General features: G+C 62.0%; 50 protein-coding genes (2 of these 50 running past the window's edge). 27 read left to right on the forward strand and 23 right to left on the reverse strand.

Features of this window, described 5'->3' with window-relative positions; genetic code table 11:
* Positions 1-622: the 3' portion of a sugar-phosphatase gene (gene yidA / locus ACJ8PL_RS20025; protein ID WP_016929598.1), read on the forward strand. The gene continues 194 nt to the left of window position 1, outside the view; 622 of the gene's 816 nt are visible here — the last part of the coding sequence; its start codon lies beyond the left edge, outside the window; it ends in the stop codon at positions 620-622.
* A 25-nt stretch (positions 623-647) separates the two neighbouring features.
* Here the strand turns inward: yidA and ACJ8PL_RS20030 are convergent, their stop codons facing one another.
* Together ACJ8PL_RS20030 and ACJ8PL_RS20035 are read right to left on the reverse strand one after the other, a co-directional pair.
* On the reverse strand, positions 648-1589 hold the full coding sequence (locus ACJ8PL_RS20030; RefSeq protein ID WP_079450358.1) for an ornithine cyclodeaminase family protein: 942 nt from the start codon (positions 1587-1589) through the stop codon (positions 648-650).
* On the reverse strand, positions 1576-2544 hold the full coding sequence (locus ACJ8PL_RS20035) for a threonine/serine dehydratase (RefSeq protein WP_016929596.1): 969 nt from the start codon (positions 2542-2544) through the stop codon (positions 1576-1578). Before ACJ8PL_RS20035 ends, ACJ8PL_RS20030 begins: the two co-directional genes overlap by 14 nt.
* Before the next feature lie 489 nt (positions 2545-3033).
* On the opposite strand from ACJ8PL_RS20035, the gene ACJ8PL_RS20040 reads away from it, so the two are divergent.
* On the forward strand, positions 3034-4314 hold the full coding sequence (locus tag ACJ8PL_RS20040; RefSeq protein WP_049299621.1) for a DUF3748 domain-containing protein: 1281 nt from the start codon (positions 3034-3036) through the stop codon (positions 4312-4314).
* A 30-nt stretch (positions 4315-4344) separates the two neighbouring features.
* Here ACJ8PL_RS20040 and ACJ8PL_RS20045 read toward each other — a convergent pair whose 3' ends face one another.
* Complete coding sequence (locus ACJ8PL_RS20045; protein WP_049299620.1) at positions 4345-4692, reverse strand: YceK/YidQ family lipoprotein; 348 nt, start codon at positions 4690-4692, stop codon at positions 4345-4347.
* A 310-nt stretch (positions 4693-5002) separates the two neighbouring features.
* Here ACJ8PL_RS20045 and ibpA point away from each other — a divergent pair, with 310 nt between their 5' ends.
* The 3 genes from ibpA to ACJ8PL_RS20060 all read left to right on the forward strand — a co-directional run bounded on the left by ibpA (position 5003) and on the right by ACJ8PL_RS20060 (position 7781).
* A complete protein-coding gene (gene ibpA, locus ACJ8PL_RS20050) occupies positions 5003-5416 on the forward strand; it encodes a small heat shock chaperone IbpA (RefSeq protein ID WP_004933919.1) in 414 nt (137 codons plus the stop codon).
* Positions 5417-5523: 107 nt separating this feature from the next.
* Entirely contained in the window at positions 5524-5952 is a 429-nt protein-coding gene (gene ibpB, locus ACJ8PL_RS20055) for a small heat shock chaperone IbpB (RefSeq protein WP_004933922.1), read from the forward strand.
* 170 nt (positions 5953-6122) lie between these two features.
* Positions 6123-7781 (forward strand): putative transporter, encoded by a 1659-nt coding sequence (locus ACJ8PL_RS20060; protein ID WP_016929592.1) that lies wholly within the window; start codon positions 6123-6125, stop codon positions 7779-7781.
* A 42-nt stretch (positions 7782-7823) separates the two neighbouring features.
* Here the strand turns inward: ACJ8PL_RS20060 and ACJ8PL_RS20065 are convergent, their stop codons facing one another.
* Both ACJ8PL_RS20065 and ACJ8PL_RS20070 read right to left on the reverse strand, forming a co-directional pair.
* Entirely contained in the window at positions 7824-9077 is a 1254-nt protein-coding gene (locus tag ACJ8PL_RS20065; protein WP_016929591.1) for a valine--pyruvate transaminase, read from the reverse strand.
* Between the two features lie 135 nt (positions 9078-9212).
* The gene (locus ACJ8PL_RS20070; protein WP_079452266.1) at positions 9213-11276 is read right to left on the reverse strand and encodes an alpha-amylase; all 2064 of its coding nucleotides are present in this window, start codon (positions 11274-11276) and stop codon (positions 9213-9215) included.
* Positions 11277-11471: 195 nt separating this feature from the next.
* Here ACJ8PL_RS20070 and ACJ8PL_RS20075 point away from each other — a divergent pair, with 195 nt between their 5' ends.
* The gene (locus ACJ8PL_RS20075; RefSeq protein WP_016929589.1) at positions 11472-11624 is read left to right on the forward strand and encodes a hypothetical protein; all 153 of its coding nucleotides are present in this window, start codon (positions 11472-11474) and stop codon (positions 11622-11624) included.
* 1 nt (position 11625) lies between these two features.
* Here the strand turns inward: ACJ8PL_RS20075 and ghrB are convergent, their stop codons facing one another.
* From ghrB to ACJ8PL_RS20115, 8 genes are all read right to left on the reverse strand, one after another.
* Complete coding sequence (ghrB, locus tag ACJ8PL_RS20080; RefSeq protein ID WP_016929588.1) at positions 11626-12603, reverse strand: glyoxylate/hydroxypyruvate reductase GhrB; 978 nt, start codon at positions 12601-12603, stop codon at positions 11626-11628.
* A 73-nt stretch (positions 12604-12676) separates the two neighbouring features.
* Entirely contained in the window at positions 12677-13945 is a 1269-nt protein-coding gene (locus ACJ8PL_RS20085) for an MFS transporter (protein ID WP_049278444.1), read from the reverse strand.
* Between the two features lie 140 nt (positions 13946-14085).
* Positions 14086-15051 (reverse strand): sugar kinase, encoded by a 966-nt coding sequence (locus tag ACJ8PL_RS20090; RefSeq protein ID WP_442531351.1) that lies wholly within the window; start codon positions 15049-15051, stop codon positions 14086-14088.
* A 7-nt stretch (positions 15052-15058) separates the two neighbouring features.
* On the reverse strand, positions 15059-15811 hold the full coding sequence (locus tag ACJ8PL_RS20095; protein WP_016929585.1) for a sugar phosphate isomerase/epimerase family protein: 753 nt from the start codon (positions 15809-15811) through the stop codon (positions 15059-15061).
* Between the two features lie 166 nt (positions 15812-15977).
* On the reverse strand, positions 15978-17012 hold the full coding sequence (locus ACJ8PL_RS20100) for a LacI family DNA-binding transcriptional regulator (protein WP_016929584.1): 1035 nt from the start codon (positions 17010-17012) through the stop codon (positions 15978-15980).
* A 124-nt stretch (positions 17013-17136) separates the two neighbouring features.
* Positions 17137-17799 (reverse strand): OmpA family lipoprotein, encoded by a 663-nt coding sequence (locus tag ACJ8PL_RS20105; RefSeq protein WP_016929583.1) that lies wholly within the window; start codon positions 17797-17799, stop codon positions 17137-17139.
* A 246-nt stretch (positions 17800-18045) separates the two neighbouring features.
* Positions 18046-18498, reverse strand: coding sequence for an N-acetyltransferase (locus tag ACJ8PL_RS20110; protein ID WP_028128062.1), 453 nt, complete (start codon positions 18496-18498; stop codon positions 18046-18048).
* Complete coding sequence (locus ACJ8PL_RS20115; protein ID WP_016929581.1) at positions 18495-19061, reverse strand: DNA-3-methyladenine glycosylase I; 567 nt, start codon at positions 19059-19061, stop codon at positions 18495-18497. The genes ACJ8PL_RS20110 and ACJ8PL_RS20115 overlap by 4 nt, the downstream gene beginning before the upstream one ends.
* Positions 19062-19257: 196 nt before the next feature.
* Between ACJ8PL_RS20115 and ACJ8PL_RS20120 the strand changes: the two genes are divergently transcribed.
* From ACJ8PL_RS20120 to ACJ8PL_RS20150, 7 genes are all read left to right on the forward strand, one after another.
* A complete protein-coding gene (locus tag ACJ8PL_RS20120; protein ID WP_028128061.1) occupies positions 19258-21246 on the forward strand; it encodes an autotransporter domain-containing esterase in 1989 nt (662 codons plus the stop codon).
* Between the two features lie 723 nt (positions 21247-21969).
* Positions 21970-22887: a glycine--tRNA ligase subunit alpha gene (gene glyQ, locus ACJ8PL_RS20125; protein WP_004933966.1), complete on the forward strand. Its 918-nt coding sequence runs from the start codon at positions 21970-21972 to the stop codon at positions 22885-22887.
* A 9-nt stretch (positions 22888-22896) separates the two neighbouring features.
* Complete coding sequence (gene glyS / locus ACJ8PL_RS20130; RefSeq protein ID WP_016929579.1) at positions 22897-24966, forward strand: glycine--tRNA ligase subunit beta; 2070 nt, start codon at positions 22897-22899, stop codon at positions 24964-24966.
* A gap of 309 nt (positions 24967-25275) precedes the next feature.
* Positions 25276-25995, forward strand: a complete 720-nt coding sequence (locus ACJ8PL_RS20135) for a DUF3053 domain-containing protein (RefSeq protein WP_016929578.1) — start codon at positions 25276-25278, stop codon at positions 25993-25995.
* Positions 25996-26536: 541 nt separating this feature from the next.
* Positions 26537-28447: a PTS mannitol transporter subunit IICBA gene (locus ACJ8PL_RS20140; protein ID WP_261106440.1), complete on the forward strand. Its 1911-nt coding sequence runs from the start codon at positions 26537-26539 to the stop codon at positions 28445-28447.
* Positions 28448-28505: 58 nt separating this feature from the next.
* On the forward strand, positions 28506-29651 hold the full coding sequence (locus ACJ8PL_RS20145; protein WP_442531341.1) for a mannitol-1-phosphate 5-dehydrogenase: 1146 nt from the start codon (positions 28506-28508) through the stop codon (positions 29649-29651).
* Positions 29652-29745: 94 nt separating this feature from the next.
* Positions 29746-30297, forward strand: a complete 552-nt coding sequence (locus ACJ8PL_RS20150) for an MltR family transcriptional regulator (protein WP_016929575.1) — start codon at positions 29746-29748, stop codon at positions 30295-30297.
* On the opposite strand, the gene ACJ8PL_RS20155 is transcribed toward ACJ8PL_RS20150, so the two are convergent.
* Entirely contained in the window at positions 30294-30902 is a 609-nt protein-coding gene (locus tag ACJ8PL_RS20155; protein ID WP_016929574.1) for a LysE family translocator, read from the reverse strand. The genes ACJ8PL_RS20150 and ACJ8PL_RS20155 overlap by 4 nt on opposite strands.
* Positions 30903-31043: 141 nt before the next feature.
* On the opposite strand from ACJ8PL_RS20155, the gene ACJ8PL_RS20160 reads away from it, so the two are divergent.
* Positions 31044-32510 carry an aminotransferase-like domain-containing protein gene (locus ACJ8PL_RS20160; protein ID WP_033639085.1) on the forward strand — a complete coding sequence of 489 codons (1467 nt, stop codon included), beginning with the start codon at positions 31044-31046 and terminating at the stop codon, positions 32508-32510.
* Positions 32511-32583: 73 nt separating this feature from the next.
* Complete coding sequence (locus ACJ8PL_RS20165) at positions 32584-32946, forward strand: YibL family ribosome-associated protein (RefSeq protein ID WP_004933989.1); 363 nt, start codon at positions 32584-32586, stop codon at positions 32944-32946.
* A gap of 11 nt (positions 32947-32957) precedes the next feature.
* Here ACJ8PL_RS20165 and ACJ8PL_RS20170 read toward each other — a convergent pair whose 3' ends face one another.
* A complete protein-coding gene (locus ACJ8PL_RS20170) occupies positions 32958-33737 on the reverse strand; it encodes a class I SAM-dependent methyltransferase (protein ID WP_049299615.1) in 780 nt (259 codons plus the stop codon).
* Between the two features lie 103 nt (positions 33738-33840).
* Positions 33841-34512, reverse strand: a complete 672-nt coding sequence (gene yiiM, locus ACJ8PL_RS20175) for a 6-hydroxyaminopurine reductase (protein WP_079450363.1) — start codon at positions 34510-34512, stop codon at positions 33841-33843.
* A gap of 131 nt (positions 34513-34643) precedes the next feature.
* On the opposite strand from yiiM, the gene ACJ8PL_RS20180 reads away from it, so the two are divergent.
* Positions 34644-35258, forward strand: coding sequence for a histidine phosphatase family protein (locus ACJ8PL_RS20180; RefSeq protein ID WP_028128060.1), 615 nt, complete (start codon positions 34644-34646; stop codon positions 35256-35258).
* A 32-nt stretch (positions 35259-35290) separates the two neighbouring features.
* Here the strand turns inward: ACJ8PL_RS20180 and ACJ8PL_RS20185 are convergent, their stop codons facing one another.
* Positions 35291-37219: a methyl-accepting chemotaxis protein gene (locus ACJ8PL_RS20185; RefSeq protein WP_016929569.1), complete on the reverse strand. Its 1929-nt coding sequence runs from the start codon at positions 37217-37219 to the stop codon at positions 35291-35293.
* A 125-nt stretch (positions 37220-37344) separates the two neighbouring features.
* On the reverse strand, positions 37345-37965 hold the full coding sequence (gene sodA, locus ACJ8PL_RS20190; protein ID WP_317006098.1) for a superoxide dismutase [Mn]: 621 nt from the start codon (positions 37963-37965) through the stop codon (positions 37345-37347).
* A 416-nt stretch (positions 37966-38381) separates the two neighbouring features.
* On the opposite strand from sodA, the gene fdnG reads away from it, so the two are divergent.
* The 8 genes from fdnG to selB all read left to right on the forward strand — a co-directional run bounded on the left by fdnG (position 38382) and on the right by selB (position 48626).
* Positions 38382-41429 carry a formate dehydrogenase-N subunit alpha gene (gene fdnG / locus ACJ8PL_RS20195; RefSeq protein WP_086013585.1) on the forward strand — a complete coding sequence of 1016 codons (3048 nt, stop codon included), beginning with the start codon at positions 38382-38384 and terminating at the stop codon, positions 41427-41429.
* A gap of 12 nt (positions 41430-41441) precedes the next feature.
* The gene (gene fdxH, locus ACJ8PL_RS20200; RefSeq protein ID WP_004934014.1) at positions 41442-42344 is read left to right on the forward strand and encodes a formate dehydrogenase subunit beta; all 903 of its coding nucleotides are present in this window, start codon (positions 41442-41444) and stop codon (positions 42342-42344) included.
* Entirely contained in the window at positions 42341-42976 is a 636-nt protein-coding gene (gene fdoI / locus ACJ8PL_RS20205; RefSeq protein ID WP_004934017.1) for a formate dehydrogenase cytochrome b556 subunit, read from the forward strand. Before fdxH ends, fdoI begins: the two co-directional genes overlap by 4 nt.
* Complete coding sequence (fdhE, locus tag ACJ8PL_RS20210; protein ID WP_033639080.1) at positions 42976-43905, forward strand: formate dehydrogenase accessory protein FdhE; 930 nt, start codon at positions 42976-42978, stop codon at positions 43903-43905. Before fdoI ends, fdhE begins: the two co-directional genes overlap by 1 nt.
* Before the next feature lie 114 nt (positions 43906-44019).
* Positions 44020-44670, forward strand: coding sequence for a DcrB-related protein (locus ACJ8PL_RS20215; protein ID WP_033639079.1), 651 nt, complete (start codon positions 44020-44022; stop codon positions 44668-44670).
* Positions 44671-44705: 35 nt separating this feature from the next.
* Positions 44706-45311: a glutathione S-transferase gene (locus ACJ8PL_RS20220; RefSeq protein WP_004934025.1), complete on the forward strand. Its 606-nt coding sequence runs from the start codon at positions 44706-44708 to the stop codon at positions 45309-45311.
* Positions 45312-45378: 67 nt separating this feature from the next.
* Positions 45379-46773: an L-seryl-tRNA(Sec) selenium transferase gene (gene selA / locus ACJ8PL_RS20225; RefSeq protein WP_239442350.1), complete on the forward strand. Its 1395-nt coding sequence runs from the start codon at positions 45379-45381 to the stop codon at positions 46771-46773.
* Complete coding sequence (gene selB, locus ACJ8PL_RS20230; protein ID WP_274985143.1) at positions 46770-48626, forward strand: selenocysteine-specific translation elongation factor; 1857 nt, start codon at positions 46770-46772, stop codon at positions 48624-48626. The genes selA and selB overlap by 4 nt, the downstream gene beginning before the upstream one ends.
* Here selB and ACJ8PL_RS20235 read toward each other — a convergent pair.
* Positions 48616-49527, reverse strand: a complete 912-nt coding sequence (locus ACJ8PL_RS20235; protein ID WP_079450368.1) for a LysR family transcriptional regulator — start codon at positions 49525-49527, stop codon at positions 48616-48618. The genes selB and ACJ8PL_RS20235 overlap by 11 nt on opposite strands.
* A 121-nt stretch (positions 49528-49648) precedes the next feature.
* Here ACJ8PL_RS20235 and ACJ8PL_RS20240 point away from each other — a divergent pair, with 121 nt between their 5' ends.
* Positions 49649-50275 carry a LysE family translocator gene (locus ACJ8PL_RS20240; protein ID WP_117287568.1) on the forward strand — a complete coding sequence of 209 codons (627 nt, stop codon included), beginning with the start codon at positions 49649-49651 and terminating at the stop codon, positions 50273-50275.
* Between the two features lie 53 nt (positions 50276-50328).
* Here ACJ8PL_RS20240 and ACJ8PL_RS20245 read toward each other — a convergent pair whose 3' ends face one another.
* Positions 50329-51576, reverse strand: coding sequence for an MFS transporter (locus tag ACJ8PL_RS20245; RefSeq protein ID WP_028127797.1), 1248 nt, complete (start codon positions 51574-51576; stop codon positions 50329-50331).
* A 217-nt stretch (positions 51577-51793) separates the two neighbouring features.
* On the opposite strand from ACJ8PL_RS20245, the gene ACJ8PL_RS20250 reads away from it, so the two are divergent.
* Complete coding sequence (locus tag ACJ8PL_RS20250; RefSeq protein ID WP_049299610.1) at positions 51794-52786, forward strand: acyltransferase; 993 nt, start codon at positions 51794-51796, stop codon at positions 52784-52786.
* Here ACJ8PL_RS20250 and ACJ8PL_RS20255 read toward each other — a convergent pair.
* From ACJ8PL_RS20255 to ACJ8PL_RS20265, 3 genes are all read right to left on the reverse strand, one after another.
* Positions 52781-53704, reverse strand: a complete 924-nt coding sequence (locus ACJ8PL_RS20255; protein WP_049299609.1) for a GlxA family transcriptional regulator — start codon at positions 53702-53704, stop codon at positions 52781-52783. The two genes, ACJ8PL_RS20250 and ACJ8PL_RS20255, sit on opposite strands and share 6 nt — an antisense overlap.
* Positions 53705-53706: 2 nt before the next feature.
* A complete protein-coding gene (locus tag ACJ8PL_RS20260) occupies positions 53707-54258 on the reverse strand; it encodes an isochorismatase family protein (protein WP_442531342.1) in 552 nt (183 codons plus the stop codon).
* A gap of 100 nt (positions 54259-54358) precedes the next feature.
* Complete coding sequence (locus tag ACJ8PL_RS20265) at positions 54359-55747, reverse strand: amidohydrolase family protein (protein WP_164052290.1); 1389 nt, start codon at positions 55745-55747, stop codon at positions 54359-54361.
* A gap of 205 nt (positions 55748-55952) precedes the next feature.
* Here ACJ8PL_RS20265 and ACJ8PL_RS20270 point away from each other — a divergent pair, with 205 nt between their 5' ends.
* Positions 55953-56441: the 5' portion of a nucleotidyltransferase domain-containing protein gene (locus ACJ8PL_RS20270; protein WP_016929554.1), read on the forward strand. Its footprint extends 132 nt past the window's final position; 489 of the gene's 621 nt are visible here — the first part of the coding sequence; the start codon lies at positions 55953-55955; its stop codon lies off the right edge, out of view.

Genomic DNA, 56441 nt, shown 5'->3' on the forward strand with positions numbered 1-56441 from the left:
CTGTATCACCTATAACGGCGCGCTGGTGCTGCGTGCGGCTGACGGCGCCTGCATTCTGCAAGAAACGCTGGGCTTTGAGGATTATCTGCACTTTGAGCAGATGGCGCGCGAGTTCGGCGTTCACTACCAGGCGTTTGATTTCGATACCCTGTATACCCCGAACAAGGATATCGGCAAGTACACCATACACGAAGCGGAAATGACCGGCATTCCGCTGAAATACCGCAGCGTGGAAGAGATGGATCGCCAGATGCGTTTCCCTAAAGTGATGATGATCGACGAGCCGGAGCTGTTGGACCGCGCTATCGCGCGCATCCCGGCGGAAACGCGCGAGCGTTATACCATCCTGAAAAGCGCGCCTTATTTCCTCGAGATCCTGCACAAGAACGTCGATAAGGGCGCCGGGGTGAGAATGCTGGCCGAGCATTTGGGCGTGGCGCGGGAAAACATCATGACGCTGGGGGATCAGGCCAACGATACGGCGATGATCGAATATGCCGGCGTCGGCGTTGCGATGGGCAACGCCATTCCCGAACTGAAAGCGGTGGCGCAGTTTGTCACCAGCGCCAATACCGAAGACGGCGTGGCGCGCGCTATCGAGAAGTTCGTGCTCAACGCCTGATAACGCGGGGCGCTGCGGCGCCTCTTTATACTTTCGCCAACACCCCTTTGGCGATCTGCAGATCCTGAATCGCCAGCCCGGTGAGATCGGCGATGGTGATGTGATGCGGCTCGCGTCGCACCCGTCCGCCCTGCGCCAATGCGGCGCCCATTTCGACGATTGGCGTTGAAATCAGCTTGTGCTGCCGATAAGCCGTTGCGATCTCGCCATAGTCTGTACACTGAGCCAGTGCATCGACCAGCAGCGCGTCCGCGCGGGCCACCAGCTCGGTCGCCAGCTCCTGCTTACCGGGCGCGTCGGCGCCCACCGCGGTAATGTGCGTGCCGGGCCGAATATCCGCCGCCTGCAAAATCGGTTCGCGGCTGGGCGTGGTGGTGACGATCAGCTGACAGTGCGCCGCCAGCTCCGCCGCATCCTGCGTGACCCGCACCCGAAAACCCTCGGCCTCGACATCGCGTCGATACGCCGCCAGCGCCTGTTCGTTGCGGCCCCACACCCATACCTCGCGGCAATCGGTCACCGGTTTCAGACATTGCAGCTGCAGCCGCGCCTGCAGGCCGGTGCCGACCATGCCTATCGCCTGAATATGCGGCGGTGCGCACAGATCGGCGGCGATGCGGCCGGCCAGTGCGGTGCGCAGCGCGGTCAGCCAACCCTCATCCTGCAACAGTGCGCGGGGCTCGCCGGTTTGGGCGGAGAACGCCATCATCAGCCCTTGATTGCTCGGCAGGCCTTGTTCGGCATTGCGATAGAAACCGGTGGAGATCTTGACCACGAACAGTTCGTCGCCTTCCAACCAGGCGGATTTGATGCAGCAGTCGCCGGCGGCCTGTTCGAACAGGAAATGCTGCGCCGGGGGCTGTTGTACCCGTTGTTGCGAGTAGGCGATAAAACCCTGCTTCAGCAGCGGCGTTATGGTCTCGGCGTCGAACGCGGCGAGAATTTGCTGCCGATTAAGGATGCGCATCGGCGATGGCCTTGAGGTATTTCTCCAGCACGATGTTTTTACCGCACAGCACTACCGCCACCTTTTTGCCTCGGTATTCCGGCGCCAGTTTGATCGCTGCCGCCAACGCCACGCCTGCTGCGCCTTCGATAATCCAGCGATCGCTGGCGGCGATCCGGCGCATCGCGAGTTTGATTTCTGCCTCGCTGACCAGCACTTTGCGGTCAATCAGCTGCTGGCACAGCGGGAAGGTCACGGCGCCCGGCTCGACGCCGCCGGCGGTGCCGTCGGACAAGGTTTCTTGTTCTTCCACCGGGAAGATATGGCCGGCTTCCAACGCGCTGTACAGGCTGGTGGCGTTTTCCGGCCAGCAGGCGATAAGCTGCGTGTTTGGCGACAGTTGCCGCAGAACGGTGCCGATGCCGGCGATATAGCCACCGCCGCCCACCGCCACGAATACCGCGTCCAGATCGGCGAGTTGTTCAACCAGCTCCATGCCGCAGGTGCCCTGGCCGGCGATCACCTGTTCGTCGTTATACGGCGAGATATAGGTTTTCCCCTGTTCGCGTGCGGCCAGTTCCCCCGCCAGTTCGGCGTTCAGCGCATCGCCCGGCACCAATTCCACGATGCCGCCCAGCGCCCGGATGGTGTCGAGCTTGATGCTCGCCGCCGTCTCCGGCGCATAAACCGTGACGCCAACGCCCATACGCTGCCCCGCCAGAGCGACCGCCTGGCCGTGGTTGCCGGTTGAGGCGGCGATCACGCCGCGCCGGCGTTGCTCGTTATCCAACAGCCGCAGCTTGTTGCTGGCGCCGCGAAATTTAAAGGAACCGGTGTGCTGCAGGTGGTCGCATTTCAGATACAGCTCGCAGCCCAATTGCTGAGAAAGCAGCACGCTGCGCTCCAGCGGCGTGACCCGCACCTGAGGGCGCAGTTGCTGATGAGCGGAAACAATGGCATCGAAGAGGGTGTTCATACCGGCTCCAGAAGATTTGTTTGGACTAAAAATCCAGTTTGTACTTTTTTGTATTAGTTGTAAACCCCGCAGCCCGACCCTCGGGCACACCGATCAGAAAACGGCAACGGTCGGAAGGAACATTGCGTTTTCGGTGAAAATAATCATAAACCGGTCGTCTAGCGGCACGATTTTTTATTTATTTGCGTTAAGTAAGGCGCCGCCGCTGCCTTATTCTTATAAGGAAGATGAGAATGAAAAAATAGGGTTTTCATCACCCACCCTATTACATTGGCGCCGTTGAGTTTCGCCGGCAGGAATACAATCGCCTAGTCGGCCGCTTATTTCCTGCCGACGCCGTCGATCGGCTTAAATGATAAGACGCTGAAAAATAATTGCGTGATTTCGAACCGAAAAATTCCTCCCGCCTCACCCTCACAGGCCATATGAAACGCTGCGGGCGATCCGGTAAGATGACGGCTCAGTGCCAGCATGTGCAGGAGAGCCGCCATGAGCCATCGGGAAAAACAACTGACTTTCGACCCACGCGGGCATCAGTTAACCAATATCAACGTCTGGACGCCGGACAGCCAATGGCTGGCTTATGACGTGCGTCCGCGCGGCGCCTCTTTCACCGGCCTCAGCATCGAGCGTGTCAACGTCGCCAGCGGCGCGGTGGAGGTGATTTATCGCGCCCAGCACGGCGCCCACGTCGGCGTGGTCACGGTCAGCCCCGATGCGCCGGCGCGCTATGCCTTTATTCACGGACCTGAGCACCCGGACAGCGCCTGGCAGTATGATTTTCACCACCGCCGCGGAGTGATCGTCAGCGAACCGGATCGCGAGTTGGCCATCACCCTCGACGCGCTGGATATCACCGCGCCCTATACGCCCGGCGCGCTGCGCGGCGGCAGCCATGTGCACGTTTTCAGTCCGGACGGCAGCCGCCTCAGCTTTACCTACAACGATCACGTGATGCATGAACGCGATCCGGCGCGCGATCTGCGCAACGTCGGCGTGGCCGTGCCGCTGCACGGGGTTAACCCGCCAAAACAGCACCCGCGCGAGTACGACGGCAGCCACTATTGCGTGTTGGTCAGCGAGACGGTGCCGCAGCCGCGGCCGGGCAGCGATCAGATTAATCGCGCTTACGAAGAAGGCTGGATCGGCCGCGAAGGCTACCGTAAGGCCGACGGCAGCCGGCAGCGCTGGGCGCTGGCATTTATCGGCGATACGTTGTCCGCCGCCGGAGAGAAGCTGTCTGAGGTGTTTATCGTCGATCTGCCGGAGAACGACGTCGACTACGCCCGGGCGGGCGCTCTGCCGCTGCAGGGGACGGAAAGCGAGCTGCCGGCGCCGCCGCTTGGCGTCAGGCAGCGGCGGGTAACCTTTACCGGGGATCGCCGTTTTCCTGGCGTGGCTGGTGCGCCGCGCCACTGGCTGCGCAGCTCGCCGGACGGCAGCCAGATAGCTTTTCTGATGAAGGACGACGGCGGCGTGGTGCAACTGTGGACGGTGTCGCCGAACGGCGGTGAGCCGCGCCAGGTCAGCCGTGGCGAGCATGACATCCAGTCGGCGTTCAGCTGGCACCCGCAGGGCGGGACGATAGCCTTGGTGTGCGACAACAGCGTGATGCTGTGCGAGGTGGCCAGCGGCCGCCTGCAGCGATTGACGCCGCGCAGCGTGCAGCCGCCGTCGGGGGATGCCGTGGTGTTTTCGCCGGATGGCAAGAAAGTGGCGTTTATGCGCGAGATAGCGGGGTTCAACCAGATCTTTGTGGTTGAGGCGTAAGGCGGGCCTGATGACCCGCTGCGTGTGCGATTAGTGCGTGGCGGTGCTGTCGTCGCCCTGACCGGGATTGCCGGTCGCCGCCAGATTCTGCTGCTCGCTGCGCAGGATACGCGCTTTTGGCGAGTCTGTGGTGGCGTCGTTGCCGGAGCGCAGATAGTCGTAAGGCAGCAGCACGGTATCCATCACCGCGGAGAACGGCAGATCCAGCGCCACCAGCGGCATCATCGCCCAGCTGGTGTTGTCGTCCTTCAGCATGTCCACGCTGGCGCGGGTGCCGGGATAGTAACCCTGATTCGGGCCGGTATGGCTCATTACGCTGGAGCAACCGCTGGTCGCCAACAACATGCAGCCCGTCGCTATCGCTTTCATCGTCGTCATTAATCCATCCTGCAGGGTTGCTGTTCCCCTAAATTAAGCTGATTTATAACATCCTGTTGCTGCTTTAAAAGAAGCAAAATCCCGCTCTGTGGCGGCTCTCTCACTTTAGTGTAAGTGGTAAAAAAAACTTTTACCTTATTGATGCAAATTTTTTTTGATCCTCGCCTGTTGAATTGATGAAAGCAACCCCCATTTTATCATCAGAGCCGAATTGAGAATTCGCCGTAAGGGAATTCTGGCTTAATTAGCCTGTCCAGAGTGGAAGGCGTATTTATTTCAACCTCGCTGAAGTGCCTTAGGAGGCTGTTTTATGCGTAATTTTGATCTTTCCCCGCTATACCGTTCCGCCATTGGTTTCGATCGCCTGTTCAACGCGCTGGAGGCTGGCCAGAGTCAGGGCAACGGCGGTTATCCCCCTTATAATGTCGAACTGGTGGATGAAAATCATTATCGGATCGCCATCGCGGTAGCCGGGTTTGCCGAGCAGGAGCTGGAGATCACCACGCAGGATAATCTGCTGATCGTGCGCGGGGCGCACAACAATGAACCGGCAGAAAAAACCTATTTATACCAGGGCATCGCCGAGCGTAATTTCGAGCGTAAATTCCAGCTGGCCGAACATATTCAAATTAAAGGCGCCAAACTGGAGAATGGCCTGTTGTATATCGACATGCAACGCATCGTGCCGGAAACATTAAAACCGCGCCGCATCGAAATTAAATAAATTTCCGTTTCGCCGGCAGGTACGCTGCCGGTAAATATGAAGTCATGATTAGCCTGCCGTCAGGGGGCTGAATAAACACATCTCGCTTAATGAAAGGAGTTGTTCCTATGCGTAATTACGATTTATCCCCGCTTCTGCGTCAGTGGATTGGTTTTGATAAATTGGCCAGTTCAATGGGCGGCCAGGAACCTCAGGGGTTCCCGCCGTATAACATCGAGAAAAGTGATGACAATCACTACCGCATTTCTCTGGCGCTGGCCGGTTTCCGGCAAAGCGAACTGAATATCGAAGTGGAAGGGCCGCGGTTGACCGTCAGCGGTAAACCCACGCCGCCGGAAAAACAGGTTGAATACCTGCATCAAGGTTTGGTGTGCAAAGAGTTCCAGCTGACTTTCACCCTGGCGGAGCATCTGCAGGTGTCCGAAGCCAAATTTGAAAACGGCCTGCTGCACATCGATCTGGTGCGTCAGGTGCCGGAAGCCTTGCAGCCGCAGCGTATCGCCATCGGTGCGACGCCGGAGCTGGAAGCGAAATAACCGACTGAAAAGCGGTCATCATCATGCGAGGGAGATCCCAACGGATCTCCCTCGCTGCGTTATGTGGCGCGTGCCACAGTCCCCCCTTCTGCCCGATGCCATAATCCTTGTTAATTGTGTGTCTTTGGCCGCAAATCCCGTGTTCAACTTTTTTGGCAAGGATGTGACCTATGAGCGATATCGCCCTGACCGTCAGCATGTTGGCGTTGGCGGCCGTCATTGGGCTGTGGATGGGGAACTGGAAGCTGTATGGCGTCGGGCTGGGCATCGGCGGCGTGCTGTTCGGCGGTATCCTGGTTGGCCACTTTGCCCAGAGTGGGCAAATCAGCCTGAACGGGGACATGCTGCACTTTATTCAGGAGTTTGGCCTGATCCTGTTCGTCTACACCATCGGCATCCAGGTCGGCCCCGGTTTCTTCTCTTCGCTGCGCGTCTCCGGTCTGCGACTCAACGCCTTCGCGGTGCTGCTGGTGGTGACCGGCGGCATAGTGGCGGCGGCGGTACACAAGCTGTTCGACGTGCCGCTGCCGATCATCCTCGGCGTGTTCTCCGGCGCGGTCACCAACACCCCGGCGCTGGGCGCCGGTCAACAAATCCTGACCGATCTCGGTTCCGATCCGGCGCTGGTGGACGGCATGGGGATGGGCTACGCCATGGCCTATCCGTTCGGCATATGCGGCATCCTGCTGGTGATGTGGCTGATCCGGCTGTTTTTCCGCATCAACATCGAGCGTGAGGCGCAGGCGTTTGAAAGCCGTCTGGGCAATCAGCGCGAGCTGCTGCACGCCATCAACGTGGCGGTGCGCAACCCCAATCTGCAGGGCATGGCGATCAAAAGCGTGCCGCTGCTCAACGGTGAAGCGATCGTCTGTTCGCGCCTCAAGCGCGGGGAGCTGCTGATGGTGCCGGCGCCGCACGAGCGGCTGGAGCTTGGCGACTACCTGCACCTGGTGGGCAAACGCGAAGATCTGGAGAACGCCCGGTTGGTGATCGGCGAAGAGGTGGATGCCTCGCTGTCGACGCGCGGCACTGCGCTGCAGGTGGTGAGGGCGGTGGTGACCAACGAGCAGGTGCTGGGCAAGAAAATCCGCGATCTGAATCTGAAGCAAAAGTATGACGTGGTGATTTCACGCCTCAACCGCGCCGGCGTGGAGCTGGTGGCCGGCAGCAACGTGACGCTGCAGTTTGGCGACATTCTCAACCTGGTCGGCCGGCCGGAGGCCATCGACGCGGTGACGGCGATTGTCGGCAACGCCCAACAAAAACTGCAGCAGGTGCAGATGCTGCCGGTCTTTATCGGTATTGGTCTCGGGGTATTGCTCGGTTCCATTCCGCTGTTCGTGCCCGGCTTCCCGGCGGCATTGCGGCTGGGGCTGGCCGGCGGGCCGCTGGTGGCGGCACTGATCCTGGGGCGCATCGGCAGCATCGGCAAGCTGTACTGGTTTATGCCGCCGAGCGCCAACCTGGCGCTGCGCGAACTGGGCATCGTGCTGTTTCTGGCGGTGGTCGGATTGAAGTCGGGCGGCAACTTCATCGATACGTTGCTGCACGGCGAGGGGCTGACGTGGGTCGGGTACGGCGCCTTGATCACCGCCATTCCGCTGCTGAGCGTCGGCATTCTGGCGCGCACGGTGGGCAAGATGAACTATCTGACGCTGTCCGGCATGCTGGCGGGATCGATGACCGATCCGCCGGCGCTGGCCTTCGCCAACGGTCTGCATCCCACCAGCGGCGCCGCCGCGCTGTCTTACGCCACCGTATATCCGTTGGCGATGTTCCTGCGCATCATGTCGCCGCAGCTGCTGGCGGTGCTGTTCTGGACGCTGTAATCCAAAAAAAGGGCGCCGTGGTGGCGCCCCGATGGGTTGAGCTCAGTTCGCTTCCTGATGCGCGCGTTCGATCTCTTCCGCCAGGATCGCCACGCCGCGCTCGATTTTCTCCGGATCGGGCACGTAGTTCATGCGCATGCACTGGTGAGTGTGCGGCCAGTCGTGCTCCAGCCCCGGGAAGAAGTAGTGGCCCGGCACCATCAGCACGCCGCGCTTTTTCAGGCGCTGATACAGCACTTCGGTGGTGATCGGCAGATCCTTGAACCACAGCCAAAGGAAGATAGCCCCTTCCGGTTTGTGGATCAGGCAGCGCTCCGGCGACAGGTAGCGGCGAATAATCTCGATGGTGTGCTCGACGCGCTGTTTGTAGAACGGGCGAATCACCTCGTTCGACAGTCGCAGCAGATCGCCGCGCGCGATCATTTCCGTCGCCATCGCCGGCCCCATGCTGCCCGGCGACAGGCTGATGATGCCGTTCATGTTGGTCAACGCGGTGATCACCTTCTCGTCGGCGATCACGATGCCGCAGCGCGAGCCCGGCAGGCCGAGTTTGGACAGGCTCATGCACAGAATGGTGTTCGGGTTCCACAGCGGCGTGGCGTCGCTGAAGATAATACCGGGGAACGGCACGCCGTAGGCGTTATCGATCACCAGCGGAATATCGCGTTGCTGCGCCAGCAGGTCGAGCTTCATCAGCTCTTCGTCGGTGATCACGTTGCCGGTCGGGTTGGTCGGCCGTGAAACGCAGATCATGCCGATGTCGTCGCCAAGGGTGAGGTGTTCGAAATCAACGTGATATTTGAACTGGCCGTCCGGCAGCAGCTCGATGTTCGGTTTGGCGGAGACGAACAGCCCTTCGTCCAGCCCGGCGTCGGCATAGCCGATATATTCCGGCGCCAATGGGAACAGCACGCGGCGGCGCGAACCGTCGGCGTAGCGGCCGGCGAACAGGTTGAACAAGTAGAAAAACGCGCTTTGGCTGCCGTTCGTCAGTGCAATATTCTGTGGCGAAATCTCCCAGCCAAGCTCGTCGCGCAGCAGATTGGCCAGCGCTTTCAGCAGCGCGTCCTTGCCTTGCGGGCCGTCGTAGTTGCACAACGCTTCGGTCAGTTTGCCCTGGTCGAGCATCTCCTGGCACAGCTGTTTGAAGTAGGCTTCCATCTCTGGGATCTGCGCCGGGTTGCCGCCGCCGAGCATGATGGCACCGGGGGTGCGCAGGCCTTCGTTCAGGTCGTCCATCAAACGGGTAATGCCCGCATAACGGGTAAATTTTTCGCCGAAAAGTGAGAAAGTCATAGGTGTAGCAGTACTGTTTCTTAGCAGGTAATCCCCCACCATACCGCCAGACAAATCCCGCTGCAATGCGGCCGACAAATCGACCAATGGGCAAAAGCTTCGCTCATTGGCCTATTGTTAGCATATTACGCTGGATTATTGTGACCGTTCGCCGGCCCATACCACCATCACCTTATCGTCGCCGAGCCGACGGCTGAAAGCATAGTAGGCGGCGTGCGGCTGCGGGTTTTGCACGCCGCCGCCGATCGCCGGGTGGCGAGCGCGGAACTGCCCCAACCGTTGCCAGTGGGCCAGCAGCGGGGCTTTTTCCCCCTGCAGATCAGGCCAGTTCATGTCGGAGCGGGTGCCCTGCAGCGGATCGGAGCCGGTTGGGCCGAGCGGGCGGCCGCTTTCATCGCCGTAGTAAATCTGCACCGCGCCCGGCGCCAGCAACAGCAGGTTCGCCGCCCGCTGTTGGCGCACCTGCGAGCCTTTGGCGTCGCTGGCGAAGAACAGCCGGGTGTCGTGTGAAGAGAGGTAGCTCAGCACGTTGAAGTCCTGCAGCCGTTCGGCCATCTGCCGGTAGGTGGCGTCGATATCGGCGAAGCAGCCCAGCGCCTGCGACGCCTGGTCCTGGAAATCGAAGTTGATCATCGCGTCGAAACCGTTTTGGTAATAATCGCTTTTCATCACCCCGTGGCCCCAGGCCTCGCCGGTCATCCAAAACGGCGCATCATCCAGCGCCTGCTGCGGATGCTCCGCTTTCCACGCCGCCAATGCCGCCGTGGCGCGCTGTTTCAACAGCGCCAGCGTCGGTTTTTCCACGTGCTTGGCGGTGTCGACGCGGAAACCGTCGATGCCGTAATCGCGCACCCACTGGCTGAGCCAGACGGTCAGGTAATCGCGGGTGGCGGCGCCGGGCATGTCGCGCGCGGCGGTGTCGGGTTTGTGGCGATAGAACAGCGGCAGGCCGCTGGCGCCGGGCGCTTCGGTTTTGATGTCCGGCAGGAAGGCCAGCGACATCGTCAAATCGTCATAGCCCGGCGCGTCATAGTCGCCGATGTCGGTGCGGATCCAATTTTTCCCCCACCATGGGCGCCAGCCCGCCTTGTCGCTGAAGTTGATGTAGTCGTTGAAGCTGTGCCAGTTTTGCCCTGGCCCGGGGCGCCAGTCGCTCCAGTTTTTCCCCAGGGTTTTCTCCACCTCCGCGCCTTGCAGATACAGCGAGCCGAAGTGGAACGTCTGCATATCCGCCAGCGTGGCGTAGCCGACGTGGTTCACCACCACGTCGAACAGAATGCGAATGCCGCGGCGATGCGCCTGCTCGACCAGCGTGCGCAGCTCCTGTTCGGTGCCCATGTTGGCGTCGAGGCGCGTCCAGTCCAGCGCGTAATAGCCGTGATAGGCGTAATGCGGGAAATCGCCTTGGGTGCCGCCGCCGACCCAGCCGTGGATCTGCTCCAGCGGCGAGCTGATCCACAAGGCGTTGACGCCGAGCTGCTGCAGATAATCCAGCTTCTGCGTCAGGCCGGCCAGATCGCCGCCGTGAAAGGTGCCTATTTCCTGCAGGCCGTCGCTGCGGCGCCCGTAGCTGTGGTCATTGGCCGGATTGCCGTTCTCAAAGCGATCGGTCAGCACGAAGTAGACCGTGGCGTTATGCCAACTGAACGCCGCCGGTTTCGCCGTGGCGGCGGATTCCAGCAGCAACAGGCCGCCGCTGGCGGCGGCGGGCTGCAGCGTGATTTTCCCCTGGCTCACCTGCGCCGTTTGACCGGAATAGAAATCGCGCAGCGTTTCGCCTTCGGCGAAGGTGGAGGCGACGTCGACCGTGACCGGCTTGCCGTCCCAGCGCGGGCAACTGCGCACGGCAACGGCGGCGTTTTCCGGCGCGCGGCTCAGGCTGAGCTGCAGCGTCGGCGTGCCGCTGCGCGTGTCGATGCGCACCTGATAGTCGCCTGCGCGGAACTGCCGCCAGCTGACCGGCGGATGGGCGCCGCAGGGCTGCAGTGACAGCGCCTGGTTAAGTTTTACCGCCTCGGCCGGCTGCCAGCAGTGGTTATCCTGATACAGGCGCAGCGGCAACTGGCCCTTGGGCAGCGCGGCCTGGCTGGCGAACAGCCCGGCGGCCGTTTCGTCGAAGGCCGGGAATCCCGGCAACGTCCAGCCGGCCAGCGCCGAAGGCGACAGCAGCATCAACAAGGGCAGGGGTAACAGTTTCATGGCTCTCCTTACGCGCGGCAGGAAGCGTTTTTTCCGCTGGGTAGCGCCAGTGTGGCAAACGGCGGAAAAATGGCCTCCTCCCTGAGAGGGTTTTTCGGGGAGGAGAGGAAGGGCGGAGCGTTTTCGGATTGATTCGGCTTGGCTTTGCGCGCGCGCTGCGGCAGATTAAACGATGAACATCAAAGGAGGTTAGCGATGACGGACAAAAACTGGCGAGAAGAGATCGTTCAGGCAATTCAGGATGCCGAATTGCAGCACTTCGCCGAAGAACATCAGCTGCAGGCGCTGTTCGCGCCGCCGCAGGAAGAGCAACACGGCCGGTTATCCGCAGACCACCGGCCGCGCTGAGTTATTTCCGCAACAGCTGCGGGTTGACGCAGTTTTCTTTCACTGTGCCGGTCAACGCGGCGATCAAATTATCCACCGCGCAGGCGGCCATGCCGTAGCGCGTTTCATGGGTGGCGGAACCGATGTGCGGCAACGCCACCACGTTCGGCATGCTGAGCAGCGGCGAATTGGCCGGCAGCGGCTCTTTCTCGAACACGTCCAACCCGGCGGCGTGGATCACGCCGTTTTGCAGCGCTTCGATCAGCGCCTGCTCATCCACCACCGGCCCGCGGCCGGCGTTGATCAGAATGCCGCTTTTCTTCATCTTCGCCAGCTGATCGCGGCCGATCATGTGGAAGGTTTGTTCGGTCAGCGGCAGCGTGATGCAAACGAAATCCGATTCGGCCAGCAGGGTATCCAGATCGCAGCGGCGCGCGTTGAAGCGCTGTTCCGCCTCTTCGTGCGTGCGGCGGGCGTTGTAGAGCACCGGCATGCCGAAGCCGAAGTGCGCGCGCTGCGCCAGCGCCAGGCCGATGCGCCCCATGCCGAGGATGCCGATGGTTTTGTGGTGCACGTCGACGCCGAACCAGTCCGGCCCGATGCTGCCGCGCCATTCGCCGGCCTTCACCCGCTCCGCCACTTCCACCACCCGGCGCGCGGTCGCCAGCACCAGGCTCATGATGGTGTCGGCGACGGTTTCGGTCAGCACCGTCGGGGTGTGCATCAGCAGCACGTTATGGGCGTTGAGCGCCTCGACGTCGAAGTTGTCGTAGCCGACGGAAACGGTCGAGGCCGCGCGCAGTTTGGGCGCCTGCTGCAGGAAGGCTTCGTCAATTTTACCGCCGGAACCGATGATCCCTTCGGCCTGCTGCAGCGCCTGGCGCAGTTCGTCGCGGTTCTCCGGCTGCAGGCCGTTGAAGGCGTGCACGGTGAAGTGCTGTTCCAGACGTTCACGCAGATCGGCGGGCAGGCTTTTGTACAATACGATAGAAGGCTTCATCACGAACTCCAGCTGAGCCAAAGGGGGCATGGCGCCCCCCCGGTTGGGTTAACAGAGAAAAAGTATAACCGGATCAAGCCAATTGCGGCTGGATCTCGTTGCGGGCGGGCTTGACGATCAGCGTCAGCACCACCGCCACCACCAGTGCGATGGCCATAAACATGTAAGAGGCCGCCGGGCTGCCGGTGGCGCCATTCAGATAGCCGACGAACCACGAACCGAAGAACGAACCCAGCGCGCCCATGCTGTTGATCAGCGCCATGGCGCCGCCGGCGACGTTTTTCGGCAGCATTTCCGGAATGATGGCGAAGAACGGCCCATAAGGGGCATACATCGCAGCGCCGGCGACCACCAGCAGGCCGTAGGAGATCCAGAAGTGGTTGGCGCCGACGGCGTAAGATCCGAAGAACGCCAGCGCGCCGATCAGCAGCAGCGGCCAGACGAACAGCTTGCGGTTTTGCATTTTGTCCGACGCCCAGGAGACGACGACCATGGCGATGGTTGCCGCCAGGTAAGGCACCGCCGACAGCCAGCCGGCTTCCACCATGCCCATCTGCATGCCGCTGCGCAGGATGGAAGGCAGCCACAGCACGAAGCCATACACGCCGATGCTCCAGGCGAAGTACTGCACGCACAACAGGATCACGTTGCGTGAGCGGAAGGCTTCGCCGTAGTTGCGCACGGCCTTGATGCCTTTCTGCTCTTCGTCCAGCTGCTGTTGCAGCGCCTGTTTCTCATCGGCGCTCAACCAACCGGCCTGCGCCGGTTTGTCTTTCGCCAGCACCCACCAGCAGAACGCCCAGATAACCGCCGGAATGCCCTCGATGATAAACATTTCGCGCCAGCCGAAGGCGTGGATCAGGTAGCCTGACACCACCGACATCCACAGCACCGTCACCGGGTTGCCGAGGATCAGGAAGGTATTGGCGCGTGACCGTTCCGATTTGGTGAACCAGTTGCTGATGTAGATCAGCATCGCCGGCATCACCGCCGCTTCCACCACGCCGAGAATAAAGCGGATGGCGGCCAGCATCGGGATATTGCTGACCACGCCGGTCAGCGAGGCGCAACCGCCCCACAGGATCAGGCACCAGAAGATCAATTTTTTGACGCTGCGGCGTTCGGCGTAGATGGCGCCGGGAATTTGGAAGAAGAAATAACCGAGGAAAAACAGCGCGCCCAACAGCGAGGCCATGCCCTTGGTGATGCCGAGATCTTCATTGATGCCGGCGGCGGAGGCGAAGCTGAAGTTGGCGCGATCGAGATAGGCCAGGCTGTAGGTGATAAACACGATGGGCATGATGTACCACCAGCGTTTGGCCGCGACAGTCGCTTTGTTCATGTTCAGTATCCTTCAGTGGTGTTGCATCCCCTTCGCACGGCACGCTGGGCGTGAAAGACGAAGGGGCAGATGCTCTCCCGACGCGTCCCGGTTGTAGGGCCAGAGGCTGACGTCATGCGGAGAAGTCGTTTTTTTTATTGTTATTCGGCCAGCGCCGCACGGGTCGGCAGGCCTTCGCTGTCGCCGATGGCCTGGATCGCCAGCGAGCCGATTTTGTTGCCGCGCTGCACCGCCTGTATCAGCGTTTTGCCTTCCAGCAGGGCGCTGAGGGTGCCGACGGCAAAGCCGTCCCCGGCGCCGACGGTATCCACTACGTTGTCGACCTTGACTGCGGCTACCGCCGCCTTATCGCCGGCGGCGGTTTTAAACCAGGCGCCGTCCGGGCCGGTTTTGATGATCACCGCCTGCACGCCGCGTTCCAGATAGAAATCGGCGATGCCTTCCGGCGTCGATTGGCCGGTGAGGATCTGCCCTTCTTTCAGCCCCGGCAGCACCCAGTCGGCGGCGAACGCCAGCTGGTTCAGCTGCTCGATCATCACCTCGCGGCTGGGCCACAGCACCGGGCGCAGATTGGGGTCGAACGAAATGGTTTTGCCCATGGCTCGCATCTCGCGCGCCGCATGGTGGCACAGTGCCAGCGATTCGCCGGACAGCGCCGCCGCCACGCCGCTCAGGTGCAGGTGGCGCGCGGAACCGAAATACTCGCGATTAAAATCGGCAATCGACAGGTGGCTGGCCGCCGAGCCCTTGCGGAAGTATTCCACGCTGGGATCGGTACCATCGGTGGTTTTGGATTTCACCTGAAAACCGGTGGGGTAGTGGCCGTCGACCGTCACCTGCCGGTAATTGATGCCTTCCTTTTTCAACTGCTGCAGGGTGAAGCGGCCGAACGAATCGTTGCCGACGCGGCTGACCCAGCCGACGTTCATGCCCAGACGCGCCAGGCCGATCGCCACGTTCAGTTCGGCGCCGGCGATGCGTTTGGTGAAGGTTTCCACCTCCGTCAAATCGCCGGTCTGCGCCGCCACGAACATCGCCATGGCTTCACCCAGCGTGACCACATCCAAGGGCGCCTGCTGCGCCGTCGTTGCCGTTAACGTTGTCATCATGGGGTTACTCCGCACGCAAGATATTGACGTAATGGCGGGTGACGGCTTCCAGGTCATCGCCCTGCAACGGGAATTCGATACCGCGCGGCACATCGTGCGGCAGGCGGGCCAGCAGGTCGCGCCAGCTGCCGTCGGTATCGTCCAGCGCGATGGCGCGCCAGCCGCGCGGGCCTTGGGTGGCGGCTTTGACGTGCACGTAACCGACGTGGCGGGCCAGGCGTTCGGCGGCGGCGAAGGCGTCTTGCCCCACCCACAGCCAGTTGGCCATATCGAAGGTCATGCTGACCGGCAGGTGGCTATCTTCCGCGGCGTGGAAAAAGGCGTTCAGCATCGACAAAATGCCGCAGTCCGGCGTTTGGTCGTTCTCGACCACCAGCTTGACCGGGTGTTGCTCCAGCGCCACTTTCAGCTCGGTAAAATCGAAGCCGGGGCGGAAATGGCCGAGGGACAGCTTCAACTGGCGCGCATTCAGCGTCTGCGCTTCCGCCAGCAGCGCCGGCAGGTTGGGGTTCAGCGTATGTTGCGGGGTGAACAGCGCCTCAGGGGCGGAGTAGACGGCGAACAGCTGCTGGCGATCGATCTCTTGCGCCAGCGCCGGCAGGCTGTCCAGCTCGCCGGCGGTGAACAGTTCGCGGCGGATCTCCACTCCGTCGGCGCCCGCGCCGGCGATGAGGGGCAACAGCGCGCGCTGGCCGCCGTGTTGTTTGACGGTATCGGTGCCGTAGGCGCCGGTGACCACGATGATTTCTGTTTTCATTTTGACTCCTGAGGCGGCATTGTCGCCGCCGCTGCTGTTACCGGTACGTTAAATGGAACCGGTTCCAGCGAAAAGCGGCAGAGTGTAAAAATATGATCGCAATCACGAAGCTGAGCAAAAAACAGCCGGCGAGGGCGGGGCGGTCAACGGCCCCGGAAAAGGCGGGTTAGCGGGTGGTGGAGCCTCGGACGATCAGCTCGCCGGAGAACATCTGCTCGCCGCTGGGGGCGGCCAGGCCCTGAATGCGTTGCACCAGCCGCTCCAGCGCCGCGTGCCCCATTTGGTAGGTGGGCTGTTTCAGCGTGGTGATGCCGACGCCCGCCAGTTCCGCCCACTCCAGCTCGTCGAAGCCCAGCAGGCCGATGTCGTTGCCCCACTGGATGCCGAGCCGACGCATGGCGCGCGCCACCTGCAGCGTCAGGGCGCCGTTGGCGGAGATCACCGCCTTGCGCATGCCGCGGTGGCGGCCGCTGAAATCGCTCAGCACCTGCTCCAGTTTCTGCCGATCGTTGAGCGGCGTTTCGGCCTGCTCCGCCAACAGCGCGGGGTGCTGCGCCATGGTATGCCTGAAGGCGTGCAGGCGTTCCAGGCGGGTATTGACCGTACCGAGCGGCTCGCTGAGGAACAGGATCGCTTCGAAACCTTGTTGCAACAGGTGTTCGGTGGCGACGGTGGCGGCTTCGCGGTTGTTCAGGCCCACCACATCGCAGGCGAAGTCGGGGATTTTGCGGTCGATCAGCACCATCGGCAGCATCGACTGTTGCAGCGTGGATAACGCTTCCTCGCGCATGCCGACCGCGTTGACCACAATGCCTTCCACCCGGTAACTGCTGAGCAGCTGCAGGTAGTGCTGTTCCTGATTGACTTCGTTGTTGGTGTTACACACCAGCAGGGTAAAACCGTGTTGACGGCAGGCGGCCTCGATGCCGCGCATCACGTCCACTGAATAGGGGTTGGTGATATCGGCGAGGATCAGGCCGATCAGGCGGGTCTGGCCGCCCTTCAGGCTGCGCGCCATCTGGCTTGGCCGGTAGTCGAGCTGCTGGATAGCCTGTTCGATGCGCTGTTTGAGATCGTCGGAAAGCAGGTGCTGTTCACCATTCAGATAGCGCGACACGCTGGTCTTGCCGGTTTTGGCGATGCTGGCCACATCGCTGATGGTGGCGCGTCCTGAGGCGCGCGTTGCCTTGCCTGTGCTCACAGCCGATCCCTCCTGCGGTTAATTGCCAAGGAGACTACCATACCCGATGTGCGAGCGGGAATATTGAAGGATAAGGAGAAAGTCGGGAGGAAGCGGCGGGGCGCAGGTGGCGCCCCGCACGGGATTACTGCAGCGGGCTGAGGGTGATCTCGACGCGGCGGTTTTGCGCCTTGCCTTCCGCGGTGCTGTTGGAGGCGATCGGGTTGTCCGGGCCGGCGCCGGTGGTGCGGATACGGTTCGCCGCCACGCCCTGGGTGATCAGCGCGCTGGCTACGCCGTCGGCGCGCTGCTGCGACAGGTTCATGTTGAGCGAGCGGGAACCGGTGCTGTCGGTGTAGCCGACCACGTTGACCGCGGTTTTCGGATACTCTTTCAGCACCATGGCGACGCCGGTCAGGGTGTTGGCGCCCGCCGGTTTCAGCGTGGCGCTGCTGCTGTCGAAGGTCACGTTGTTCGGCATGTTCAGCACGATGTTGTCGCCCTGACGGGTGACGCTGACGCCGGTGCCTTTCATCTTGTCGCGCAGCTTGGCTTCCTGCACGTCCATGTAATAGCCTGCGCCGCCGCCGAGGGCTGCGCCGGCCGCTGCGCCGATCAGCGCGCCCTTGCCGCGATCTTTCTTGGAAGAGGACAGCACGCCGACGCCGGCGCCCAGTGCGGCGCCGAGGCCCGCGCCGATGCCGGATTTGCCGACTTCGGATTCGCCGGTGTAAGGGTTGGTGGTACAGGCTGACAGCGTGAGCGCGACGCTCACTGCGCCGGCAATAATTGCAATGCGTTTTTTCATGTTCTTGTCCTTAATGGCATCAATTCTGTACGCGCCGGCCCAACACGGGGGCGCAAAAAGTAGGCGACGCAGGTGGGGCCCGCATCACCGCGCTACTATGACGCGTTGGCTCGCCGGCAGTTCCGGAGAAAAACGTGACAAATGATGAGCGCGGGTAAGTGCTGGGGGAGTTATGCGACAAAACGCCGGGCGGCGCCATGCAGCGGATTCCTAATTGCGCGCCGCCAGGGCGCGAATGCGCCTTTTTTAACCGTAACCGGTTGAATTCTCGATTGCCGGCCAGTTCATGATCAGCGTATAGGCCTGGGTTTCGTCGTTAAACAGGCGTTGCGTTACCTGAAAACCGTGCTTGTGGTAAAACGCGCAGGCGCGCAGGTTTTGCTGATACACCTCCAGGCTGAGCCGACGGTAGCGCTGCTGTACGTGCGTCATCAACGCCTGGGCGACGCCGCGGCCGTGAAACGCCCGATCGACAAACAGCGCGCCGATGAACTGCTCGTCCAGCACGCTGATAAAGCCGACGATTTCGTCGTCATGCCAGCAGGCCCAGCTTTGCGCGCGCGGCAGGTAGTTTTCCCGCACCAACGCGGCGCTCTCACGCCAGTATTTTTCCGCCACGAACGGATGGGCGGCGATGGTGCTGGGCAGCCACAGCGCCATCAGCCGTTCGATATCCTCCGGGCCACAGGGGCGGATCACCGTGGCTTTGGGTAACACATGCACCCCGTGAGATGATCGTTCACCAGCCCGCTGGCCTGCATGAAGGCGTAACAGATGGTGGAGCCGATAAACTTGAAGCCGCGCTTTTTTAGCGCCTTGGACATGGCGTCGGACTGCTCGGTTTTGGCCGGCACCTGATTCAGCGCTTGCCAGCGGTTAAGCTGCGGCCGGCCGCCGACGAAGTCCCAAATGAAGGTAACGAAATTCTCCCCGGCCGCCTCCATCGCCAGATAGGCCTTGGCGTTGGTGATGATGGCTTCTATCTTGCCGCGGTGGCGGATGATGCCGCTGTCCTGCAGCAGGTTTTCCACGTCTTGTTCGGTCATGGCGGCGACACGCCGCGGATCGAAATCGTGGAAAGCGCGGCGGTAGTTCTCGCGCTTTTTCAGGACGGTGATCCAGGAAAGGCCGGCTTGCTGCCCCTCGAGGCACAACATTTCAAACAGCTCGCGCGCGTCGGTGGTGGGCGCGCCCCATTCCTTGTCGTGATACTCGAGATACAACGGATCGGCCGTCACCCAACCGCAACGTTCGTCTGCCATCCTGAATGTCCTTATGCTGTGTTTATGAACAGTAATCATCGCTCGAAGCGCCGAACTTGGCAAGCCTCTGATTGTTTTGTCATCGGCCCGCTTGACGTGACGAAAAAGCCGACAATAGTTACTACATGGCCGGTGGAAAACTGACCAACGATAAAAACGACATGGCCTTCATTTGCAGGCTCTCAGGAGTCGATCCATGCCTCTAAAAATAACGTGCATGCCCCGCCCGGCGGCGCTTGCAGTGGCGTTACTTTGCAGTGTGACCCTTCCGGCTCAGGCGTACGATCAACTCTACGTCTTTGGCGACAGCCTGAGCGATACCGGCAACAACGGCCGGTTCACCTATGACGGCAGCCAGCACCTGCTGTACGACGAAGCATTGGCGCAACGCATCGGGGCGGCGCTGGTAGCTTCGGACAACGGCGGTGAGAACTACGCCGCCGGCGGCGCGGTGGCGGTGCCGGGCCTGAACCCGGCCGACAACACCCAGGAGCAGGTGCAGCGTTACCTGAACCGGGTCAATGGCCAGGCCGACGGCGACGGTTTGTATATTCATTGGATCGGCGGCAACGACCTGGCGGCGGCAGCGCTGAATGCCGCTACCGCGCCCGGCGTGGCCTATAACAGCGCCGCGGCGGCGGCGGCGCAAGTGCATTCGCTGCTGAACGCCGGCGCCGGCACGGTGATCGTGCCGACGGTGCCGAACATCGGCTCCACGCCGCAGCTGATGGAATTGATCATTCAACAGGCGCTGTCACCGGTGCAGGGGGCGGCGATCCAGGCGGCTTATGCCACGCTTAGTTCGGTGGCGACGCCGGACAACGCTTCACGCACGCAGGCGATCCACGCGGCGTTGACCGCTGCGGCGAAGCAGGGCAGCGCCATTCCTCAGGTGCAGCAGGCGATCGCCGCGCAGCTTATCGCGGCGTATGACGGCCTGAGCGCGCAGGCCGCTCAACTGACCGATTTCTATAATCAAAGCGAAGACCGTTTGCTGGCGCAGGGGAGCGGCAATATCGTGCGGGTGGACGTCAACAAGCTGTTCGCCGAAGCGATCGCCAATCCGGCGCAGTTCGGCTTCGCCAACACCGCCGGCATGGCTTGCCCGCCGGGCGTTTCCTCGGCGGTCTGCCGTTCCGACATGCCCGGCTTCGACGCCGGCCAGTCCTATCTGTTCTCCGACCATTTCCACCCCAGCCCACAGGCGCACCTGCTGATTGCGGATTATATCCAGGCGGTATTGGATGGTCCGGCGCAGGTGGTGGCGCTGAATCAGGCGACGGCGGCGATGGCGCGCGACAGCCGCGCCACGCTCGACAGCCGCTTCCAGCAGCTGCGCAACGGCGACAACCCGCAGGGTTCGCTGGGGGTGTTCGGCGGTTACGCCGGCCAGCACTACGACTATGCCGATAACCGGGCCGCGGGGGACGGCAACGCCACCACCCACAACCTGACCGTCGGCGTGGACTATCAGCTGACCGACAGCTGGTTGATCGGCGCGTTGATCGCCGGTTCCAACGACGATCAGCATCCTTCCAGCCGCTTTGATTACAAGGCGCGCGGGCTGCTGCTGTCGGCTTTCAGTTCACTGGCGATCTTCGAGCACGGCTGGGTCAACGCCGATCTGCACTATGCGACGATGGATTATGACGACATCCGCCGCAGCATGCGGCTGGGGCCGCTGACGCGCACCGAAACCGGTTCGACCACCGGCAGGCAGTGGGGCGCGCGCGTGACCGCCGGCTATGACTTCCCGATCGCCTCTTACCTGACTACCGGGCCGGTGGCGCAGTTCGCCTGGGACTACAGCCGCGTTTCCGGCTACAGCGAAGACAGCGATGACAGCACCGCCATGCGCTTCAACGATCAAACCTACCACTCGCAGATCGGTGCGTTGGGTTGGCGGCTGGATACGCAATTCGGCGTGTTTAACCCTTATGCGGAGGTGAGTTATCAGCACCAGTTCGGTGACGACGTCTACCGCGCCGGCGGCGGCCTGAAATCGACGCAAACCTCGTTCACCCGCGACAGTGCGGGCCAGGACAAAAATTGGGTGGATGTCACGTTGGGGGCCAACATGCCGTTGACGGACCGGGTATCGGCCTTCGCCACCGTCTCGCAAACCGGCGGGCTGAGCAGTGGCGAGCAGTTTATGTATAACGTCGGCGTCAGCGCACGTTTTTGAATTGGCCATCGGCGCGCTCAAGATAAGCCATAAGGTCTGATAAGGGATTTATGCGGAAGGCGGCCTGGGGAAATTATGCGGGCCGCAATGAGGTTGACGGAAAGACAAAAAAAAACTGATCCTATGAAAGGATCAGGTAGCCACTTGGCCAACACCAGGGAAAATTTTATTTATTATTGTATAACCAAAGATTAACTGTCAATTTGTTTCTGTGGCCCGTTAGCGCCGTATTTCATCCCTGGCCGTTCCTCCCATGCCCTGCGCGTCGGCACGCCGCGCGATATCACCTTATTTTTCACGATAATAAGAAATAATCCGGCACTTGATCACATTATCTCTCGATGAGGGGAGTTTTTTAGTTGATAAAATTAACAAAAATAACATCGGCGCAACTTTATCTCGTGGGAAATATAAGGATATGCGCACGTAAATCAGCATAAATTTAATCGGTGAAGGGGGAAATAGCGTTCAGCCAATTGATTATTTAAACGGCGGTGAGTGATGTTTTTGTTAAATGTTTCTAATGTGTGTGCCGGGTGTGTTTTTCTGGACGGCGAGGGGACCGGCAGACGCGTTGTTTTTCCCGCTGTGCCCGATGCGTGAAAATCCAGCGTTTCTCACCCCGATTCGCACTTGTTGCCGGATTCTGGCTGTATATCTTACGGTCAAAGGGTATACTGGCGCATTCCATCTAAATCCACTTGTATCGCGTGCGAATTCAACATGCAAAAGTTTGATACCAAGACCTTCCAGGGCCTGATCCTGACACTGCAGGATTATTGGGCGCGCCAGGGCTGCACCATCGTTCAACCATTGGACATGGAAGTCGGCGCGGGAACCTCACACCCGATGACGTGCCTGCGCGCACTGGGGCCGGAGCCGATGGCCGCCGCCTATGTGCAGCCATCTCGCCGCCCGACCGACGGCCGCTACGGTGAAAACCCGAACCGTCTGCAGCACTACTACCAGTTCCAGGTGGTGATTAAGCCATCGCCGGACAACATTCAGGAACTCTACCTGGGCTCGTTGAAAGAGCTGGGTCTGGATCCGACCATCCACGACATTCGCTTCGTGGAAGACAACTGGGAAAACCCGACGCTCGGCGCCTGGGGCCTGGGTTGGGAAGTGTGGCTGAACGGCATGGAAGTGACGCAGTTCACTTACTTCCAGCAGGTCGGCGGCCTGGAGTGCAAGCCGGTGACCGGCGAGATCACCTACGGTCTGGAGCGTCTGGCGATGTACATCCAGGGCGTGGACAGCGTGTACGATCTGGTGTGGAGCAACGGCCCGCTGGGCGTCACCACCTACGGCGACGTGTTCCATCAGAATGAAGTGGAGCAGTCCACCTACAACTTCGAATACGCCGACGTCGACTTCCTGTTCTCCTGCTTCGAGCAGTACGAGAAAGAAGCCCAATCGCTGCTGGCGCTGGAAAAACCGCTGCCGCTGCCGGCCTACGAACGCATCCTGAAGGCGGGCCATACCTTCAACCTGCTGGACGCGCGCAAGGCGATTTCGGTGACCGAGCGTCAACGCTACATTCTGCGCATCCGCACGCTGACCAAAGCCGTTGCCGAAGCCTACTACGCTTCCCGCGAAGCGCTGGGCTTCCCGATGTGCAACAAGAAGAACGAGAACTAAGAGGCAGCCATGACTCAACAGACTTTCCTGGTGGAAATCGGCACGGAAGAGCTGCCGCCGAAGGCTCTTCGTTCCCTGGCGGAATCTTTCGCCGCCAACTTCACCGCCGAACTGGACAACGCCGGCCTGGAACACGGTGAAGTGAACTGGTTCGCCGCACCGCGCCGCCTGGCGCTGAAAGTGGCCAACCTGAGCGCGGCGCAGGCCGATCGCGAAATTGAAAAACGCGGCCCGGCGATCGCCCAGGCGTTCGACGCCGAAGGCAAACCGAGCAAAGCGGCCGAAGGCTGGGCGCGCGGCTGCGGCATCACCGTCGATCAGGCTGAACGCCTGGTGACCGACAAGGGCGAGTGGTTGATGTACCGCGCCCACGTCAAAGGCCAGTCGGCGCAACAACTGCTGGCCGGCATGGTCAGCACCGCGCTGGCTAAACTGCCGATCCCGAAACTGATGCGTTGGGGCGACTCTGACGTGCAGTTCGTGCGTCCGGTGCACACCGTTACGATGCTGCTGGGCGCCGATCTGATCCCGGGCACCGTGCTGGGCATCGACTCTGCGCGCACCGTGCGCGGCCACCGCTTCATGGGCGAAGCCGAGTTCACCCTCGATAACGCCGACCAATACCCGCAGATCCTGCTGGAGCGCGGCAAAGTGGTCGCCGACTACGAAGCGCGTAAAGCCCTCATCAAACGCGACGCCGAACTGGCGGCGCAGAAGATTGGCGGCAAGGCCGATCTGAGCGACAGCCTGTTGGAAGAAGTGGCCTCGCTGGTGGAATGGCCGGTGGTGCTGACCGCCAAATTCGAAGAAAAATTCCTGGCGGTGCCGGCGGAAGCGCTGGTGTACACCATGAAGGGCGACCAGAAGTATTTCCCGGTGTACGACGCCGCGGGCAAACTGCTGCCGAACTTTATCTTTGTGGCCAACATCGAGTCGAAAGACCCGCAGCAGATCATTTCCGGCAACGAGAAGGTGGTGCGTCCGCGCCTGGCCGATGCCGAGTTCTTCTTCAACACCGATCGCAAGAAACGCCTGGAAGACAATCTGCCGCGCCTGGAAACCGTGCTGTTCCAACAGCAGCTGGGCACCCTGCGCGACAAGACCGATCGCATTCAGGCGCTGGCGGGCTGGGTTGCCGGCCAGATCGGTGCCGACGTCAACCACGCCACCCGCGCGGGCCTGCTGTCGAAGTGCGACCTGATGACCAACATGGTGTTCGAATTCACCGACACCCAGGGCGTGATGGGCATGCATTACGCGCGCCACGACGGTGAGGCGGAAGACGTAGCCGTTGCGCTGAACGAGCAGTATCAGCCGCGCTACGCCGGTGATGCGCTGCCGCAGTCGCTGGTGGCCTGCTCGCTGGCGATCGCCGACAAGATGGATACCCTGGCCGGCATTTTCGGCATCGGGCAGCATCCGAAAGGCGATAAAGACCCATTCGCGCTGCGCCGCGCCGCGCTGGGCGTGTTGCGCATCATCGTCGAGAAAAACCTGCCGCTGGATCTGCAGACCCTGACCGAAGAGGCCGTGCGCCTGTACGGCAGCAAGCTGACCAACGCCAAGGTGGTCGACGAGGTGGTGGAATTCATGCTGGGCCGCTTCCGCGCCTGGTATCAGGAAGAAGGCCACGCCGTCGATACCATTCAGGCGGTGCTGGCGCGCCGTCCGACCAAACCGGCCGACTTCGACGCGCGCGTCAAGGCGGTATCCCACTTCCGCACGCTGGACGAAGCGGCGGCGTTGGCTGCGGCCAACAAACGCGTCTCCAACATTCTGGCGAAGTCTACCGAAACGCTGAACGACAGCGTGCGCGCCTCGGTGCTGAAGGATGCGGCGGAGATCCAGCTGGCGACTCACCTGGTGGTGCTGCGCGACAAGTTGCAGCCGTACTTCGCGGCGGGCAACTACCAGGAAGCGCTGGTGGAACTGGCCGCGCTGCGTGAGCCGGTGGATGCGTTCTTCGACAACGTGATGGTGATGGCGGACGATGCGGAAGTGCGCGTTAACCGTCTGACGCTGCTGAGCAAACTGCGTGAGCTGTTCCTGCAGGTGGCGGATATCTCCGTGCTGCAGTAAGCGGTTCTTTGCTGTGAAAAGGCGCCTGCGGGCGCCTTTTTTATTTCCGAAGCTGGGCTGTGAAGGTAAGCTCGCCCGGCGGCTTGGGGTGACTGACTTGGGAGAATTGCAGCCTCCGCTCGCCGACGGCAATGAACCTCAGTGCGTTTTGCGCACGATGTTCAACCGCCACCGGCCGAGACAATGTTCACTGCAAACGGAATCGCGTATCGGAACGCCGCCAGTTGATCTATTCTTATAGGCGCACGGAGTGCGGAAAAAGGGGCGGAGTCCAATGAAAAAGCAGGTTTATAACAGGAGTTATGTCACATGGCGGTAGGGATCCAGAGCAGAGGTTTCGCGCGTTGGTTGGCACCGGTATTGGCATTGTTGGTGGTCATGCAATTGACCGCCTGCGGCGATAAAGAGCCGGAACAGCGCAAAGCATTTATCGATTACTTACAGAATACCGTGATGCGCAGCGGGGCGAATATCCCCACGCTGAGCGAAGACCAGAAGCAGAAGTTCGGCAACTATGCCGGCGATTACGCGATTTTGGTCGGCTTTTCACAGCAGCTGTCCAAGTCGGTCGGCGCCAGCCTGACCCCGGCGCTGGATCAGATTAACCAGATCCGCACCGCACAGGACTATCTGAACAAACGCGATGCGCTGCAGCAATCGGTCGGGGCGTTGAACCTGCTGGGCCAGCAGATCCAGTCCGCCAAGTCGCAGGCGGATACCGCCCGCGCGGCGTTGAAACAGCCCGACGATCTGAAGGCGGTGTACAACCAGGCCTATGACAAAATCGTCACCGCGCCGGCCAACGCCCTGATGCCGGCGATCCCGACCACCGCCAGCTTTGTGCAGGATCTGGTGCAGGTTGGCGATTTCCTGCAGAGCCAAGGCAATCAGGTCAGCTTCAACAACAACGGCGTGCAGTTCCGCACTGCGCAGCAGGTGGCGCAGTACAACACCATGATGTCGAATCTGGTGGCCAAACAGCAGAACCTGGTGAATGCGCAGAAAGCCATTCAAAGCGTGACGCAATAACGCGCCTACGACGATCTACAGGCCGGCATTGCCGGCCTGCTTTATTTCCCCTCAGCGTTTCCAATAGCTTGCTGGTTTATTGCGCAGGCTTCTGTACTACACTTCAATTAATCCATTCATTCGGCAATGTAGTTTTCTTTCATTCATCACTTCGCTAGTTCCCGGCGGGATGAGTGCTCACAGGGAAGATCAAACAGAGCGTCGCGATTGGTCGCTGCAGCCAAAAATAAATTGTGATGTTTATCACAGTTTAAAAACAAATAACCAAGTTAAAAATGTGACCGTTATCACTTTATTGTCGATTTTTGGGCGGTTTTTTTCTCACTGTGCTTTTTTTACACGTCATAAGTGTGATCTTTATCACTATAAATGAGGGTTTGTTGGGGTGTTGTGTGTGACTTGTATCACAAAAAATTCGTGAAGTTCGCGTGACAAAAACAGCGTGATAGAGTCCGTTTCGCATACAGCGGCAACACGGCTGGATCGTCACAACAATAATCACGCGCTCTATTGTCAGCGCGTAACAATAGGGGTGTGTTTTATGTTTTCACCAGACATCAAGGTTAAAGTGCAAAACTTTGGCCGCTTCCTGAGCAACATGGTGATGCCCAACATCGGCGCCTTTATCGCCTGGGGGATTATCACCGCGCTATTCATTCCAACCGGCTGGCTGCCGAATGAAACCTTAGCCAAGCTGGTCGGCCCGATGATCACCTATCTGCTGCCGCTGCTGATCGGCTACACCGGCGGGCGGCTGGTGGGCGGCGAGCGCGGCGGCGTGGTCGGCGCCATCACCACCATGGGCGTCATCGTCGGCGCCGACATGCCGATGTTCCTCGGCTCGATGATCGCCGGCCCGCTGGGTGGCTGGGCTATCAAGCATTTCGACCGCTGGGTGGACGGCAAGATCAAAAGCGGCTTTGAAATGCTGGTGAACAACTTCTCCGCCGGCATCATCGGCATGCTGCTGGCAATCCTGGCTTTCCTGGGCATCGGGCCGCTGGTGGAGGTGCTCTCCAAGCTGCTGGCGGCGGGCGTGCACGTGATGGTGAAGAACAACCTGTTGCCACTGGCGTCCATCTTCGTTGAACCGGCGAAAATCCTGTTCCTGAACAACGCCATCAACCACGGCATCTTCTCGCCGCTGGGTATCCAGCAGGCCACGGAAGTCGGTAAGTCGGTATTCTTCCTGATTGAAGCCAACCCAGGCCCGGGCATGGGCGTGCTGATGGCCTACATGTTCTTCGGCCGCGGCAGCGCCAAGCAATCCGCCGGCGGTGCGGCGATCATTCACTTCCTGGGCGGCATCCACGAAATCTACTTCCCTTACGTGCTGATGAATCCACGTCTGCTGCTGGCGGTGATCCTGGGCGGCATGACCGGCGTATTCACCCTGACGATGCTGAACGGCGGCCTGGTTTCTCCGGCTTCCCCGGGTTCGATCCTGGCGGTGCTGGCGATGACTCCGAAAGGCGCCTACTTCGCCAACATTGCGGCGGTGTGCGCAGCCTTTGCCGTCTCCTTCGTGGTGTCTGCTTTCCTGCTGAAAACCTCCAAAGTGAAAGAGGATGACGATCTGGAAGCCGCGACCCGCCGCATGCAAGAGATGAAATCGCAGTCCAAAGGCGGCGCAGCGGCGCCAGCGTCGGTCGACGGCGATCTGAGCACCGTGCGCAAAATCATCGTCGCCTGCGATGCGGGCATGGGTTCCAGCGCCATGGGCGCCGGGGTGTTGCGCAAGAAAGTGGCGGACGCCGGGCTGAAGAACATCTCGGTGACCAACAGCGCCATCAACAGCCTGCCGGACGATGTGGATCTGGTCATCACGCACCGCGATCTGACCGAGCGCGCGATGCGCCACGCGCCGCAGGCCCAGCACATCTCGCTGACCAACTTCCTCGACAGCAAGCTGTACAGCGATCTGGTCGAGCGTTTGCTGGCGGCCAACCAAATCAGCGACAACCAGCAGAAGGTGCTGGATGACAGCGTCGAAGCCGGTGAGCCGAACCTGTTCAAGCTGAGCGAAAGCAACGTGTTCCTCAACCTGCAGGCCAGTGACAAAGAGCAGGCGATCCGCTTCGCCGGCGAGCAGCTGGTGAAGGGCGGCTACGTTGAGCCGGAATACGTGCCGGCGATGCTGGAGCGCGAAAAGCTCACGTCCACCTACCTGGGCGAGTCGATCGCCGTGCCGCACGGCACCATCGAGGCTAAAGACCGGGTGCTGCGCACCGGCGTGGTGTTCTGCCAGTACCCGCAGGGCGTGCGCTTCGGCGATGAAGAGGACGAAGTGGCGCGCCTGGTGATCGGCATCGCCGCGCGCAACAACGAGCATATTCAGGTGATCACCAGCCTGACCAACGCGCTGGATGACGAGAGCGTGATCGAGCGGCTGGCGAATACCACCAGCGTCCAGGAAGTGCTGGACCTGCTCGGCGGCAAAAAAGCCGGATAACAGAATCATTTTAAAGGGTGCAGCTTGCTGCACCCTTCGACATTAAGAAGGTAGAGTTATGAAAGCATTACATTTTGGCGCAGGGAACATCGGCCGCGGTTTTATCGGCAAGCTGCTGGCGGACGCGGGCGTTGAGCTGACCTTCGCCGACGTCAATCAAACGGTGCTGGATCTGCTGAACAGCCGAAAAAGCTACTCGGTGCACGTGGTGGGCGAGCAAGAGCGCGTGGAGAACGTCACCAACGTCAGCGCCGTCAACAGCGGCGGCGAAGCCGCGGTGGCGCTGATCGCCGAGGCGGATCTGGTGACCACCGCCGTGGGTCCGCAAATTCTCGCCAAAATCGCCGGCACGATCGCCAAAGGACTGGTGCTGCGCCATCAGCAGGGCAATGCGCAACCGCTGAACATCATCGCCTGCGAGAACATGGTGCGCGGCACCAGCCAGCTGAAACAGCATGTGTTCGCCGCGCTGCCGCAGGACGAGCAGGCATGGGTTGAACAGCACGTCGGCTTCGTCGATTCGGCGGTCGATCGCATCGTGCCGCCGGCGGACAGCAGCGATCCGCTGGAAGTGACGGTGGAAACCTTCAGCGAATGGATCGTCGATCAGACGCAGTTTAAAGGCCAGCCTCCGGCGATCGCCGGCATGGAGCTGACCGACAACCTGATGGCCTTCGTCGAGCGCAAGCTGTTCACCCTCAACACCGGCCACGCGATCACCGCCTACCTCGGCCAACGGGCCGGGCTGCAAACCATTCGCGACGCCATTCTCGAGCCGGCGATCCGCCGGGTGGTGAAAGGGGCGATGGAAGAGAGCGGCGCGGTGCTGATCAAACGCTACGGCTTCGACGCCGACAAGCACGCCGCCTACATCAACAAAATTCTCGGCCGCTTCGAAAACCCGTATCTGCACGATGACGTCGAGCGCGTGGGGCGCCAGCCGCTGCGCAAACTGAGCGCCGGCGATCGCCTGATCAAACCGCTGCTGGGCACGCTGGAATACGGCCTGCCGCATGCCAACCTGATCCAGGGCATCGCCGCCGCCATGAGTTACCGCAGCGAACAGGATCCGCAAGCGTTGGAGTTGGCGGAATTGCTGAATACGCTCGGGCCGAAAGCCGCGCTGGCGCAAATTTCCGGCCTGCCGGCGGAAAGCGAGGTTGTAGAAGAGGCCGTTGCTGTGTATAACGCCATGCACAAGTAGAATCGTGATGATGAACACCCGAGCGCAGCTTGCTGCGCTCCTGGAACCCGAGTTCGGCATCGACGGCCCTCCCCACGCCTTTCGAAAAGCGACGATGGAAGAAGCACAGGCATTTGAAAACCAGGTTCTGGAAAAGCTGAACGCGGGCAAAACGGTGCGCAGCTTCCTGATCGCGGCGGTAGAGCTGCTGGCGGAAGCGCTCAACGTGCTGGTGGTGCAGGTATTCCGCAAGGATGACTACGCGGTGAAATATGCCGTCGAACCGCTATTGTCCGGCAGCGGCCCGCTGGGGGAGCTGTCGGTGCGCCTGAAGCTGATGTACGGCCTGGGGGTGATTTCCCGCCACGAATATGAAGACGCCGAACTGCTGATGGCGATGCGCGAAGAGCTGAACCACGACGGGTCGGAATACCGCTTCGTCGACGACGAAATACTCGGGCCGTTCGGCGAGCTGCACTGTGTGGCAGCGCTGCCGCCGGTGCCGACTTTCCTGCAGCCGGGCGAGGCGGATGAAGCGCTGATCGCCATGCAGCGCCAGCGCTATCAGCAGATGGTGCGCTCCACCATGGTGCTGTCCATTACCGATCTGATCGCCGGCATCGGCGCCAAGCAACCCTCCCGGCTCTCTCCTCTCGGCCGCGGCTAGGCAAAGGCCGCGCGCCACTCGTCGAACAACAACCACAGCGCGGTGGCGGCCATCAGCCCGGACATCGCGCCGTTGAACACCCGCAGCTTCCAGGTGACCCGCAGCGCGTTGCGCAAGCGGTCGCCCAGCACCGCCCACAGCAGCACGCAAGGCAAGTTCAGCAGCGCGAAACCGGCGATGACCGACAGCGTATGGACAAAGGTGGCGCCTTCGCGCGGGGTGAACAGGATCGCCACGTTGATCACCATCAGCCAGGCCTTGGGGTTGACCGCCTGAAACAGCGCGCCGTTGAGCAGGCTCATCGGCTGCGCCTGCTCTTTGGCGTCCGGCGAGGCCGCCTGGAACAGTTTCCATGACAGCCACAGCAGATAAGCGCAGCCGATCACCGCCAGCGGCAGGCGGATGACGCCGGCCCAGCTCAGCGCCAGCGCCAGCAGCGGGATAATGATCGCCAGCTGTACCGCGCAACCGACGCAGATGCCAAACAGCATCGGCAGGGTGCGGCGCAGGCCGAAGTTGACGCCCGACGAGGCCAGCAGCAGGTTGTTGGGGCCGGGGGTGATCGACATGACGGTGACGTAGCTGACAAAGGCAGAGTCCAGCATGGCAGGTTCCTTGAAAATGACGGTGATGACGAGAGATCAGCATAATCGCTGCAATGGGATGGTGACAGAACCACAAATCGGATATTGTCATGGTTACAGTTGTACAAAATGTAAACTGTACCCATTGCCTGGAGAGAAACTGTGACCCTGCTCGATGAAACCCCGGATACCCGTTACCTGCAGCTGGCGGACACGTTGGCCGAAGCCATTCGCCGCGGCACGCTGCAGCCCGGCGACCGCTTGCCTTCGGTGCGGCGCTGTGCGCAAACCCATCGTGTCAGTATCAATACCGTGGTGTCGGCTTACCGCACGCTGGAGGATCGCGGGTTGATCGAGGCGCGACCGCAGTCGGGGTTTTATGTCCGCAGCACGCTGCCGGCGCTGAAGATGGCCTCGGCGCCCTGCGGGCGCATCGAACCGCCGGCGGACGACGTGCTGGCGCTGATCGACACCGTGTTTGCCGCCCAGCAAAACCCGGCCTTCACCAACATTGCGTTGGCTTGCCCGCAGACCAGCGACTTTTATCCCGGCGGCAAGTTGGGGCGCATGCTGTCCTCTCAGCTGCGCCGCCAGCCGGATCTGATCGGGCAGTATCCGTTGCCGCCCGGCAGCCTGCGGCTGCGTCAGCAGATCGCCCGCCGCTCGATGACGCTGGGCATGCTGCTGGAGCCGGGCGACGTGGTGCTGACCCACGGCTGCATGGAAGCGCTGCAGCTGGCGCTGCGCGTCACCACCAAACCGGGCGACTGCGTCGGGCTGGAGTCGCCGACCTATTTCTACCTGCTGCCGCTGCTGGCCAGCCTGGGGCTGAAAGCGCTGGAAATCCCTACCGATCCGCAGTTGGGACTGTCGTTGGACGCGCTGGAGCTGCTGTTGAACGAGAAGCGGCTGAATGCGGTGATCGCCATGCCGACGGTGCAAAACCCGCTGGGCTGCACCATGCCGCTGGCGGCGAAAAAGCGGCTGGCGCGGCTGATGAACGATCATCAGGTGCCGTTAATTGAAGATGGGCTGTATGCCGAGATCCAGTTCGGCGGCGCGCTGTCGCCGGCGGTGAAGGCGTTCGATCGCGACGGCTGGGTGCTGTTTTGCTCCAGCTTTACCAAAACGCTGGCGCCGGATTTTCGCGTCGGCTGGGTCTGCGGCGGCCGCTTCCACGAGGCGTTGCGCAAGCTGAAGGCGGTGTCGTCGATGTCAGAGTCGCAGCTGCTGTCGGAAACGCTGGCGACCTTCCTGGAGAGCGGCGGTTACGATCACCATTTGCGCAACCTGCGCAAGCGCTATGCGGCGCAGGTCGACGAGGCGCGGGCGCTGATCGCCCGGCATTTCCCGCGCGGCACGCTGGCCACGCAGCCGGCGGGCGGCTTCGTGTTCTGGGTCGAATTCCCCCCTGGCGTGGACAGTGTGGCGCTGTTCCATCAGCTGCTGGAGGAGCAGATCTGTTTAACGCCGGGCACCCTGTATTCGCCCAGCGGGCGTTACCGCAACGCGCTGCGGCTCTCCTGCTGCTACCCGTTCAACGCGCGCTACACCCAGGCGTTGGCCCGGCTCGGCGCCAGGGCCTGCGAGATGAGCGGCTTGCCGCCCGGCATTGCGCAGGACGGGTAACGGCGCGCGCCTTTTGCTACAATGCCGGTATCATTGATTAGCGTGCCATTTTGGGCACAACGGGCCAGAGACCATGAAAGAGAAAGAAAAGGCAGAGATCAAGCGCCTGAGCGACCTGCTGGACGCCTTGAACCACAAAGACGCCACCGTGATCCAACAGGGCAACCCTGAGTTGATCGCGCAACACACCAAAGAGAAAGAGAAACTGGCGACGGAGATCGAGCGCCTGAAAAACGTGCGCGGCGAGAAGCTGAGCGCCGAAGCGCAGAAGCTGAGCAAGCTGCCGTTCAGCCGCGAGATCACCAAGAAAGAGCAGGCCGATATGGGCGCGCTGAAGAAAAGCGCGCGCGGGTTGATCGTGGTGCACCCGATGACCGCGCTGGGCCGCGAGATGGGCCTGAAAGCGGTCACCGGCTACGCTAAGAAAGCGTTCTGAACCCCTTGGCGTCAGACCTTGGTGGTGTAATACGCCTTGGTCTGATAGGGCACGGTGACCGTGTCCTGGCCCCGCAGCTCCTCTTCTTCCGCCACCAGTTGGCGCAACCGATCGATAACCTGCTCCTGTTGCGGCTGCGGCAGCGCGGCGATAAAGCTGGTTGAACGCACGCGGTTGTAGATCACGTCCTCCACCGCGCCGCGGTGGCCCAGCATAAACACCTGCTCCTGCAGCGGTTCAAAGCCTTTGAACGGGAAGAACTTGCGCCATTCGCCGGTATAGAAACGCGGCGCATCGCCTTCGTGGCTATCGACGATCTGATTCAGTTTGCGCACCCAGCCGACGCGCGCATCGCGCATGTTCCACACCAGACCGAGTTTGCCGCCGGGCTTGAGAATGCGCTGGATTTCCGCCAGCGCCTGCGGCGTGGCGAACCAATGGAAGGACTGGGCACAGACCACGGCATCGACCGACTCGTCCGGCAACGGGATCGCGTCGGCGGTGCCCGCCAGCGTTTTCACCTGCGGCAGCGCCGCCGACAGTTTTTCCAGCATTTGCGGCACCGGTTCGACGGCGATCACCTGCGCGCCGGTTTCCAGCAGGCGCGGGGTGAACTTGCCTGTGCCGGCGCCGAGATCGATGACCGTCATGCCGGCGTGCAGGCCGATGACGTCACGCAGCCAGACGGCGATTTCCGGCGGGTAATCCGGCCGGCCTTTCACATAGCGATCGGCATTGGCCTGATAGCCTTCGGCGGCGGCGTGATGAATCGAATGGGTCGGGGTGGTCATATACCTGGCTCCTGGCTGAAAAAACGTGCGGCTACAGTATAGGCGGAAGAAAATGTTTAGCGCGGCATCCGGCGCACGTTTTTCATCTTTTCCGCCCGCGCGTTCAACGGCCGAGCAGGCGGCGATTGAAGTCCTCGAGGCGCCCTTCGGCGAGCCGCGTGAGCATGGTCTTGCTCCAGCTGGCGGAGAGGCCGGCCACCGCCAACAGGCGGCGGTACTGTTCCGCGTCGAACGGCATATGCCAGGCGATGGCGATGGCTTCGGCGACCGTCACGTCGCTGCTGCGCGCCGCCAGCTCCAGCGGACGGTCGCCGCTGACCGCGCCCGGCGACACCACCCGATACAGCCAGCCGCAGCGGCCGCTTTGCTGCATCAGCAGCGAAATATCCTCGATCGCGAAGTGATAATTGAGCTTGAAGCACGGCGAGCGCGGCTGGGTGACCTGGATCAGCGCCTCGCCCCAGCGGAAGATGTCGCCCATAAACACATTGTGTTCGGTCAGCCCTTCGGTGGAGAGATTCTCGCCGAAGGCCGGGGCGCAAAACTGCTCGGCCTGCGCCGGAAACTGCTCGCGCCAGTGGGCGTAATGCTCGCGCGGGTAGTGGCACAGTGCGCGATCCGGCCCGCCGTGATAGCTTTTCTCCGCCTGTTCGTCGCCTTCCAGCCCGAGCGGCGTGAGCCGGACAGCGCCATCCACCTGGCGTTTGGCGATGGCGCTGGGGCGCCCGCCCTCATAGGGTTGAATGCTGCCGATGTAAATGTCTGGGTGATGCATGTGCGCCTCCGTGTCTCGCGTCGAGGGCTCAGCATAGCCTGAGTTGTTCTCGTACACTACCCGGCGTTTACCTGTACGGAAGGATGTGTTTTTCCTGTCTATATTTAGGCTTTTATCGTCGAGAAAAAACCATGCGTTTCATTGTATTGAGGCATGCGGAGTCAGAATGGAACCGCTCGGGGATTATTCAGGGGCGAAGTGACAGTCCGCTGACAGAAGAGGGGCGACGTCAAATCGCTGGGCTTGGCGCTCGCTTGCAAATGTTATCGGTCACTTCGTTGATCAGTTCACCGACTGGTCGGGCTTTTACGACAGCGGAGACGTTGGCTGAGCGATGTGGCTGCACTGTGCAAATGGATGAGCGTTTGCAGGAGCAAGATTTTGGCCGACTGGAAGGATTATCTTATGCGCAGGCCATGCGCGATTATCCTGAAGCGACGCAGTGCCTCTTTGCCGGTAAGGCAGAGGCGTCGGCGCCGGGAGGGGAGAATGCTTATGAGGTTGCCTGGCGCCTGATGGCTTGTCTGTCCGATCTGGCTGTCGATGGACAAAATCAAACGCTTGGTGTTGTTACGCACGGCCATGCTCTGCAGGCACTGATTTGGTGGCTTAAAGGGGCCGACCCGCAGGAGGACCTTCGCAGATACGGTCATCGCAATTGCGGCTATGCAATGCTTGATGTGACCGCCTCTGGTTTTAATTTGTTGAATTGGGGAGTCGCGACCCACCTGTTGCCAAAAAGATAGGGCGAGGAACGGATATTCCTCGCCTGAGGGCGTCAGAAGGTGGTCCAGTTCTCTTCCGCTGCGGCGTTGGCGGCCGCGGGTTTGACGGCCGGCGCTTTCGGCGCGGCGGCTTTGGCGGCGAGGGGCTCGGTCTGTTCCGCCAAACGGAACACCGAGACGCTCTGCAGCAGCATATCGGCCTGTTCTTCCAGCGAATCGGCGGCGGCGGCGGACTCTTCCACCAGCGCGGCGTTCTGCTGGGTGGTGTGGTCCATTTCGACGATCGCCTGGCCAATCTGGGCGATGCCGCGCGTCTGCTCATCGGAGGCGGCGGCGATCTCGGCCATGATGTCGCGCACGTGGGTGACCGAACGGACGATCTGTTCCATGGTATTGCCGGTGCTTTCCACCAACTCAGTGCCGGTTTTCACCCGGCTGACCGATTCGGCGATCAGCCCTTCTATTTCCTTGGCCGCCTGGGCGCTGCGGCTCGCCAGGCTGCGCACTTCACTGGCGACCACCGAGAAGCCGCGGCCCTGTTCGCCGGCGCGCGCCGCTTCCACCGCGGCGTTGAGCGCCAGGATGTTGGTCTGGAAGGCAATGCCGTTAATCAGGGTGGTAATTTCGGCGATACGCTGCGAACTGCTGGAGATATCGCGCATGGTGCTGACCACGTTTTCCACCAGCTTACCGCCCTGTTGTGCGGTCTGCGAGGCGTCGGTGGCCAGCTGGTTGGCGTGATGAGCATTGTCGGCGTTTTGTTTCACCGTGGCGGTCAGCTGTTCCATGCTGGCCGCGGTTTCCTCGACCGCCGCCGCCTGCTGTTCGGTGCGGGAGGAGAGATCGGTGTTGCCGGCGGCGATTTCCGCCGAGGCGGTGGAGACCTGGCTGACCCCCATCTGGATCTTCTCAATCATCGTGCGCAGGTTTTGGCTCATCGCCGCCACCGCGTTCAGCAGTTGCCCCAGCTCGTCGCGGCGGGTGCTGGTCTGCGCCTGGCGCAGGTCGCCGCCGGCGATGCGTTCCGCCATGGCCAGCGTGCTGTGCAGCGGACGGGTGATCTGCAGGGTGATGCGCCAGGCGATAAGCACCCCGGCGATGATGGCGATCAGGGTGGTGACGCCCATCTGCAGCTGCGCCAGATTGATGTTGTTGCGCGTCTGCACCAGTTCGTCCTGCATAAAGGCGTTCACCAGCGTGCCGATCGCTTGCGCGCGTTCGCCGAGCTGCCGGCTGATTTGCTGTTCGTGCTCATAGGCCGGCAGGTAGGCCGCGATGCGGTTTTTGTAATCGTCCAGCGCGGCCAGCAGCGGTTGCAGCTGCGGGCGCTGCGCGTCGCTGACCCGGCGGCTCAGGGCGTTGGCCGCGTCGCGCGCGTCGTCGATGGCCGCCATCAGCGGCGCTTCGGTTTCCTTGTTCAGGCTCAGCAGCAGACCGCGCGCGCCGTAGCGCACCTGGGTCAGCTTCTGGTTAAGCTGGATGAAGGCCAGCTGCAGATCGCCGTTGGTGAGCTGACGCTCCACCTGGCTCAGGCTGGCCTGCACTTCCGACATGTTCCAGCTCTGGCGCACCGCGTCTTTTGCCGTGACCGCCTGCTCAAAGACTTTTTGCTGCTGTTGATATTCCCCGATCAGCGTCACCAGACGCTGCAGATCCTTGCGGCTTTGGGCGTCCCAGTCCAGCGCCTGCCCCTGATCTATCAGCTTGACGGCATTTTCAATATTGGCGCGGTTGTTCTGCAGATACTCCGGCTGGTAGGTCTGGCCGTACATGGCGCGGTTGTATTTGGCCTGGTTGATCTCCTCGTTCAGCCGGTTGCTGAAGTCGATGCGATCGGCGCGGGATTCGATGATATGCAGATATTGCGCCCCGGTGCCGGCGATGACGACCGCCAACAGCAACAACAGCGCGAAGCCGAGACCGAGCTTTTTACCTACGGTGAGATGAGTGAACTTTCCTGCCAATGCTTGCAATGCCGCCATAGCGTTTTTCCTTCTCCGGGCGAACGTCAATTGAACAAACCATCGGCAAGAAGTGGTCAAACTTTAGCGGATTTCAGGCAAAAAAATACCCGCCGGTGGCGGGCATCTTTATCAACGGGGGCGAGTTACTTCTTCGCGGCGAAGCGTGCGGCGGCTTCATCCCAGTTGACCACGTTCCAGAACGCCTTGATGTAGTCAGGGCGTTTGTTCTGATATTTCAGGTAGTAAGCGTGTTCCCACACGTCCAGGCCGATGATTGGGAAACCGGAAGCGCCGGCGACGGCTTCGCCCATCAGCGGGCTGTCCTGGTTGGCGGTAGACACTACGGCCAGCTTGCCGTCTTTCAGCACCAGCCAGGCCCAACCGGAACCGAAGCGGGTGGCTGCGGCTTTCTCGAACTCTTCCTGGAATTTCTCAACGCTGCCGAAATCGCGCTCGATGGCCGCTTTCAGATCGCCGCCCAGCGTGGTGCCGGTTTTCAGGTTTTTCCAGAAGAAGCTGTGGTTGGCGTGACCGCCGGCGTTGTTGCGCATGAAGGTGCGTTTGTCGGCAGGCACTTTGTCCAGATCCTGGATCAGTTCTTCAACGCTGTATTTGGCCAGCTCAGGGTAGACTTCCAGCACGGTGTTGGCGTTGTTGACGTAGGTCTGGTGGTGTTTGGTGTGATGGATTTCCATCGTCTGCTTGTCAAAATGCGGTTCCAGTGCGTCGTAAGCGTACGGCAGGGATGGCAGTGAATAACTCATAATCATCATCTCCAGTGGTGTATGGGCGGCGCAAAGGGCGAGCACCGCGTAAGCAGTCGGATCATTATAGTTAATTAAATGATATTGAAAATGATTATCAATGCCCTGTGAATTGTGTGGTTAATGAACAAATCGTTGCGTTAACATGTTGATAGAAGAGGGCGCTGGGTGGCCGGTTCAAACCGTCGCCCCGGCACGTTGGTTACTCTCTATACTGTAGGGAGCGCCAACGTCGAAATGTATCGAAATGTGCCAATGCGTTCACTGAATGAGCACGAGTGTGTAACAACCACAAGCACGCTGTGGTAATATGGCCGGCGTTCGTAGCAAGCATAACAACAGTGACATTCGCGTTTGCCGCGCTAGCGGGCAGGCGCATTTGAACAATGTGACAATCGAGAGTAAAGGAGACCCCCATGCAGGTCAGCAGAAGGCAGTTCTTTAAGATCTGCGCTGGCGGTATGGCAGGAACGACGGTGGCCGCGCTGGGCTTTGCCCCCGAAGTGGCGTTGGCGGAAACCCGGCAGTACAAACTGCTGCGCGCCCGCGAGACCCGTAATACCTGTACGTATTGTTCCGTCGGCTGTGGGCTGTTGATGTACAGCCTTGGTGATGGCGCCAAAAACGCCAAAGAAAGCATTTTCCATATCGAAGGGGATCCGGATCACCCGGTAAACCGCGGCGCGCTTTGCCCGAAAGGCGCCGGCCTGGTTGACTTCATCCACAGCGAGAGCCGCCTCAAGTACCCGGAATACCGGGCGCCGGGGTCGGACAAATGGCAGCGCATCAGCTGGGACGACGCCTTTACCCGCATCGCCAAGCTGGTGAAAGAAGACCGTGACGCCAACTTCATCAAAACCAACGATCAGGGCGTTACCGTCAACCGTTGGCTGACCACCGGCATGCTGTGCGCTTCGGCCGCCAGCAACGAAACCGGTTTTCTGTCGCAAAAATTTAGTCGCGCTCTCGGCATGCTTGCCGTAGACAACCAGGCGCGTGTCTGACACGGACCAACGGTAGCAAGTCTTGCTCCAACATTTGGTCGCGGTGCGATGACCAACCACTGGGTTGATATCAAGAACGCGAATTTGATTATCGTCATGGGCGGTAATGCGGCGGAAGCGCATCCGGTGGGGTTCCGCTGGGCGATGGAAGCCAAAATACACAACAATGCCAAGCTGATCGTGATCGATCCGCGCTTTACCCGAACCGCGTCGGTGGCGGACTTCTACACGCCGATCCGCTCCGGGACCGACATCGCTTTCCTGTCGGGCGTGTTGCTGTATCTGATGACCAACAACAAGTTCAACCGCGAATACGTCGAGGCCTACACCAACGCCAGCCTGCTGGTGCGGGAAGACTTTGCCTTCGAAGACGGGTTGTTCAGCGGCTACGACGCGGAAAACCGCAAGTACGACAAAACCACCTGGAACTACCAGTTCGACGAGAACGGCTTCGCCAAGCGCGACGTCACGCTGCAGGATCCGCGCTGCGTGTGGAACCTGCTGAAACAGCACGTGAGCCGCTACACGCCTGACGTGGTGACCAACATCTGCGGCACGCCGAAGGACGATTTCCTCAAGGTGTGCGAATACATCGCCGAAACCTGCGTCGCGGATAAAACCGCATCGTTCCTGTACGCCCTGGGCTGGACTCAGCACTCGGTCGGCGCGCAGAACATCCGCACCATGGCGATGATCCAGCTGCTGCTCGGCAACATGGGCATGGCGGGCGGCGGCGTCAACGCGCTGCGCGGCCACTCCAACATCCAGGGGCTGACCGATCTCGGCCTGCTGTCGCAGAGCCTGCCGGGCTACTTGACGCTGCCGTCGGAGAAACAGACCGATCTCGACACCTACCTGAAGGCCAACACGCCGAAGGCGCTGCTGCCGGGCCAGGTGAACTACTGGGGCAACTACCCGAAATTCTTCGTCAGCATGATGAAGACCTTCTACGGCGACAAGGCGCAGAAGGACAACAGCTGGGGCTTTGACTGGTTGCCGAAGTGGGACAAAGGCTACGACGTGCTGCAGTACTTCGAGATGATGGCGCAGGGCAAGGTCAACGGCTACTTCTGCCAGGGCTTTAACCCGGTGGCGTCGTTCCCGAACAAAAACAAGGTGGTGGCTTCGCTGTCCAAGCTGAAGTTCCTGGTGACCATCGATCCGTTGAACACCGAGACTTCCAACTTCTGGCAGAACCACGGCGAGTTCAACGAGGTGGATCCTTCGCAGATCCAGACCGAAGTGTTCCGCTTGCCGTCCACCTGCTTCGCCGAAGAGAACGGCTCGATCGTCAACTCCGGCCGCTGGCTGCAGTGGCACTGGAAAGGCGCGGACGCCCCGGGCGAAGCGCTGAACGACGGCGAGATCCTGGCGGGCATCTTCAGCCGCCTGCGCGAGATGTATGCGCGCGACGGCGGCGCGGTGCCTGAGCAGGTGCTGAACATGACCTGGGACTACCTGACGCCGGACAACCCGGCGCCGGAAGAGGTGGCGCAGGAGAACAACGGCAAGGCGCTGGCGGATCTGCTGGATGCCGACGGCAAAGTGCTGGTGAAAAAAGGCGAGCTGCTCAGCTCGTTCGCGCAGTTGCGCGACGACGGCACCACCGCCAGCGGTTGCTGGATCTTCGCCGGCAGCTGGACGCCGGCCGGCAACCAGATGGCGCGGCGCGACAACGCCGATCCGTCCGGCCTCGGCAATACGCTGGGCTGGGCCTGGGCATGGCCGCTCAACCGCCGCATTCTGTACAACCGCGCCTCGGCGGATCCGCAGGGCAAACCGTGGGATCCGAAACGCCAACTGCTGGAGTGGGACGGCGCCAAGTGGGTCGGGGCCGATATCCCGGACTACAGCACCGCTGCGCCGGGCAGCGACGTCGGGCCGTTCATCATGCAGCCGGAAGGCATGGGCCGCCTGTTCGCCACCGACAAGATGGCGGAAGGGCCGTTCCCTGAACACTACGAGCCGTTCGAAACGCCGCTCGGCACCAACCCGCTGCACCCGAACGTGGTGTCCAACCCGGCGGCGCGCGTGTTCAAGGACGATCTGGCGGCGATGGGCAAATCCGACAAGTTCCCTTACGTCGGCACCACCTATCGTCTGACCGAGCACTTCCACTACTGGACCAAGCACGCGCGGCTGAACGCCATCGCCCAGCCGGAGCAGTTCGTGGAGATCGGCGAAAAGCTGGCGGAGAAGAAGGGCATCAAGCAGGGCGATACCGTGAAAGTCAGCTCCAACCGCGGCTACATCAAGGCCAAGGCGGTGGTGACCAAGCGTATTCGCACGCTGCAGGTGCACGGCCAGGAAGTCGACACCATCGGCATCCCGATCCACTGGGGTTACGAAGGGGTGGCGAAGAAAGGCTTTATCGCCAACACGCTGACGCCGTTCGTCGGCGACGCCAATACGCAAACGCCGGAGTTCAAGGCGTTCCTGGTCAACGTGGAAAAGGTGTAACGGAGACGAATTATGGCCATGCAATCTCAAGACATCATTCGTAAATCCGCCACCAATGGTTTCACGCCGGCGCCGCGCGCCCGTGACCACCAGGAAGAAGTGGCCAAACTGATCGATGTCACCACCTGTATCGGCTGCAAGGCCTGTCAGGTGGCCTGTTCCGAATGGAACGACATCCGCGACGAAGTGGGGCACAACGTCGGGGTGTACGATAACCCCGCCGATCTGACCGCCAAGTCGTGGACGGTGATGCGCTTCTCCGAGGTGGAGGAAAACGGCAAGCTGGAATGGCTGATCCGCAAGGACGGCTGCATGCACTGCGCCGATCCGGGCTGCCTGAAGGCCTGCCCGTCGGAAGGCGCGATCATTCAGTACGCCAACGGCATCGTCGACTTCCAGTCCGAGCACTGCATCGGCTGCGGCTACTGCATCGCCGGCTGCCCGTTCGACGTGCCGCGCATGAACAAGGACGACAACCGGGTGTACAAGTGCACCCTGTGCGTCGACCGCGTGGACGTCGGCCAGGAACCGGCCTGCGTGAAAACCTGCCCGACCGGCGCCATTCACTTCGGCACCAAGGAAGCGATGAAGCAGGTGGCGGCAGATCGCGTCAGCGAGCTGAACACCCGCGGCTACCAGAACGCCGGTCTGTACGATCCGGCGGGGGTGGGCGGCACGCACGTGATGTACGTGTTGCACCACGCCGACAAACCGCAGCTGTACCACGGTTTGCCGGACAACCCGAGCATCAGCCCGGCGGTGACCTTCTGGAAGGGCGTGTGGAAACCCCTGGCGGCCATCGGTTTTGCCGCCACCTTCGCGGCCAGCGTGTTCCACTATGTCGGCGTCGGGCCTAACCGCGTCGAGGATGAGGACGAGCACGACGAGTCGCACGACGAGGAGACGCGCAAATGAGAAAGGAAAAGCCCATTCAGCGTTACAGCGCGCCGGAGCGCATCAACCACTGGATCGTGGCGTTCTGTTTCGTGTTCGCCGCCATCAGCGGGCTGGGGTTCTTCTTCCCCTCCTTCAACTGGCTGATGAACATCTTCGGGACGCCGCAGCTGGCGCGCATTCTGCACCCGTTTGTCGGGGTGATCATGTTTGCCGCGTTCCTGCTGATGTTCCTGCGCTACTGGAAGCATAACCTGATCAACCGGGAAGATATCGTCTGGGCCAAGAACATCCACAAAATCGCCATGAACGAGGAAGTGGGTGATACCGGGCGCTATAATTTCGGCCAGAAGTGCGTGTTCTGGGCGGCGATTATCAGCCTGGTGCTGCTGCTGGCCAGCGGCGTGGTGATCTGGCGGCCGTATTTTGCGCCGTCGTTCTCCATCCCGCTGATCCGCATCGCGCTGCTGGTGCATTCGCTGGCCGCGGTCGGCCTTATCATCGTGATTATGGTGCACATTTACGCCGCATTGTGGGTAAAAGGCACCATTACCGCGATGGTGGAAGGCTGGGTGCCGGCGGCCTGGGCCAAGAAACATCATCCGCGCTGGTACCGTGAGGTCCGCGAGAAACGACAGGAAGATAAACCCTGATGAGTATCCGCATCGTTCCTAAAGAGCAGTTAGGGGCACAGCGTGAGAAGTCCACAACGGCGGAGAACATCCCGCCGTTACTTTTCGCCAACCTGAAAAGCCTGTACAGCCGCCGCGCCGATCGTCTGCGTCAGCTGGCGGTCGACAATCCGCTGGGCGACTACCTGAACTTCGCCGCCGAGCTGGCGCAGGCGCAGCAGCATGCGCTGCACGATAACCCGCTGCAGCTCGATCTGAGCGAAGCGCTGGCGCAGGGCGCCGCCAGCGGCAAACCGCCGCTCGATCTGAGCGTTTTCCCGCGCAGCGAGCACTGGCGCAAGCTGCTGACGTCGCTGATCGCCGAGCTGCGCCCGCAGGCGCCGGAGCATATCCTGGCGGTGCTGGACAACCTGGAGAAGGCCTCGGCGCACGAGCTGGAGCTGATGGCCGACGCCTTGCTCAACCGCGAGTTCGGCAAGGTGGGCAGTGAAAAGGCGCCGTTCCTCTGGGCCGCGCTGTCGCTCTATTGGGCGCAGATGGCCAGCCTGATCCCTGGCAAGGCGCGCGCCGAATACGGCGAGCAGCGTCAGTTCTGCCCGGTGTGCGGCAGCATCCCGGTCTCCAGCATGGTGCACATCGGCACGGTCAACGGCCTGCGCTATCTGCACTGCAACCTGTGCGAAAGCGAATGGCATGTGGTGCGGGTGAAGTGCAGCAACTGCGAGCAGACCCGCGATCTCAACTATTGGTCGCTGGACAGCGAACAGGCGGCGGTGAAGGCGGAAAGCTGCGGCGACTGCGGCACTTACCTGAAAATCCTCTATCAGGAAAAAGACCCGCAGGTCGAAGCGGTGGCCGACGATCTGGCTTCGTTGGTGCTGGACGCTCGTATGGAAGAAGAAGGCTTCGGCCGCAGCAGCATCAATCCGTTCCTGTTCCCGGCGGAGTAACCGCCCGGCCCCGTTCGCGCGGGGCCGGACCAGCAATTTCAGCACGGGCTTCTGGCAATCGCCCGGGCGAGTTGCTACGTTTAGGCCATAACGCGCCAAGCGAAAGGAACCACGATGTTAAACACCCTGGCAAAACTGACCGCGGTCGCCGTGTTGGCGATCGGACTGGCGGCCTGCGACAACAAGGACGACACCAAACCGGCGGTGCCGCCACCCGACACCAAACCGACCGTGACGCAGCCCGCGCCACCGCCGCCGCCTGCGCCGGTAGAAACCCCGCCCGCGCCGCCGGGGCTGAACGTGTCGCTGCAGAAGGGCAAGATCACCTTCGAGCTGCCGCCGGGCTTTAGCGATCAAACGCTGAACAGCGGCATCATCAACGACAGCACCTCCACCATCCAGCGCTTTCTTGACGGCAAGTCGCGCCAGAGCGCAGTTTCGTCCGAAGTGATCCCGCCGGACGGCATGAAGCTCAATACCAGCGACAAAATGCTGAAAGAGCTGACGCAGAGCGCCATCACGGTGCTGGCCGAACGCTATCAGAATATCCAGACCACCAAAGAAGAGAACTTCAGCGTCGGCAAACAGAAGTTTCGCCGGGTGGATACCGAACAGACCGTCAACGGGCAAAAGGTGGTCTCCACCCTGGTGTTGACGGTGTTCAACAAGCGGGTGGTAACGTTGCAAATGCTGTCGCCGGCCAAAACGCCGGAAGTGCATCAGGCGCTGGTGCAGCGGATTATCGATACCCTGGCGGTGAAGTAAGGACGCCGCGGCCAGGACGAAGCGGAGGAGACCGGATGAAGCTTATCGGCAGTTACACCAGCCCCTTTGTGCGCAAGATTTCCGTGATGCTGCTGGAGAAGGGGATTGCGTTCGAATTCGTCAACGATCCGCCGTATGAGCCCGGCAGCCGGGTGAAGGAGCTGAACCCGCTCGCCAAGGTGCCGGTGCTGATCGCCGATGACGGCGAGGTGTTTTACGACTCGCCGGTGGTGGCCGAATACCTCGAGCTGCTGGCGGTGGAGCCGGCGTTTTTGCCGGCCGAACGCGCCGCCGCGTTGCGCGTTCGGCAGGTGGCGGCGTTGGCGGACGGCGTGACCGAAGCGGCGGCGACCCTGTTTCGCGAAAGCCGGCGCGCGCCGGAAAAACAGGACGAAAACTGGATGCTGCGCCAGCGTGACAAGCTGACGCAGGGCCTGGACGCACTGGAGGCGCTGGCGCGGGAAAAAACGTGGCTCAATGCCGAGCGGCTGACGCTGGCGGATATCGCCACCGGCTGCGCGCTGGGCTACCTCAATTTCCGCCGCATCCTGCCCAACTGGTGCGTCGAGCGCCCGACGCTGGTCAAGCTGGCCGAACGCCTGTTCGCCCGCGAAAGTTTCGCCCGCACTGCGCCACCTTGAGTTTTTTTCTCCCCGCCGCGGCGGGGTTTTGCTATGCCGATACGTCTAAATTGAAAACCGAGCGACCATGAGCACTGAATCCCACCTTCTTTACAGTCAACTGCCCGCCATCGACCGTCTGCTGCGTGAACCCGCGATTGAACCGCTGGTGGCGCAGCATGGCCAGACGCTGATCGGTGAACTGTTGCGCCGGCTGCAGGCCCAGGCGCGCGACGCGATCAAGCAACAGCAACGCTTGCCGGCCTGGTGCGGCGACTGGCCGCAGGCGCTGCGGGCCGAGCTGGCCCGGCAGCAACGCCCGGCGTTATTGCCGGTGTTCAACCTCAGCGGCACCGTGCTGCACACCAACCTCGGGCGCGCCCTGCTGGCGCAGCCGGTGAAGGATGCGGTGAGCGCGGTGATGGGGGAGGCGGTGACGCTGGAGTACGATCTGGACGGTGCCGGGCGCGGCCATCGCGATCGGGCGGTGGCGGATCTGCTGTGCCGGCTGACCGGCGCGGAGGACGCCTGCATCGTCAATAACAACGCGGCGGCGGTGCTGCTGATGCTGGCGGCGATCGCCCCCGGCAAAGAGGTGGTGGTGTCGCGCGGCGAGCTGGTGGAAATCGGCGGCGCGTTCCGCATTCCCGACGTGATGCGCCAGGCCGGCTGTCAATTGGTGGAGGTCGGCACCACCAACCGCACCCATCTGAAGGATTACCGCCAGGCCATCAATGAGCAGACTGGCCTGTTAATGAAAGTGCACACCAGCAACTACAGCATTCAGGGCTTCACCGCGGCGGTCGACGAGGCCGAACTGGCGCAGCTCGGGGCCGAACAGGGCGTGCCGACCGCCACCGATCTGGGCAGCGGCTCGCTCATCGATATGGCGCAGTACGGACTGCCCGCCGAACCGATGCCGCAGCGGTTGCTGGCCGCCGGCGTCGATCTGGTGACGTTCTCCGGCGATAAGCTGCTGGGCGGCCCGCAAGCCGGCATCATCGTCGGCAAAAAGGCGCTGATCGCGCGCCTGCAGCAGCACCCGCTCAAGCGCGCGCTGCGCGTCGGCAAGCTGACGCTGGCGGCCCTGGAGGCCACGCTGCGGCTTTATTTGCAGCCGGAAAAACTGGCTGAGCAACTGCCGACGCTGCGGCTGCTGACCCGCCCGCAGCAGGAGATGCAACAGGCGGCCGAGCGGCTGCTGGCGGCGCTGGCGCCGCGGTTCACCGCCGATTTCGAGCTGCGCGCCGAACCGTGCTGGTCGCAGATTGGCAGCGGTTCGCTGCCGGTGGATCGCCTGCCCAGCTATGCGCTGACCTTCACGCCGCGCGACGGCCGCGGCGCCACGCTGGAAGCGCTGGCGGAACGCTGGCGCCGCCTGCCGCAGCCGGTGATCGGCCGCCTCGGCGACGGCCGGCTGTGGCTGGATCTGCGCTGTCTGGAACAGGAAGGGGCGCTGATCGACGCGCTGAGCGCATCATGATCATCGCCACCGCCGGCCATGTCGATCATGGCAAAACCACCCTGCTGCAGGCGATCTCCGGGATCAACGCGGATCGCCTGCCGGAAGAAAAGCGCCGCGGCATGACTATCGATCTGGGCTACGCCTACTGGCCGCAGCCGGACGGCCGGGTGCTGGGCTTTATCGACGTGCCCGGCCACGAGAAATTCCTCGCCAATATGCTGGCGGGCGTCGGCGGTATCGACCATGCGCTGCTGGTGGTGGCCTGCGACGACGGCGTGATGGCGCAGACCCGCGAGCATCTGGCGATCCTGCGCCTGAGCGGGCGCCCGGCGCTGACGGTGGCGCTGACCAAGGCCGACCGGGTGGAGGCGGCGCGGGTCGATGAGGTATGCCGCCAGGTGCGCGACGAGCTGGCGCGTCAGGGCTGGCCCGATGCGCCGCTGTTCGTGACCGCAGCGGCGGCGGGAGTGGGCATCGAGGCGCTGCGCGCGCATTTGCTGGCGTTGTCGCCCGGCGAGCATGCGCTGACGCGCCGTTTTCGTCTGGCGGTAGACCGCGCGTTCAGCGTCAAAGGGGCGGGGCTGGTGGTGACCGGCACCGCGCTCGGCGGCCGGGTGAAGGTGGGGGATACGCTGTGGCTGACCGGCGCCGATGCACCGGTGCGGGTGCGCGGCCTGCATGCCCAGAATCAGACCGTGGAACACGCGCAGGCCGGGCAGCGCATCGCGCTTAACATCAGCGGCGATGTCGATAAAGAGCGGATCGCGCGCGGCGATTGGCTGCTGGCGCAGCGTCCGCCCGAAGCGGCGGAACGCATTCTGGTGGCGCTGGAAACGGATCGGCCGATCCGCCATTGGCAGCCGCTGCATCTGCACCATGCCGCCAGCCACATCACCGGGCGTATTTCGTTGCTGAACGACGGGCTGGCGGAACTGATCCTCGATCGCCCGCTGTGGTTGGCACAGAACGATCGGCTGGTGCTGCGCGATATCGGCGCGCGGCAAACGCTGGGCGCGGCCCGGGTGCTCAAACTGAATGCGCCCAAGCGCGGTAAGCGTCAGCCGGACTATCTGGCATGGCTGCAGGCCTTGGCGCAGGCGCAAGACGATGCGCAGGCGCTGGCGCTTGAGTTGCCGCACGGCGCGCTGTCGCTGGCGGCGTTCGCCTGGGCGCGACAATTGACGGACGATGGCCTGAACGAGCTGTTGGCGAACGGCGATCTGCTGATCGTCGGTGACCGGGCGCTGGCGCAGGATCAGGTGCAACGGGCGGAAAGCCGCCTGCTGCAGGTGCTGACGGACTATCACCAACAGCACGCCGATCAGCTGGGCTTAGGGCGCGCCCGCCTGCGGCGCATGGCTCTGCCTCAGCAGCCGGAGGCGTTGGTGTTTATGATGATCGATCGGTTGCTGAAGGCCGGCGCGCTGCGCAATACGCGCGGCTGGCTGCACCTGCCGGAACACGGCCTGGCGTTCAGCGCCGAAGAGGCGCCGCTGTGGGCGCGCATCGAACCGCTGTTCGGCGACGAGCCGTGGTGGGTGCGCGATTTGGCGAGCGAACTGGGCGAGGAAGAGAGCCGGGTGCGCGCGCTGCTGCGCAAGGCGGCTCAGCTGGGCCATGTGACGGCGGTGGTGGTGGATCGCTACTACCTCAGCCGACGCATCGATCAGTTCGCGGCGCTGATCCGCGAGCTGGACGCGGAGCGCGGTGGCGCCAACGCCGCCGATTTCCGCGATCGGCTCGGCGTCGGGCGCAAGCTGGCGATCCAGGTGCTGGAGTTCTTCGATCGCAGCGGCTTTACCCGCCGCAAGGGCAACGAGCATCTGCTGCGCGACGGCGGGCTGTTCGGTAGCGAGTCCCCTACCCGATAAACCTGACGGCGGCCCGGCTGACGTCGGGCGTTTGGGCGGTGAGAAACGCCTGTAAACGTTCGATCAGCGGCCGTTTCGCCGATTCTTCCGGCCAAACCAGATAGTAACCGTCGCCGGTGCGCACGGCGACGTCACAAGGCAGCGCCAATAATCCCTCCTCAATCGTCCGCAGGCTCAGCGCCAGATCGCCGATCGAGACGCCGTGCCCGGCGATGGCCGCCGCGTTGCCCTGTTCCAGCGAATCAAATACCTGGCCGCGCGTGAGATCGATCGGGGCCGCGATGCCGCTTTTTTGCAGCCAGCGCCGCCAGTCGCGCCGATCGGGCGACGGGTGGATCAGCGGGCAGGCGGCGAGATCCCGCTGGCCGTCGGCGAGCAGCGCGGGGGCGCAAATCGGGATCAGCCATTCGTCGAACAGCCTGGCGGCGGCGGTGTTGGCGCCAAAATGGCCGTTGCCGAGCAGGATGGCGCAGTCGTAGGGTTCGCTGAAAAAATCCACGCTGTCGATGTCCATCCAGACGCTGGCTGCCTGCACCTCGAACGCCTGCGCCGTTTGCCGGAATCGGCTCAGGCAGTCCAGCAGCCAGCGCAGGGTCAGGGTGGAGGGCGCCTTCAGCCGCAGCAGATCGCGGTGGCTTCTGAACAGCTCGCAGGCTTGCTCGATGCGGCCAAACCCTTGCTGCAGCTCGGCGGCGAAGATTTTCCCCTGCGGCGTGACCTCGATACGCGGGCCGTTGCGCTGGAACAGCCGGCAGCCGAAGTGCTGCTCCAGCGTTTTGATGTGCTTGCTGACGGCGCTCGGGGTGAGATGCAGCTCCTCGGCGGCCAGCGTGAACGAGCCGGTGCGGGCGGCGCTTTCGAAGGCGCGCAGGGCGTAAAGCGGCGGAAGGGAACTGGCCATCGCGGCGTCTCTCAGGATGAGTCTGATTCACAGTAAACGACAGGATTACTCCTTTTTCAAGGCGGGGGCGGCGGCATGATAATGGCGCGACGCCAACTGACTGAATGTGAGTGAAATAAAGATGAACCTGTCGTTGCTGGCGGCGTATTGCGCCGCCATTTTCTTGCTGATCGCCACGCCGGGGCCGGTGGTGGTGATGGTCGCCAACACCGCGGCGCGCTTTGGCGCCCGGCGCGCGCTGTTGACCGCGCTGGGCAGCAACGGGGCCTCCTTGTTGCTGATCGGCATCGCCGCGCTGGTTGTCACCGGGCTGTTCGCGGTGGATATGCGCTTGCTGCAGTGGGCAGGCCTGCTGGGTTGCCTGTTTATCGGCCGCATGGCGATCGTCTCGCTGTATGAGGATTTATCCGCGCGATCCCCCGATGCGCTGCCCGCTGCGCCGCCGCAAAAACGCTCGGCGATCCTGAACGGTTTTCTGGTGGGGATCGCCAACCCCAAAGACATCATTTTCTTCGTCGCCTTTTTTCCGCAGTTCATCGCCGTCACCCCCTCGATCGGCGCCAGCCTGACGCTGCTGACCGCGCTGTGGGTGCTGGCGGACTTCGCCATTTTGCTGGCCTATATCACCCTGCTGTCGGGAACGGCGCTGCAGCGCGCGCGACGGGCGATCTCCGTTCTGTCGGCGTTGCTGTTGTTGGCGGTGGCGATGGTGGGAACGGGGTATGCACTGTGGGGGCTGCTCGGCTGAAGCCGCATAAAAAACGCCGGTCGGGAAACCGGACCGGCGTTTTATCGTCGCGTTTACACCGCGCCGTTCGGCTGCGGCGTGGGGTCGCCGTTGCGGCGTTTGCCGAGGAACAGCGCCACCAGCGTCAGCCAGCACAGGCCGCTGATGAGGTTGAACAGGTTGAACAGCCCGCTGCCGCCCCAGACGTAGGCGACCTTGGCCAGCTCGATGCCGACGGTGAACACCATCATGCTCAGCATGCCCATAGTGGCCGACACCGTGCCTTTGCTGACATTGCTGGAGAACAGCGTCAGGCGGTACAGCCCGGCGTTGGCGAGGCCGATGCCGAAAGCGTACAGGCTCAGGCCGGCGGTCATCCACAGGTAGGCGTGGCTGGAGAACTGGGTCGCCAGCGCGGCGATCAGCAGCCCCAGCAGCATCGGGCCCGCGCCCAGCTTGATCAGGCGCTCCACGCTGTTTTTGCCGGTCAGGCGCGCCAGCGTCAGGTTGCCGAGGATCAGCGCGCCGAACACCGGGATTTGCAGCAGGCCGTAATCCAGCGTCGACAGCGACTCACCGCTGATCAGGATCACCGGCGACTGGGCGATCCAGGCCAGCAGCGGCAGGCTGGCGAAACCGATCGCCAGGGCCCCGCACAGGAAGCGGCGGTTGCCCAGCACCTGGCGGTAGTCGCGCCATAGGTTGGCGGCGGAAAACGCCTCGCCCTGCAGCGTGGCGGTTTCCGGCATGGCTTTCCACAGGCCGTAGAAGGCGATGGCCGCCAGCGCCGCAAACAGCACGAACATGCTTTGCCACGGCGCGACGTGGATCAGCGCCGCGCCGGCCAGCGGCCCCAGCAGCGGGGCGATCAGCGCCACGTTGGCCATCAGGGCGGTGATCTTGATGCACACCGCCTCCTCGAACGACTCCTGGATCGTGGCGTAGCCGACCGCGCCGATAAAGCACAGGCCGATGCCCTGCAGGAAACGCATGGCGATAAACTGCTCGATGGTGGTGACCAGCAGGATCGCCAGGCAGGAGACGATAAAGAACGCCACCCCGGCCAGCATCACCGGACGACGGCCGCGGCGATCCGACAGCGGCCCGAGCAGCCACTGCAGGAAGATGCCGCCGGCCAGATAGGCGGTCATCGAGGTAGGCACCCACTCTTCGCCGGCGTTGAAATCCGCCACGACGGCCAGCATGCCCGGCTGAATCATATCGTTGCCGATATAGGTGGCGAACTCGAACAGCACCAGACAAAGAGGGAATAAAAGCGCCTGTCGGCCCAAACGTGCCGCAGGTGGTAATGTCGTTTTCATATTATTGTACTGATAGTAAAAGAGAAAAAGGAACTGCCAGGGCGGGAAGCGCAAACTGAGCGAGTTGTGGCGGCTATTTTGCCGCCAATTGTTCACCTTCGCAATCATAAGGTGTTGTTTAAGTGCATTCTGATATTTCGCTTTTGGGTTGTCGCCGAACGCCGTGCCCGATAACCTCTTCTTAACATATCAATATGACACAAGATCGGGCGAGCGTTTGAGCGAGAAAATCGGCTGGATAGACAACCTGCGGGCGATGGCGTGCATGATGGTGGTGATGATCCACGCCACCACCTATTACGTCACCAACGGCGCGGCGATAGGGCTGCACAACTGGGATATCGCCAACGTGCTGAACTCGCTGTCGCGCGTGTCGGTGCCGCTGTTCTTTATGATTTCCGGCTACCTGTTCTTCGGCGAAAAGAGCGCCGGCCGGCGGCATTTCACCCGCATCGCCTGCTGCATTCTGTTCTACAGCGCCATCGCGCTGATCTACATCGCGGCCTTCACCAAGATCGGTTTCTGGCCGTCGCTGCGCGGCATTTTGCAAAAGCCGGTGTTCTATCATCTGTGGTTTTTCTACGCCATTGCAGTGATTTACCTGCTGTCGCCGCTGATCAGCGTCAAACCGGTGTCGCGCCGCTACCTGGCCGCCGCGCTGGTGGTGTTGGCGGCGATCGCCAACCCGAATACCGACAAGCTGACTTTCGGCAACGCGCATCTGCTGCCGGTTAACCTGTATATCTACGGCGATACCTTCTACTACCTGCTGTATGCGTTGGCCGGGCGGGCGATTGGCATGATGGAGACGCGCGGGCGCGCCGTGGGCTGGCTGGCGGCGTTGGGATTTGCGCTGTGCGTGGCGCTGATCGCGCGCGGCACCAAACATCAGCTGTTCATCAACGGCAACTTCGCCGATACCTACTACATCTACAGCGGCCCGCTGGTGTTTATGGCGGCAGTGGCGCTGCTGGTGTGGGTGAAACACTGTCTGCCGCAGCCGATCGGCTGGCTGAGCGCGTTTTCCCGCCATTCGCTGGCGATTTACGGTTTTCACGCCCTGATCGTCAACGTGATGCGCAATCGGCACCTGGATTTCACCGGCCACCCGCTGCTGGATATCTTCTGGGTGTTCGGCGTGGCGCTGGGGCTCAGCCTGCTGCTGTCTGTCGGCCTGCAGCGGCTGGATACCCGCCGGCTGGTGTCATAGCGGCGAGCGCTGGCGCTGCTGGGCGCGGCGCAGCTGCCGCCCGGAGGAAAAACCGGCCGCCAGCGCGGCCTTCTCCAAGCCATATCCTTGCTGCAGGCGCTGTTGCGCCACCGCCAACCGCAGCTGTTCATGATATTCCCGTACGCTGATGCCGACGTGGCTGCGAAACAGCCGCGCCAGATGGCGGCTGCTGACGTGCGCCTTCTCCGCTATCTGCGGCACCGACCAGTCGGCCTCCGGCTCGGCGGCCATCACGTCCTGCGCGCGGTGCACCGCCGGGTGCAGGTGGTTGCGGTAACGCAGCCAGGGCGACAGCTGCGGATCGTCGCCGGCGCGGCGGAAATAGACCACCATGTCGCGGGCGACGTCGCGCGCCCGGCCGGAGCCGCAGTGGCGGTGGACCAGGTGCAGCGCCAAATCGATGCCGGTGGTGATGCCCGCGCTGGTGTAGACGCCGCGGTCTTCAACGAAGATGCGGTTCTCTTTCACCTGCGCCGCCGGCGCCTGCCGGCGGATACGCTCGATAACGTCGTGGTGGGTGGTGCACTGATAGCCGTCGAGCAACCCGGCCTGCGCCGCCAGCAGCGCGCCGGAACAGATGCACACCAGGGTGATGCGCTGTCGCTGCAGATCGGGCCGCAGCGTCGCCAGCCAGCGACGCGCCTGCTCGGCCTCTTCCCCGGCGAAATAGCGCTGCGAATCGCCGACCCCCGGCAGCACCAGGATAGCGCCGTCGTCCAGGCGTTCGGGCAACGGCTGCAGGCCGCTCAGCGTCATGCCGATGGAACAGACGATCTGCGGCGCCGGGCTGAGATAACGCAGGCTGAACTGCCCGGCGAGGCGCAGGGTTTCCGCCGGGCCGCTGACGTCCAGCGACAGCACGTTGGGCAACAGCAGAAAATAGACGGCCTGCGACATGATTACTCCTGTGCGAGTTGCGCCAGCGCCTCATCCACGCTGGCGATGCGGGCGAAACGATCGACCAGTACGGTTTCAGTATGCCGCTTCAACTGCGCGGGGGTAAAGACTTCGCCGTCGGGATGGCGCATCGGGAAGGTCAGCGTCGCCTCGGTGACGAAAGTCACCCGATAACCGAGATCGGACGCCACCCGGGTGGTGGTTTCGCAGCACTGTTCGGTACGGATGCCGGAGACGATCAGGTGGGTGATGTCCCGCTCGCGCAGCCAGGCGTCGAGGCCGGATTCGGTCAGCGCATTGTGCACATGCTTATGCACGGTGACATCCGCCTGGTGGGTGAGGAACGGCAGGCGCTGCACGTGGCCTGAAGCCAGTGAGAACGGCCCCTGCGGCGAGACGTGCAGCACGTCGACCAGCGCCGCGCCGCGTTGTCGGCAGCCCGCGATCAGGCGGGTCAGAGTCTGTTGAAACGCCGGCAGATCGTCCTCCTGCCAGAATGGACGGTGCTGGAATGATTGCTGGACATCGATGATCAATAACGCGCTCTGTGACATTTTCGGCCCTCCGCCAGTGTGTGTAGCGACCATCTTGCGCCGCACCTTACTCGGACAGAAGGCCAAAAACGGCCATCATGATGACAACAGCGGACCGACCTTAGGCTTTGCTCACCTGACCGGCCACCAGGCGCCCCCGATGGAAGGTGGCGCTGCGCGCCGGCAGACGGGCGACCGCCTCGGCGGAACAGCTGGCGTTGACCAGCACGAACTCGGCGGCGTCGCCGGCTTTCGGCCAGGCGCGCTGCCCCTTATCGTCCAGCGGCAGCACGCCGCCGGTGGAGATGGCCATGGCGCGCGACAGGTGATACTCGTCGGAGCCGCGGTACAGCTGGGCGTACAGGTTGGCCTTCTCCAGGATGTCGCCGGTGCCGAACGGCGACCAGTGATCGATTACGCTGTCGGTGCCGGTCATCACGAACACCCCTTTCTCGCTGAGCTGCGGCAGCGGCATCATCAGGCCGCCGATCGGCACCGTGGAGGCGATGGTGATCTGCTGCGCCGCCAGCCGGGTGGCGGTTTCCGCCAGTTCGCCCGGCGTCAGCGTGGTCAGGGCGAAAGCGTGGCTGATGGTGACCTTGCCGCGCAGCGCCGGGTTTTTCTCCACGGTGGCGATCATGTAGTTGATGGCGGCGACCCCGGCCGGGCTGGTTTCATGCAGGTGGATATCCACGCCTTTGCCGGTATCAAGGGCGATCTGGAACATGGCGTCGAGCGATTTCTCCATCGCGCCGTCGACGTTGGTCGGATCCAGCCCGCCGACGTACTCTACGCCCATCTGCATCGCTTCGCGCATCAGCGCGTCGACCCTGGAGTGCAACAGGCCGTGCTGCGGGAAGGCGACGATTTCACAGCTGAAGTCCGCCCGGTGGTTTTCCAGCGCGCGCTGCAGGTGCTCCAGGCTTTTCAGGCCGCTGACCGGATCGATATTGCAGTGGCTGCGCGCCACGGTGCTGCCTTTGGACTGCAGCAGGGCAATCAGGTTTTCCGCCCGCTGCTGCGAGGTGGGCAGCAGTTTCGGGATCAGCGTCTGCTCCAGCGCGATCATGTCCATGATAGTTTTGCCCTGGCGCGGGCGCGGCGCCTGCCACGGGCCGCTGTAGAAGGTTTTGTCCAGGTGGATGTGCATATCGCGGAACGCCGGCAGCAGCAGCTGGCCCTGCGCCTTATAGCGGGGCACGCCGGCGGGCAACGCGGCGTTGGCGGCGTGAATGGCGGCGATCTTGCCGTCTTTGATCTCCAGGGTGTACAGCGCGGTGCGGGTGCCGATCACCGTTTCGCCGTCGTATTCAAAGCCGTCTTCCAGCCGCACCTCACTCAGGCAGTAGTGGCGATCGGTCAGGGTCATCGGCGTTGGCGCACACGGCTCGCCGCCAGGCGAAGCGGCCTGCGCCATGCCGCCTGTCAGGCCGATCACCGCGCAGGCGGTGGTGAGTTTGCCGGTTTGGCTGAGGAAGGCTCTGCGGCCCGGTTGCTGAGGGTTTTCCACGTTCGGTTCCTTAATCCAGAGGTGAGGGGTGAAAACATCCTCCAATTTAGGAGAGGAACCGGCCGGTTGGCAGCGACATTTGCCACTGGTGACTATTCGATTTGGTAATGACCGGCGTGCGCCGGGGCAAGGATTTTCCTGGCTTGCTCTTTCGTAGCTTTAATGGCTACATTTGTAGCCATTAAAGCTACATGAGGTTAGCGTTATGCACGATCCGATGCTCGAGTTGCTGTTCAGCGAATACCGTAGAAAAGTGCTAAGCCTGCTGTTTATTGAAGCCGGGCGTGCGTTTCATGTGCGAGAAATTGCGCGGCGCACCGCAACTCAGGCCGGCACTTTACATAAAGAGTTGAGCAGGTTGGCGGAGAGCGGCATCTTGCTCAGGCAGCGGCAGGGCAACCAAATTTGCTATCAGGCCAACGCCGATTGCCTGATTTTCCCTGAGCTGGCGGCGATTTTCCGCAAGGTTTGCGGGCCGGCGGAGTGCTTAAGGCAGACATTGGCAGCGTTTGGCGAAGCTATTGAACGCGCTTTTATTTTTGGTTCTGTCGCCAGTGGCAAAGCGACGGCGGCCAGTGATATCGATGTTCTGATTGTCGGCAAACTGTCTTTTGCGGAGGTGATTCAGGCGGTTTACCCGCTGCAGGCAACGCTGGGTCGGGAAATTAACCCCAAACTGTACTCGCCAGAAGAG

Origin of the sequence: Serratia sp. CY83965, assembly GCF_052166375.1 — a bacterium.
Lineage (GTDB): Bacteria > Pseudomonadota > Gammaproteobacteria > Enterobacterales > Enterobacteriaceae > Serratia > Serratia marcescens.

What these genes read in the sequence shown, in the direction of transcription:
- ACJ8PL_RS20170 (WP_049299615.1), bottom strand. Translation starts at nt 33,737, where the DNA reads ATGACCACCCCGACCCATTCGATTCATCACGCCGCCGCCGAAGGCTAT.
- ACJ8PL_RS20220 (WP_004934025.1), top strand. Translation starts at nt 44,706, where the DNA reads ATGAAGCTTATCGGCAGTTACACCAGCCCCTTTGTGCGCAAGATTTCC.
- ACJ8PL_RS20030 (WP_079450358.1), bottom strand. Translation starts at nt 1,589, where the DNA reads ATGCGCATCCTTAATCGGCAGCAAATTCTCGCCGCGTTCGACGCCGAG.
- ACJ8PL_RS20090 (WP_442531351.1), bottom strand. Translation starts at nt 15,051, where the DNA reads ATGACAACGTTAACGGCAACGACGGCGCAGCAGGCGCCCTTGGATGTG.
- ACJ8PL_RS20155 (WP_016929574.1), bottom strand. Translation starts at nt 30,902, where the DNA reads ATGCTGGACTCTGCCTTTGTCAGCTACGTCACCGTCATGTCGATCACC.
- ACJ8PL_RS20075 (WP_016929589.1), top strand. Translation starts at nt 11,472, where the DNA reads ATGACGGACAAAAACTGGCGAGAAGAGATCGTTCAGGCAATTCAGGAT.
- sodA (WP_317006098.1), bottom strand. Translation starts at nt 37,965, where the DNA reads ATGAGTTATTCACTGCCATCCCTGCCGTACGCTTACGACGCACTGGAA.
- ACJ8PL_RS20095 (WP_016929585.1), bottom strand. Translation starts at nt 15,811, where the DNA reads ATGAAAACAGAAATCATCGTGGTCACCGGCGCCTACGGCACCGATACC.
- ACJ8PL_RS20045 (WP_049299620.1), bottom strand. Translation starts at nt 4,692, where the DNA reads ATGACGACGATGAAAGCGATAGCGACGGGCTGCATGTTGTTGGCGACC.
- fdhE (WP_033639080.1), top strand. Translation starts at nt 42,976, where the DNA reads ATGAGTATCCGCATCGTTCCTAAAGAGCAGTTAGGGGCACAGCGTGAG.
- fdxH (WP_004934014.1), top strand. Translation starts at nt 41,442, where the DNA reads ATGGCCATGCAATCTCAAGACATCATTCGTAAATCCGCCACCAATGGT.
- yiiM (WP_079450363.1), bottom strand. Translation starts at nt 34,512, where the DNA reads ATGCATCACCCAGACATTTACATCGGCAGCATTCAACCCTATGAGGGC.
- ACJ8PL_RS20185 (WP_016929569.1), bottom strand. Translation starts at nt 37,219, where the DNA reads ATGGCGGCATTGCAAGCATTGGCAGGAAAGTTCACTCATCTCACCGTA.
- selB (WP_274985143.1), top strand. Translation starts at nt 46,770, where the DNA reads ATGATCATCGCCACCGCCGGCCATGTCGATCATGGCAAAACCACCCTG.
- ACJ8PL_RS20105 (WP_016929583.1), bottom strand. Translation starts at nt 17,799, where the DNA reads ATGAAAAAACGCATTGCAATTATTGCCGGCGCAGTGAGCGTCGCGCTC.
- ACJ8PL_RS20245 (WP_028127797.1), bottom strand. Translation starts at nt 51,576, where the DNA reads ATGAAAACGACATTACCACCTGCGGCACGTTTGGGCCGACAGGCGCTT.
- ghrB (WP_016929588.1), bottom strand. Translation starts at nt 12,603, where the DNA reads ATGAAGCCTTCTATCGTATTGTACAAAAGCCTGCCCGCCGATCTGCGT.
- ACJ8PL_RS20135 (WP_016929578.1), top strand. Translation starts at nt 25,276, where the DNA reads ATGGCGGTAGGGATCCAGAGCAGAGGTTTCGCGCGTTGGTTGGCACCG.
- glyQ (WP_004933966.1), top strand. Translation starts at nt 21,970, where the DNA reads ATGCAAAAGTTTGATACCAAGACCTTCCAGGGCCTGATCCTGACACTG.
- ACJ8PL_RS20240 (WP_117287568.1), top strand. Translation starts at nt 49,649, where the DNA reads ATGAACCTGTCGTTGCTGGCGGCGTATTGCGCCGCCATTTTCTTGCTG.
- ACJ8PL_RS20165 (WP_004933989.1), top strand. Translation starts at nt 32,584, where the DNA reads ATGAAAGAGAAAGAAAAGGCAGAGATCAAGCGCCTGAGCGACCTGCTG.
- ACJ8PL_RS20255 (WP_049299609.1), bottom strand. Translation starts at nt 53,704, where the DNA reads ATGTCGCAGGCCGTCTATTTTCTGCTGTTGCCCAACGTGCTGTCGCTG.
- ACJ8PL_RS20060 (WP_016929592.1), top strand. Translation starts at nt 6,123, where the DNA reads ATGAGCGATATCGCCCTGACCGTCAGCATGTTGGCGTTGGCGGCCGTC.
- selA (WP_239442350.1), top strand. Translation starts at nt 45,379, where the DNA reads ATGAGCACTGAATCCCACCTTCTTTACAGTCAACTGCCCGCCATCGAC.
- ACJ8PL_RS20040 (WP_049299621.1), top strand. Translation starts at nt 3,034, where the DNA reads ATGAGCCATCGGGAAAAACAACTGACTTTCGACCCACGCGGGCATCAG.
- glyS (WP_016929579.1), top strand. Translation starts at nt 22,897, where the DNA reads ATGACTCAACAGACTTTCCTGGTGGAAATCGGCACGGAAGAGCTGCCG.
- ACJ8PL_RS20065 (WP_016929591.1), bottom strand. Translation starts at nt 9,077, where the DNA reads ATGACTTTCTCACTTTTCGGCGAAAAATTTACCCGTTATGCGGGCATT.
- ACJ8PL_RS20120 (WP_028128061.1), top strand. Translation starts at nt 19,258, where the DNA reads ATGCCTCTAAAAATAACGTGCATGCCCCGCCCGGCGGCGCTTGCAGTG.
- ACJ8PL_RS20215 (WP_033639079.1), top strand. Translation starts at nt 44,020, where the DNA reads ATGTTAAACACCCTGGCAAAACTGACCGCGGTCGCCGTGTTGGCGATC.
- ACJ8PL_RS20085 (WP_049278444.1), bottom strand. Translation starts at nt 13,945, where the DNA reads ATGAACAAAGCGACTGTCGCGGCCAAACGCTGGTGGTACATCATGCCC.
- ACJ8PL_RS20115 (WP_016929581.1), bottom strand. Translation starts at nt 19,061, where the DNA reads ATGGCAGACGAACGTTGCGGTTGGGTGACGGCCGATCCGTTGTATCTC.
- ACJ8PL_RS20070 (WP_079452266.1), bottom strand. Translation starts at nt 11,276, where the DNA reads ATGAAACTGTTACCCCTGCCCTTGTTGATGCTGCTGTCGCCTTCGGCG.
- ACJ8PL_RS20260 (WP_442531342.1), bottom strand. Translation starts at nt 54,258, where the DNA reads ATGTCACAGAGCGCGTTATTGATCATCGATGTCCAGCAATCATTCCAG.
- ACJ8PL_RS20180 (WP_028128060.1), top strand. Translation starts at nt 34,644, where the DNA reads ATGCGTTTCATTGTATTGAGGCATGCGGAGTCAGAATGGAACCGCTCG.
- fdoI (WP_004934017.1), top strand. Translation starts at nt 42,341, where the DNA reads ATGAGAAAGGAAAAGCCCATTCAGCGTTACAGCGCGCCGGAGCGCATC.
- ACJ8PL_RS20145 (WP_442531341.1), top strand. Translation starts at nt 28,506, where the DNA reads ATGAAAGCATTACATTTTGGCGCAGGGAACATCGGCCGCGGTTTTATC.
- ACJ8PL_RS20035 (WP_016929596.1), bottom strand. Translation starts at nt 2,544, where the DNA reads ATGAACACCCTCTTCGATGCCATTGTTTCCGCTCATCAGCAACTGCGC.
- ACJ8PL_RS20235 (WP_079450368.1), bottom strand. Translation starts at nt 49,527, where the DNA reads ATGGCCAGTTCCCTTCCGCCGCTTTACGCCCTGCGCGCCTTCGAAAGC.
- ibpA (WP_004933919.1), top strand. Translation starts at nt 5,003, where the DNA reads ATGCGTAATTTTGATCTTTCCCCGCTATACCGTTCCGCCATTGGTTTC.
- ACJ8PL_RS20140 (WP_261106440.1), top strand. Translation starts at nt 26,537, where the DNA reads ATGTTTTCACCAGACATCAAGGTTAAAGTGCAAAACTTTGGCCGCTTC.
- ibpB (WP_004933922.1), top strand. Translation starts at nt 5,524, where the DNA reads ATGCGTAATTACGATTTATCCCCGCTTCTGCGTCAGTGGATTGGTTTT.
- ACJ8PL_RS20150 (WP_016929575.1), top strand. Translation starts at nt 29,746, where the DNA reads ATGGAAGAAGCACAGGCATTTGAAAACCAGGTTCTGGAAAAGCTGAAC.